The following is a 57,671-nucleotide window of genomic DNA, read 5'->3' on the forward strand; positions in this document are numbered from 1 at the left end:
TTATGATGAATAATCTAATCTTTTATGACATTTGCATTTCAATTAAACTTAGCTTGATTCAAACAGAAAATCGTCCAAAAAAACCTTACATAATTTGTAAGGTTAGCTTGATGACATTGAAGCTGAGCCTCCTCGATGCAAGAGCCTGCTTAGGTTTCAGCCATTCCTCTAGTTCCCTAGTGTCTTCCGCTTCATTCCCCTAGTTCTTAAAAATAGTATGCAAAATCAAAAAAACTAATGAAGAGGCAAATAAAAACCCGAATTGTTAGGTGAATGTTTAATTGACATATCACCTAACAATTCGGGTTTATCAGTAGCTTAAATACTAATGTCCTAACCTTTTTTAATTATAGCTATTTTCGTAAACTTTGTTGTTTTTATAATACTCATGGAACAACTCTGTATAAAGTCTATTGGCATCCTTTCTGCTAGTAAAGTACCATTTATGAGATAAAAAGTCCGTTTTCAATAGATAATTAAGTCAAATAGCAACAATATTTTAGAAAAAAGCATTTAAAATAGACACTTTTAGTAGTTAATGAGTTATAAAAACCTTCTTTATTTTGATTTTTGAATTAGATTGGAGAATATAAGTGAATATACTTAAAGGAAATTTTTATTTGTGAAAATTGTGTCGAAATTTAGGTTTTCGTAGTATAATTTAACTATATTTAAGCAGTTAATTGAAAAGTTACTATGAGAATGGAGATTTACTATGGAGAAACAAGAAGAGAAAGTGGTAAAGAATAATTTAACATTACAACAGGAAAATATGATCAGACGAAATTCAATTGTTTTTAAAGCGATTACATTTGTCACTGCACTTACATTGGTTGCTATTTTTACAATGGGAGCAGCAATGGAAACACATCAACTACTTTTAGTTGTTTCTCAATTACTCATCTGGGGAAGTTATACTTTTTTACATTTTAAAAGGATGTTTATAAAGTACATAAGGTATATCGCTGTCTTTGGTTCTGCCTTGTCCACTACAATTACGTTAGTTTTACAGCCAGCAGCATCAAACGTTTTTTCAATCTACTTTCTCATTATATTAGCACTTATATATATGGATAAGAAGTTATCAATAATAACTCAGGTTTATGGATTTTTAATGATGTTATATCTACTTTTTGGCCAAAATGATGTTATTAATATTTCGGAAGAAGATAAAATTACTTATATTATTTACTATGGATTAATTACAATACTAATCTTTTCTTTGCTACAAGTGACACTTCATGTTAGTAAGCAAATGGTAGAGTCAAGAAAGGAAACTGAATCTATCTTAGCTTTACAGAGTGAACAGAAAAACGCAATTGTTCAATTGGTGAGCGACGTTTCAAAGAATATGGGTGTTGTTTCAAAATCAAGTGAAACAAATAACCAATCTTTTCATGAAATGAATGCAACCTTTCAAGAAATTGCTTCAGGAGTGAACGCTCAAAATGAAGCTACTGTAGAAATTAATGGTTCAATCTCATCTATGACAGAAGTAGTAGAAAAGATGCTACAATCCATCACAACGTTAAAAGCAGAAACAGAAGGAACAAGTGAGCTTTCCAAGCATGGTCAAACTCAAATGCAAGATTTAACAGAAATAATCAGCAATTTTAAAGAAGAAATTGACTCAATGTCAGATGAAATTAGCGAATTAAACACTAAATTAGCAGTAACAAATCAATTTAGTAACACAATTAAAGAAATTGCAAATCAAACAAATTTATTATCATTGAATGCTAGTATTGAAGCAGCGAGGGCTGGAGAACATGGTCTTGGTTTTTCTGTCGTAGCAAATGAAATTCGTAATTTGTCAGATATGACCACAAAATCAGCAGAGCAAATTTCAGAGCAGCTTAATGAATTTACAAAGCAATCCGACAATACACGTAACAGGATGCTTCATATAGCTGAACAAATGGCTAAAAGTTATGAAGTAACAACACAGACAAAACACTCGTTTTCGGAAATAAATGCGGCTATTGTGAATCTTTCAGATTTAGCTGATATTAGTAACAAATTAATTTTAGAAATAAATTCAACTGTAGGAGTGATTAATAGCTCAACAGAAGAATTGGCATCCGTTAGTGAACAATCAAGTGCTTCCTTAGAGGAATTAATGGCTACTTTAGAAAATATTCTAGACGCCAATACAACAAGTGTAAGTAGTATTAAGGCAGTGGAGAAATCACTTACATCGATTTCATAATTGAAAAACACGATGATAAATTCCCTTATTTTAACTTTTTATAAAGTGGATAAGGGGATTTTTTTATGGGGAAATAATTAAGTCCATTAACATTTAATATAATAGGTACTCATGTCCATCATCAGCTCAATGACGGACAATTTCTCGTGCTTTCCTCTTACTCATGTCCGTCATAAGCTCAATGACGGACATTTTCTCATGCTTTCCTCTCGCTGATGTCCATCATCAGAGAAACAGAGTTTTATCGTATAAAAAGGACAATTTCTAATAAGAAATGATCCCACTAGACTATATGCGCTACTGTTTTCTTCAAATCCGTAAATAGCAAAAGAGTTTACGAAGACAGCCTATATAAAAAAAGTTATGAACAGAACCCGTGAAATAAGACCCAAAATGATATAATAATTGCATAAATTTGGATTGGGAATGGAGACTGGAAATGGGAGACAAAATACTGCTTATAGAAGATGATCTTTCCATTAGTGAGATGGTACGGGTGCAGTTTGAAAAAGAAGGTTTTATCGTAGTTACTGCTTTTGATGGGGAAGAAGGAGTGGAGAAATTCAGTCAGGAAGCATTTGATTTAATTGTGTTAGATTTAATGTTACCTAAAGTAAATGGGTTTGATTTGTTGAAGATTATTAGAGAGAAAAGCTTAATTCCTGTTCTCATTATGTCTGCGAAAGATGGGGATGTTGATAAAGCATTAGGACTTGGTTTTGGTGCAGATGATTATATTGCCAAACCCTTTTCTATGATTGAGTTAATTGCAAGAGTGCGTGCTGCCATAAGAAGATCTACATATTACACTGTTAGTGAAAAGGAAAAATCAACTATTATTAACATTGGTGATTTAACGATTGATTATAACAATTTTTCTGTACATAAGAGAGAAGTAGAATTAAAGCTAACGTCTAAGGAGTTTCATATTTTGAAGTTGTTTATTAGTCACCCTAAGCAAGTTTTTACTAAAGCGCAGATTTATTCTTCTGTATGGAAAGAAGATTATTATGGAGATGAAAATATTATCAATGTTCATATGAGAAGATTGCGAGAAAAGATTGAAGATCATCCGTCCGCTCCAATCTACATTAAAACATTATGGGGAATAGGCTATAAATTAGGGGATTTTTAAAATGAATATGATCTTATTTGTTATAATCATTATTTTATTAATGATTATTTTTAGAATGGCAAGACTTAATAATAAAATCAAAAGTAATTTGAAATACATAGACCAGAAATTAAATTTAATTATGGAAAAAGATACAGAAGAAAAGGTGCTTCTTCAGACAGAAGACCAAGATCTACGTTCATTGTTAACTTCCATTAATAAGATGTTGAGTTATAAGCAAAGAATCATAGCTTCATATAATAAGTCAGAAATTTCTACTAGAAGAATGCTTGCAAATATTACTCATGATTTAAAAACACCGCTTACAGTTATACTTGGCACGATTGAAATTCTATTGTATGATACATCGCTTTCTGAAAGTGATAGAGAAAAGCTATTAAAAAAAGTGGAGACGAAAACAATTGAAGTAACTGAGTTGCTTCAAAAGTTTTTTGATTTAGCTAAACTTGAATCAGGTGACTTAGAAATTCCATTGTCTCGGGTAAATCTCAGTGAAGTTTGCAAAGAGAGTATTTTGTCCTTTTATGAGGTTATCTCTGCAAAAAATATGGTAGTAGATATCGGGATTCCAGAGAAAGCTATCTATTCAATGGGAAATGAAGAAGCCCTCAAAAGAGTTCTCAATAATTTAATTTCAAATGCAATCCAATATGGAGTAGATGGAAATGTGATTGGACTTACATTAAGAGAAGAAGCCAAATATGCTTTTATAGATGTATGGGATAAGGGCAAAGGAATAAGTGAATTACATAAGGACTTTGTTTTTGAAAGAATGTACACTCTTGAAGATTCTAGAAACAAACGTTATCAAGGAAGTGGATTAGGACTTACAATCACAAAGAAATTAGTTGAGGAATTGGGCGGAGAGATTTCCCTTATCAGCAAACCTTATGAAAAAACAACATTCACATTAAGATTCGTTAAATTGAATTATTAAGGTGAGGGTCAGATCTCGAATAAGTTTTCACAGATGATTTCCTTCAAATACTTAAGATTTATGTAAGAATTGTTTAATAAAAAAGAGAAGATTATTGTTTATCATAAAGGTAAGTTGAAGGTGAAGGGAGTCAGGGAAATGACGATTATTGTTCGTACAAGGGAATTGACAAAAACATATAAAGGTAAGGAAGTCGTATCGAATGTAAACATGACTATTAAAAAGGGCGAGATTTATGGTTTTCTAGGTCCGAATGGATCTGGCAAAACAACAATCATGAAGATGTTAACAAATTTAGTGAAGCCAACATATGGTGAGATTGAAATTTTTGGAGAAAAGTTAACAGAAAGATCGTATGAAATTTTAAAAAGAATGGGTGGGATTATCGAGTATCCGGTGTTTTATGATCGACTGACAGCTAGAGAAAATTTAGAGTTACATTGTGAGTATATGGGTTATTACGATACTAAAGCGATCGACGATGCGATTGAATTAGTGAATTTGAAAAATATTGATGATAAATCAGTTAAAGACTTTTCTTTAGGAATGAAGCAACGACTTGGAATTGCTAGAGCGATCATTACAAAGCCTGAACTTTTAATACTTGATGAACCAATAAATGGCCTGGATCCTGTTGGGATTAGAGAACTAAGAAACCTTTTTAAAATGTTATGTAAAGAGTATGGAATAACCTTACTTATCTCAAGTCACATTTTAGGGGAAATCGAACAAATTGCCAATACAATTGGTGTGATTTCAGAGGGTAAGCTTGTTAAAGAAGTATCTATGGATCAAATTAGAGAACTAAATACAGGGTATATTGAGATGAATGTGAATGATGTGAAAAAAGCGCTATATATCATTGAAAATAAACTACGCTTAGTCAATTATAAGGTTGTTGGAGAAAACGGAATCCGAATCTATGACCAATCAGCATCATTACCTGTGATATCCAAAATGTTAATACTAAATGATGTGGCGATTGAAGAGATTTATAATAAAAATGATACGTTAGAGGATTATTTCTTATCGATAATAAATGGAGGTGGTATTAGTGCTTAAATTAATGTCATTAGAAATAAAGAAATTTAAATTAGGTGGATATGTTAAAGGGGCAATGATCGCCAATGTAATTCTTCTTGCATTTTTATTTTTTGCCTACTTTGTTGATAAAAGTGAAGGCTTGCAGACCTTTAAAGATTATAATGAACTCATGATTATGTCAGGTACTTTTATTAGGCTAATTTTTATCATCTTCTCAAGCGTTATTCTTTCAAGATTAATTATTGAGGAATATAAATCAAATACTATTAGTTTATTATTTACCTATCCAATATCGCGAAAAAAAATTATCCTTTCAAAACTGATTATAGCTTTTAGTTTTACTTTCATTTGTATAGTGTTATCAAATATCTTTATTGTTGGAATTATCTATTTTGTTGGTTTGTTTATGGATATCGTTCAAGAAGATTTGTCATTAGCCATTATTACAAGCAACATCATTCCACTATTTCTCTCAGCAATTTCATCTGCTGGATTAGGGTTACTTCCCCTTTATTTTGGAATGAGAAAGAAATCAATCCCAGCTACAATTATTTCGGCCATCATCATCACTTCTTTACTTAATTCAACAATCACTGATGGATTTTCTTTATACAATTATATTGTCATACCAATTGGACTTGGATGTTTAGGAGTTCTTATGGCGTATCTCTCAATAAGGAATATTGATACAGCGGATATTTAAACAACAATAAATTTAAATTAAGATCAGAACAAAATCAAAACAAAGGCATGACCCAATGGGTTTTGCCTTTTTTGATTTTAGGTTGTTTTTCTTAATATTCTAAAGAGGAATTTCTCATTGGAGAGAGTTGAAAAGCTGCCACATGACTTAATTTACTTAAAGTTTTGAAGACAACAAAGTTTATAAAGCAGGAGTACTGAGCCCAGCCTTGACATTGATAATAGTTTTCAATTAGAATAATACATAGATAATGATAATCATTTTCATTTAAGGTTGTGGAAGAAAAGATATGGAGAAAATGAGTTCCGTTGAGGAGATTCTTTGTACAGAATGTGGATTTATTTATGACTTTAATTTGGATGGCATTCTACCCGACGATTTTTGTTCTTGTTGTGGAATAAGCATGCTCGATATTTTAATAGTCGATAAATGAATGGAAAACATTCATTTTACGAGGTTTAAATTTTCTCATTGTTATGATCTTCAGCTTACTAACATCGTTGCTGTAAATATAGTGAAAGGAAGAAATGTCTAAATGATCAATAATATTCATCAGAAAAAACCAAATGATGAGCTTCATCATTTAGAGTCATTCATAAAGTGCCCATATAAACTTTTTTATCAGCATATTTTAGACATGAAAGAAGGGCAACTACAATGGAGACAGGTTGTTCAATTACATATAAATTGGGTTGTTCAGGGCTATTTTCAGCTTCCATTTAATAAACAAACAACATTATCTCTTTTGAAGCTAATACAACAAAGCTGGAGAAAAGTAAGTCCAGCTTTGTTTCAATCTAACGAAGATTATTATCTTGTATTAGCAAAAACAACAGATCATTTACTTCAATATGTTTCATCAGGAGCAAATGAAAAAACATCACTTTTTCTAAATAACACTCTTAATAAAAATGTACTAGAATTGGAAACACAGCTATCTTTAACATTAGAACTCGTAGATTGTACTTCAAATACATTTAAAATAAAAAAATATCTTCTTGAAGAAAATCAAGACTTAATCGAGTTATATAGCAATTTAATAGCCGTCTTTTCGTTCGAAGCATTTGGCTTACTTCCTGAAAAAATCGAAATGATTACTTTGTTAGAAGGCGAAATGTTTACGTACATACCTAAAGAGGAAGATATTCCTAAGGGAGTCATGTATATCGATTATTTAAAAACTGCTTTAATCCAGCCTCTGGGTTTTAAAAAGGAAAGCTCATTAAAAGAGTGTCTGAATTGTCCATTTACTGAACAATGTATGGATAACAACTTTAGTGCAAGCTATTTAGCGAAATCAACTACTAACAAGTATCTTCATTAATAGATCAATTGATTATATAAGGAGTGGCTATAATGCATCACTATTTCATTGTCGAAAAAACGTTTGAGCATATGATTGAATGTTTCTGTCCGGATGGAGCTCATGAAGATTCAATAGAGATCAAGAAAGCAGATATAATTGAAGTTACAAATGATCGTCAATACATGTCTGATAATGGCTGGTATATTAAAGTATTTTTAAATAATTATTGGCATTTCCATATAGCATTAGAAGATTTGGAAAAGTATTTTACTCAAGGTATGATCGTTTCATTAGTTGATTTAGAGTTGAAAATTAATCATTTAAATTATTTAATTGATCAATCACTGAGTAAAGGTGATAAATTCTCATTTTTGCAATCTACCAAAAGACTAAAAGAATCTAAATATCTTAAACTCAACCTAGAGAGTTATCTAAGTCGTGAGGCAGAAAATCTATTTATGTCATAATTAAATGATCTTGCTACCTAACACTAATATAGAAAATACGTAAAAGTAACATTCTAAAAGGTGTGATCAATAATGGGAGAAACACTTAAGAAAGAACAAACAATACAACAATTATTAAGATTAAATTGCTATAAATCCTCTGATAATCGCCAGTTGTATGAATTAACTTTAAGTGAATTAGAAAATGAATATAACCTATTAACAAGCCAGCGTGTGAGCAACTCAAGGTAATTTGAGTTAGCGTAGTGTCACCGTTTGATTTTAGACTTGAATATAGATTAGTTGTGATTATTTAAAGCTCTTTTCGTACATTCTTTAAAAACATTTGTAGTCGAATTTAGCTTTAGAGGTTACATTCAAAAAACGTATCATTCAACTATAACCACAGTAAAAGCCAATCAAATTACGATAATTTGATTGGCTTTTTAGATTATATTTTTTGTTTCCTCAACAAACCCAAAGAGCTTCATGAACTTTTTTGAATTTGTTTATATAAATATTGATAAGATTTTGATTCCTCAACCATCCCTAATTCACCATATAGCTTTATTAACCATCGTATTGGAATAGAATTTGTCGGATTCATCTCAATGTCCCAGAGAAAACAATCGATTGCTTGTGGAAGTTGTTTTAATTCATAATATAACTCACCCATATCCAGTTGTTTATCAGGTTCTTCACTTATTTCATACATTTTTTTTATCGTATTAATAGATGGTAAAGGCAAATGCATGAAGGGTTGTAACCAGTTATAGGTATATTTAATATCATGTGTTTCAAATAGTCGTGGAAGAAGAGTAACAATTAGTTTTTCTAATTGTTGACCGTTAGTAGAAGCAAGATGTTCTGCTTGGAAGGTTTCGAAAGAAAGGGATTTTCCATCCAAATGATTTATCGCTTCAACTAGCAAATCAGTTTGGCTAGGTGATAAGGACGTTGGATTTTCTGTTAAGATCGTAAAAATATCTTTGTATTGCTTTGCAGATACCAAAATAGAAAGTAAATGTTGTTGAACTTTATCTTTATTTTCATTAGAGCTTTGCTGGTTATATAGGTTATATAAAATAGATATTGCTTCTTGTTTAGTGAAATTTGAATGGAGAATGACCTGGATTTCGTCAAAATAATGATTAAAGCTGTGTGGATTTGTTGATAAGTTATGAAGATGTAAAGCAAGACATTCTAGGATTCTTGATTCAGAACGTAACTTTTTTTGCAGAAGAGCATAAATGTGATCAGCTTCTTTATGAAGATAAAGTTGATTTTCAGCATGTAGGGGGTCATATGTTAGCAATGCTTCAATTTCAGATTGATAGCGAATTGAATATTTCTGGTAATCTATGTGAGTAATTAAAGAGTTAGACCATTTATTCGTTGGGTATTTTTCTTGAGCTAATCGTAGGATACGATATGCGTGTAGGAATTTACCACTTCTACGGAACTGTAGAAATGCTTTTTTCATCAAAGATAAGATATCTTCTTTCTTTAAATAACAATCAAAAGCAGTCAAGATATGAAAAGCTTCCGTTTTTTGATAGGTGTTATTGATCGTTTTCCAAAGTGTAATTAAAGTAGTAAATGTTTGGATTGACTGATTAGATAAAAAGGAAGAAAGTAATGGATGAGGAGAAGGAATGAAAATACCTTTAGTTAAAATTAGTTTAAGATATGATTTTTGTTTTATTTTTGCTGTCTTTTTTCCTGTGAGAAATCTATTTTTATAAAAAAATAAATAATAGCATTCATCATTTTGGGGTGTGTAGGATTCTAAGACTTGGAACCCTTGAAAAAAATAAAGCCCTTTTACAGTTAAAGTGATGTCTTGTTTATGATCTTTCACAGAAATAACGTTATTGTTTTTCATTTTGATCAATCCCTTCACACTTCGTTATACTAATTGTAACACTAGTCAAGTGAAATATGAAATTTATAAAAAAATGAAGTGATTTTAGGCTTAATTAATCGTAATTTTACATAATTATCCAATAATATACTGGTTCTAACTAAAAGAACAATTTAAACAGCAAAAAAAGACCCGAATGATTAGGTGAAAGATTAATTGAAAATCACCTAATCATTCGGGTTGATCACTATCTAACTATTTATGTCACAGCATCATTTTACAATATCTCAGAAAAACTCCCAGATTCAAGAAGTTCAATAATTTCCTCAGGAGGAAGAGGTGGAGAAAATAAGTATCCTTGTCCAAGATGACAGTGATTTTCTGTTAGCTTTTGCACTTGATCACTTGTTTCGATTCCCTCTGCAACGACATCTAAGTTTAAGTTTAAACCTAATTTTATAATAGATTTGATCATCATTGAGTTCACAGAATCTGACATGTTATTCAAAAAGGATTTATCAATTTTTATCGTATCAATTGGCAATTCCTTAAGAACGTTAAGTGAAGAATATCCTGTACCAAAATCATCAATAGATACTTTTACTCCTAAATGACGTAATTTGGTCAGTACGTCAATGGAATGGTTAATATCCTGCATGATGCTTTCTGTGATTTCTAATTCCAGTAATTGTGGATTTAGTCCTGTTTCTTTCAGAATAGAAGATACCTTGTTTATGAAGCTACTATCTTGGAATTGACGGACAGAGACATTCACTGAAACAGAAAGATTTGCCAGGCCGTTCTCTTGCCATAGCTTAGTTTGTCGACAAGCCTCTTTTAAAACCCATTGACCTACATGAATGATTTGTCCTGTTTCTTCAGCGATAGGAATAAATTCCATTGGTGAAATTGATCCTAACTTAGGGTGTTCCCACCTTAATAAAGCTTCCACTCCAATGATTTTACCTGAGTGTAATTCAACCTTAGGCTGATAAACAAGATGAAATTCCTTGTTTTCAATTGCTTTTCTTAAGCCATTTTCTAGCTTCATTTTTTGAGCTAGTAGCTTATGTAATGATTCATTATAAAAATGAAACGTGTTTTTTCCATTTTCCTTTGCTAAGTACATAGCTGCATCTGCATGCTTTAGTAATTTACCAAAAGTATGACCATTTTCGGGGTACATACTAATACCAATACTAGGCGATACAGAAATTTCGTACCCATTTATGGAAAAAGGGGACTGGAAGTCAGCTAATAACTTTTTAACAATACTAACACAATGTGGTTTTGTTGTTTCAGGAAGGACAATGACAAATTCATCACCGCCGAGTCGATAGGTTATCCCATTCTTTTCTAGTGTTTGTTCTAGCCTCTTAGCAACTTCTTGCAACAAACAATCTCCAAAATAATGACCTAATGTATCATTGATATTTTTAAAACGGTCCAAGTCAATTAATAAAAGGGCTGTTCTTGTTGAATCTTCAGTTGCTTTTTTGAGAACCTTTTGTAGATCTTCTTGGAATTTTGGACGATTATATAGACCTGTTAACTGGTCATGAAATGCCAAATATCGGTACTCATTTACTAATTTTTGATTTTTTTTCATGAAAGAAAACTGACGTATTAAAATTAGAAAAAATGAAACGGTTAATCCCATACTAAGTGCATTTAGATTATTACTATAGCTGTGGATAACCAAGATAAGAAGAGAAATAACACAAACATAAGGTATCGCAATGTCTATATTGCTAGGTGCTTCTTTTTTTGAAATACTTGGTTTCGTTTGTTTCTTTTTAAATTTCAACCCTGCAATACCTAACAATAGTGTTGATATCTGCCAAATTGGGTCGATTAAGCTGCCAATTTGGTAAAGATCAACATGTAATAAATATACATAAATCGAGTCAACTAAAACCTGAAGTGAAAATGCTAGAGTGATAAGCAAATAGGTTCTTTTTTGTTGAGTATTTCTTGAAATATAGTAAAGATAGAGGGTGACAAATAAGATACTAAGATCTAAAATCGGGTATGCTAATGTAAGAATCGTAATGCCAATAGAATACTCTGATAGAAGCCAAATAGGTTCTATTAAATAGTGGATACTTAAAGATATAGCAACTGTCATAAAGATAATCAAATTAAACATGTATGGACGATTATCCACAGTATGCTTAAAGGAAATTATTTGAAATATCAGTGCAACTAAATAAAATAGATAAGCTAAAACCCATATGAAATAGGTCAAACCTGAAAAAAGTGGGGCTCCATAAATTGCCTCTACATACCAAATGGTGTTTGAAATAAATGATGTAAAAACGCCAAAGCATAATAATAACCAAAAGTATTTTTCTGTACCTTCAACTTCCCTATACGTCTTTATGAGCCAATTTAAACTAACAATTCCTCCGAGTAATATAAAAAATGATGTTCCTAGTAATTGTAGAGATTCATTACCTCGGAATGTTAAAATCCAAGTATAAAAACAAATGATATAAAAAATCAGAATAAAAACTGGAGAACGCAACAGTTTCATTATAGTTATCCTCCACATGAGTTCATATTTTAAATAAGGTGTTACAAACTGGTTATTAAATAGCGGAAGTTATCCGTTGTATCACGGTTGCGAACAATAAAGACATTATTAGAAATAAACACAAAAAATTCAGCTTTCACTACTAATTGAAATTCTACAATTATATAAAACAAAAAAAGCTATATCCAAAGAGATATAACTTTTTTATCCCATTGGTAACCCAGCCACCTTAGTTTCCCGTAGGTCTGAAGCTTTGCGTCCCCATTTTTCAATGGGTTTGCCTTTTTCAATTTCATTATGTAGTTTTTCCTATAATATAGTTCTATTATACTATTTATCTTTAGTTTTCGATATGGGTATTTTTTGAATATGCATATTTCTTTATAAGGTAGAACTTTGTACCTGATTTCTGTGTCTAATTCTAGCGGATAAGGGTGACGTGGTACTTATGATTATAATTTTAATTTCAGAATATTATGTCAGTTTATATAACAGGAATATAGAATACATCTTTTACCTTTTGTATAGTTAAGTTAACAAAAGGTAAAGGGGCTATCGAAATGAAAAAATCCAATGTTGGTTTATTCACGTTTTTAGTTTTAACAGTAAGAATTGTATTTACCTATTAATGTAATGTGCGGAAGATTGAATTCATAAATATAAATGAAGTAAGTCTAGGTTATTAGGTGCATATCGATGTGATTTGCATCTTTTTTTTTATTTTGTTAATTAGATCTTGCCGATCAGCAATACATTTTTGAGGTCTACCTTCAACCTTAATCGACCAATATTATTTTTTAACACGCCAAATAGCTTTTACCCGCTCATTAAATGAATAATATCAACCATTCTCCATCTTTTCTCGACCAATAAGAGCGAGAGGAAAGCCAGAGCAAAAGTCCGTCATAGAGCTGATGAAGGACATAATCAAGAGGAAAGCCAGAGCAAAAGTCCGTCATAGAGCTGATGAAGGACATAATCAAGAGGAAAGCCAGAGCAAAAGTCCGTCATAGAGCTGATGAAGGACATAATCAAGAGGAAAGCCAGAGTAAAAGTCCGTCATAGAGCTGATGAAGGACATAAGCGAGAGGAAAGCCCAAGTAAAAGTCCGTCATATAATTGATGAAAGACATAAGTACTGAGATGAGGTGCTCCTGGAAACTAAATGAGGAAATGCAATATTAGATTGTGTTCTACACAACGCAATAGTCGTGTATATTGTTGGGTTTTCTTTCAGAATTAAAGATCACTTAGAAAAAAAAGGTGTTACTTCATTTTTGAGCATTCATAAACGATCAGAATTGTACATCGTTAGCTTGATATTTACAACCAATATAAATTTTTCGCATGCCAAACAGTTTTTTACCCGACCATAAAATGCTTGTAATCGGTCATTTTCCATCTTTTTCCGGTTATCACTACATTTTTACTCGCCACCAATTCTTTCCTAGCCTATCCCAAAAGTTACCGGACATATACACATCTTTACAAGCTATCTATTCTCTCGACAAATCCAACTAGTTTTTCAACCTTTCAGTAGATCTATTATCTCTTCATACATGTACCAATTCTGTATAAGAGCTTAGCGATTAGCAGAATTATAGGTCCAGTGAATATAATTTTCTTCGTTACGAGCAACAATAAAGACAAAAAAGCTTCACTATAGAAGTTGCTATTTTATAAATAGCTATGCTATTATATGTTAGTACTTAATGACCGTTTTGGTAATTCGGTCATTAAAAGAGGATACCCGAGGTGATTGTATGGTGGTTGATCGGAAGAAATTAATTATTGAAGCAGCTACTGAGTCTTTTTCTTTATTTGGCTACAAAGCAACAACTATGGATCAGGTGGCGAAAATAGCTAATGTAGGAAAAGGAACGATTTATACATTTTTTAAAAACAAAGAAGAGTTATTTGATGAAATTATTACATCTCTTATCCAAGAAATGAAAATGGCAGCTGAAGCAGCAATGGATAAACATGCTTCTTTTTATGAAAATGCTTCTAGTTCACTTTATGCATTATTAGATTTTCGTAAAAAACATCAGTTGATGTCTAAGTTATTTCACGAAGAAAGAGAAATGGGTACGAGAGAAGTATTGGAAGTGATGAAAAAGCTGGAAAAAGTGGTTGTTTCCTATATTAAGGATATTGTTCAAGGTGCAATTGATAAAGGAGAAATTAAGCCATGTAATCCGGAAATGACAGCATTTGTTATGTTAAAACTGTATGTGTCACTCATTTTTGATTGGGAAAAAGATCATGAGCCGTTAAATAAAGAAGAAATTACACATTTATTTGAGCTTTATTTATTCAAGGGCTTATCAAGTTCATAAATAGAAGTAATTAGTTATGAACTTTTTTTTATCATAAAATGACTAAATGAACAATATAGTCAAAAAGGTGAAAGGTGGTATTTGAATGAATCTGTTTTTTGCAGAATGGAAGAATATTTTACGAAATAGAAAGGTTTTTATTCCAATTCTAGCTATTGTTTTTATCCCAATTTTGTATGCTGGAATGTTTCTTTGGGCATTTTGGGATCCATATGATCAACTCGAAGATTTACCTGTTGCGATTGTAAATATTGATGAAGGAGCAGAGTTTGAGGAGGAACACTTACAGCTTGGAGATGAACTAGTCCAAAATTTAAAGGAGAATAGAAAGTTTAAATTTGATTTTGTTTCTAAACAAGCTGGTTATGATGGGCTAGAAGATGGGACTTATTATATGGTAGTAGAAATACCTAAAGAATTTTCGGAAAATGCAACAACATTATTAGATGATCAGCCGGAAAAATTGCATTTAAAATATATTCCAAATGAAGGATCTAACTTCTTATCCGCTCAAATCGGAGATTCAGCTGTTAAAGAAATTAAAAGTGCAATTTCTAAAGAAGTAACATCTACTTACGCTGAATCAATTTTCGAGAAAATAACAAAAATGGCAGATGGATTTGATACAGCTAGTGATGGTGCTAGTGAATTAAGTGATGGTGCAAGCAAAGTGAAAGATGGCTCCGTTACTCTTAAAGACAATCTAGAAACACTGGCATCAAAATCACTAGAATTTCAGCAAGGTGTAAATAAAGTTCAATCAGGATCTGGTGAACTGAATGATGGCGCAAAGAAGCTTGCTGAAGGTGTAAATCAATTATCAGCAGGAAGTGATAAACTTCTTGCAGCATCAAAACAAGTAAAAGACGGATCACAGCAATTATCTTCTGGAATGAACCAAGTGAATGATGGACTTCAAGAAATAAATAAAAAAGTACCTTCATTAGTAGATGGTACAAATCAGGTAAATGAAGGACTTGTTCAATTTCATCAACAATTTCCACCGCAAATGGCTGCAGGAATTCAAGCACAATTAAAAGAATCTTCCGTTTCCATGAATAATGGATTAGATGAATTACAGAATGTATTAAGTGAGGAACTTGCTGCTGGGTTAACAGAGAAGATTTCTACTGAACAATCAGAGCAAATGACTGCTATTTTTTCCGTACTAGAGAAAAATAACGTCGATCCTGCGATCATAAGTGGAATTCAGCAACAAGTTGTGGCAAATGCACCTTCAAAAGAAGAAATGCAAGCACAATTAGAAAAAGGGATAAGTGAAGGATTAACTACAGGTTTTACTCAATATAAATCGGCTGTAAATGAGCAGATGTTATCTTCTGGTAATAAATTAGAAGATAGTATTAAAGCAGCTATCGATCCAACGCTTAGTCAATTAGAAAATGGTTTATCTAAAATCAATGACAATCAAGCTGCACTTCAAGATGGGATAAAACAAGTAGCAGATGGATCTACATCTGTTAATCAAGGAGCAACTGATCTTAAAACAGGTCAAGCTGAATATGTTGATCAATTTACGTTATTTAACGAAAAGCTACATGATGCACAAGCTGGTGGAAATAAATTAGTTTCTGGTGTAACTAGTTTGGATTCAGGTATAAGTCAATTGTCAGAAGGATCTGCTAAAATAAGTGATGGTTCTACTCAGTTAGCTGAAGGTTCTAAAGAATTAACAAATGGAACAGGAAAGCTTGCAGATGGAACATCAGAGTTATATGAGAAATTAGGAGATGCTGCAGAAGAAGCAGGCTCTGTTCAAGCAACTAACAACACCTTTGATATGATCGGTGAACCTGTTGATGTAAGCAAAGAAGGAATTAATAAAGTACCAAACTATGGTACAGGTTTTGCTCCGTATTTCTTGTCTTTAGGATTATTTGTTGGTGCGTTATTAATTTCGATTGTTTATACATTGAAAATTCCTACGATTCAACCAAAAAGTGGATTTTCTTGGTTTATCGGAAAGTTTGGTGTTATCGCAATAGTAGGTGTATGCCAAGCAATGGTTGCTGATGTGATTTTATTAGTAGGACTTGGACTCGAGGTAACAAATGTACCAATGTTTCTTTTCCTATCAATCATCATTAGTTTAACATTTATGTCATTAATTCAATTACTCGTTACAACATTAGGTGATCCAGGAAGGTTTATTGCGATTCTTATTCTTATTTTCCAACTAACAACAAGTGCGGGAACATTTCCACTTGAAATGATTCCAAAAGCATTACAACCAATTCACGCGTTTCTTCCAATGAGCTATACGGTATCAGCTTTTAAAGCTGTAATATCAAGTGGAGACATGACAGTAGTATGGCATAACATCTTTATCTTAATGGGTTACATGTTAGGATTTGTTATCATGACATTAACTTACTTTATGATTAAACATAAAAAACTAGCGATTTCAACTAGTGAAAATGGTTTAGCATCATAACTAAGAAGGGGTCAGACATTTTTAAATGTCTGACCCTTGTTACGTTAATATGGTAAAGTGTGCATTTGAGTCTAAAATCAATCTAAAGTAAAATAAAGGAACATTTATAAAGGAAAAGGTGTAATCAATGAAGAAGGTTATTGTGATAGGAGCAGGTATTCTTGGGGCATCAACGGCATACCATTTAGCTAAGTATGGGGCTGATGTAACGATAATTGATCGTCAAGATAAGGGGCAGGCGACAGGTGCAGCAGCAGGAATTGTTTGTCCTTGGATTTCACAAAGACGAAACAAAGCTTGGTACCAGTTAGTTAAAGGTGGTGCAAGATATTACCCAGAGCTGATTGAAAAGTTAAAAGCTGATGGTGAAACATCAACAGGTTATCGTCGTGTTGGTGCAATAAGTTTACATAGAGATCCTGAAAAATTAGAGAAAATGGCAGAAAGAGCAATGAAAAGACGTGAAGATGCACCTGAAATAGGGGAAGTAAAGATATTATCTCCAGAAGAAACACAAAAGTTATTTCCACTGATAGCAGAAGAATATAGCTCTGTTTATGTAAGTGGTGGTGCACGTGTTGATGGAAAAGCTGTGCGTGATGCATTAGTGAAAGCTGCTATTAAGAATGGTGCAACATTTATTGAAGATGATGCTGTTTCCTTACTTGCTGAGGACAGCCAAATAAAAGGTGTCAAAATCAGAGAGCAAGAGTTAACGGCTGACAAAGTGATTATAACTGGTGGAGCATGGTCGCATCAATTAGTAGAAGCATTAGGAATGACCTTTAAAGTAACACCTCAAAAGGCACAAATTATTCATTTAGAAATAAATCATACGAATACAGGTGATTGGCCTGTTGTGATGCCACCAAATAATCAATATATTTTATCGTTTGAAGAAGGCCGAATCGTTGTAGGTGCGACACATGAAGATGAGGCAGGCTTTGATTTGCGTGTAACAGCAGGTGGCCTTCATGAGATATTAGATAAAGCGTTACAAATTGCTCCAGGTTTAGCGGAAAGTACAATGCTAGAAACAAGAGTGGGATTTCGACCTTTTACACCAGGATTTCTTCCAATTATCGGAGCTGTACCGAATTATAAAGGATTGCTCGTTGCAAATGGTCTTGGAGCTTCAGGATTAACAAGTGGTCCTTATCTTGGTTTACAGCTAGCAAATCTTAGTCTTGATATGGAAACAGAAATTGATTTGGATCAATATCCAGTTGCAGGGGCAATAGAGAAGTAAATGTCTTAATTAAACGTTTGTATAAGGAGGTAGATGCACAAGTATGGTGGAATTAATACTATCTATAGTCCTGCTCATTAGCTTACTAGCTTCGATTTATCTTACCGTAAAAAAGAGAAAGAGATTGGGGATAACAGGTTTTAAAACGAGTTTAACATCCATTTGTTTTTTCTCCATTGCAGGAGTAAATTTAGTTGCTTATTGGTTTAATTTATTCGGAATGGGTAGTTGGTTAGTAACGATGCTTCTCTTATTCGCAGGTGCTTATTTTACAAAATATATGCCTCGTGAAAATTTCAGCGAAAAAAAATAATAAATATTTACACGTTGTGTTGGTATCTCTAGGTGCCGTGGACTTGAATGAAAGTTTTCACCTAGATGATAAGTCAAATAGGAATTGAAAGGGGGAAAGAGCACCTTCAATTCCTAATGATCTTAGTTCCACAGGCTGACCAAGGCACTTAAGCTATTTTACCTGTTCACTGATTTAGATTGATACATATCCTTTTTAAAAAAATGATAGATTTCTTGTCTTCTAAATATATAGAGGAGTGATATCTCATAATTAATGATGAATTTAAATCGTATAGACCATAACTTTTATCGCAAAAACACTTAATTGATAAAGAAAATAAACGCTAAAACCAACAAATGTAAAAAATACTAGGAAAGTAGCAGGTAATATATGTTTCATATAGAAAACCTCACAATCTATTAAGAATAATATAAATTGTTACCAAATCTGCAGATTTTATACGTAATATTTGATAGAAAACAATTTTTTTCTAAAAGCACATCGTAACTTTACTATTTAAGGTCTATGACCAGCTTTTTAAGCATATGAAATGATGTAATAATATAGTTGCATAAAAACACCATGCTTATCATAAAGGCTATGTTTATGCTCAATGTTGATTTTAAGCATGTTGTTGGTTGGATTCGTAACTAGGATTACCCTGTACAATGAAAAGTGAATGCCTGTAGAGCAAATCAATAAAATAGCTTACTTTTAATTAATTATCTTATTTAGGTGGGGAAATTGTATGCAACCTTACGTTCCAATTATTGAAACGAAGCTAGTTCCACCAGCCATAAAGGATTCATATATATATAGACTTTCAGTGATTAAGAAAATGAAAGGGCTTACAAGTTATCCGGTGACAATTATTCATGGTGGTGCTGGCTATGGAAAAAGTACAGTAGTTAGCCAGTTTGTGAGGCAATGTAAACTACCCGTTTGTTGGTATACGGTAACAGATCAAGATGATGATATCTTTCCTTTTATAAAATATGTGACCTATTCAATACGCAAGCACCTTCCTTTATTTGGTGAAGAATTATTACAAACAATGGATAAGATGGATTATTGGATGAAGGATGACCAATTACAACTTTTAAGTGCATTATTCATCAATGAGTGTTTAAACGTAAACAAAGAGTTTGTCATAGTGATAGATGATTTTCAACTTGTTGATCATGCCTTTATGATTAATCAATGGATAGAGAAAGTGTTGAGTTTAATTCCGAATAATGTTCATTTTTTATTTTCGACAAGAACTAAACCAAAGTGGAATATGTTGATTAAATTAAAAGTAAGTGGCGGGCTTTTAGAAATTGGTGAGGATGACTTAATGTTGTCTGAAGAGGAAAGTAGTGTTTTTCTGACAGATTTCCACCAATCACAGATGACAGATAGGCAATTAAAGCATATTCATAAATTAACAGAAGGATGGATTATTGCCCTAAATATGATTGGCAGTCAACTTACTGAGTCAAAAGATATTGATTCAGTTTTGAAGCATACTCATTCATCAATGAAAGAACTTTTTGATTACTTAGCACAAGAAGTGTTTAACAAGCAATCACCTATTCTTCAGCAATTTTTAATAGAGTCTGCAATTTTTAATGAATTAGAACCAGAGATTTGTGATGTTATTTTAGGTATTAATGGCTCACATACGATGCTTGAACAATTATTTGTAAAAAATATTTTTATTCAAAAGCTTGAAGGAAATAAGTATCGTTTTCACGCTTTGTTTAAAGCCTTTTTAAAAAGAAGAGGAATGGAAGAACAGCAAACACATTTACAAGTTTTATTTCAAAAATGTGCAAGATACCTAGAGGGGAAAAATCGTTTTGAAGAGGCGATGTTGTATTACGATGAACTCAAAGATGAAAGAGCAATAGCAACAATATTATTACTTATTAGTGAACGAATGATTCAAGGTAGACAATTGGAAACGTTACTTGAGCGTTTACAATCTCTTTCTGAACAAACCAAACATCAACAGTATTCATTATGGTTTTTTGAAGGAGAAGTTTGGCGCTATCGTTCTTATTATGATAGAGCATTTACTTGTTATCAACATGCAATCGATGCTGGTAAAAAGGGTAATGATTTTCTCCTTTTAAGTAAAGCAAATGAAGGGATGGCTAATATCTATCTAGATACAATCCAACCTGGTAAAGCTGAGCGGTATTTGGCAGAAGCCGTAAGGTGTTTAGAAAAGATTGATGGGGATCAGAAGGATAAAGATCGGTTATATCGTATGCTTGCAGAAAACCTTGTTAATTCTGGTCAAGGAGCTAAGGCATTAATATGGTATCAAAAAAGTGAGATGGATGAAAATTCGTGGATAGAGGGAAATCTAGATGCTCGAATGCTTCTTCGAACAGGTAAAATTGAAGAAGCAAAAAAGCTGTTGAATAATAGAACAAATGCTAATAATCCACATTTACCACAAGCACATCGAGAAACCGAATTGTTGTTATCATTACTTGAATCTTTTTGTGGCAATGGTGAAGAAGCGAAACAGTTAGCACAAAAGGGGATTCAACAAGGAATTGATCAGCAGTCTGCATTTATTGAAGCTTGTGGTTGGATTAGGATGGGGCATGCTGTTGGAATAATGAGTCGCTACGAAGAAAAAATGACAATTATTTGCTATGAAACAGCTTTGCAATTAATGGATTCAATAAAAGTGGAACGAGGAAAAGCTGAACCATATATGGGTTTGTGTGTGATGTATGGAAGAAAGGGAGAATGGGAAAAAGCAAAAGAGCTAGGTGAGAGGGCTTTATATGAAACAGAACGGGTGACTGATTTTTGGCTTTCAGCCATCATAAAAATGTGCATTGGAGTGGCGGCATTTTATAGTCATTATTATGATGATAGTAAACAGTGGCTTGAGGATGCTTTAGCATCTTTTAAACAGTGTGGAGATCTTTATGGTGAGATGCTTTCAGCGATGTGGATTTCTTTAGTAGCACAGCAGTCTAATGATAAAGAGTTGTTTATTGAGCATGTTTATACTTTTCTACAAAAAGTTCAACTTGGAAACTATGAATTTATTTTTACAGAGAGAACCATGCTAGGGCCAAAAGACTTACAACAATTTTTGCCGCTTCTTGTTGAAGCAAGAAATGAGAATATCCACCAAAACTATATTTCTAAATTACTTGCGAGTTGGGGTTATGCACATATTGATTCACACCCAGGTTATACATTAAGAGTAAATGCATTAGGAGATTTTCAAGTTTCATTAGGTGATAGAGTCCTTGATGATGTGGATTGGCAGCGTGAAAAGGGAAAGGAGCTTTTTCAATATTTTCTTATAAGGAAAAATCACCTTATGCGTAAAGAAGAAATTCTGGATGATTTATGGCCTGATGGTGAGGAGAAAAATAGTAATCGAGATTTCAAAGTCGCGTTTAACGCATTAAATAAGGCAATAGAGCCAAACAGAAAGCCACGTGCACAAACTTATTTTATCCTTCGCCAAGATTCATCTTATGGTTTAAACAAAAGAGCGGTGATCAATTATGATGTTGACCAATTTGAGCAATGGATTGAGGAGGGATTAAAGGAGAAATCAGTTTTAACAGCAAAACAACTTTTAGAAAAAGGCCTAGGTTATTATAAAGGTGATTTCTTACATGATAGAAGAGCATATCCATGGATAATAGTTGAAAGAGAGCGGCTGAAGCAGCTATTTTTGCAAGGCTCAGAAAAACTCGCTAGATTGCATATTCGCTTAAATGAGTTTGACGAAGCAATAAGGATTTGTAAGGAAATTCTTATAAAGGAAGCAACCTGGGAAGAAGCCTATCGTTTATTAATGTATGGCTATTATCAGAAAAATAATCGACCACAAGCACTACTGTGGTACAAAGAATGTGTGAGAATTTTAAATGAAGAGCTTGATGTAGAACCAATGGAAGCGACAAAGCAAATGTATAAAATGATACGAAATGAAGATGTATCATTAGCTCTGAAAAAAGAAGCTTTGTAGATATGCTTGATGTGATAGTTGCCGAAAAAATCAATATATAAGGGTAAAGTGAGAAGAAAATCACAACAAGTAAAATATAGCGAAAAAAGACCAGCATTTCCTGAGTTCAGGGAAAGTAGCTGGTCTTTTTTTGAGGTGATGAGAATCGTGATGATCAATGGTTAGTGTAAGGTTTCAAATAACGTAATATCCGAGAATACTGAAATTCAAACAGCTCCGTCATTACCCTCTGTAACTCATTTGTAACTACGACACAGTAATCTATTTGTAAGGCTAAATCGTGGATTTGCCACGATCAAGGTCAGGAGAGTGGAAACTTGTTATTTGAAGAAACTTACAAAAGGGGGAAAAGTATGAAATCTTTACGATGGTCAATTTTATCTGTATTAATGGTGTTCACGTTGCTCTTTACAGCAGCTTGTAACAGCAATGAAACAACTTCAGGAGATAAAGAGTCAAAAGATGAAGGAACATCAGAAGCAGCTGAACAAGGCACAGTTAAGATTGGAGTTCTTGCTTCATTAACAGGTGCGTTGGAATCATATGGCTTACAAACAAAGCAGGGGTTTGAGTTAGGTCTTGATTATGCAACAGATGGAACGATGGAGGTTGCAGGGAAAAAAATAGAGGTTGTGTTTGAGGATACGGAGACTAAGCCTGAGGTAGCTGTTCAAAAAGCTACTAAGTTATTAGAAGAAGATGAAGTTGATTTCCTTGTTGGCTCATCAAGTTCGGGTGATACCCTAGCTGTTTTACCACTTGCTGAGGAATACGAAAAAATTATGGTTGTCGAGCCAGCCGTTGCTGACAGTATTACAGGATCTGAATTTAATCCATACGTATTCCGTACAGCGCGTAACTCTTCACAAGATGCGATAGCAGGTGCTGCAGCCATTGCCGGTGATGGAGTGAAAATCGCGACATTAGCACCAGATTATTCTTTTGGAATCGATGGTGTGGCAGCTTTTAAAGAAGCTGCAGAAAAGCTTGGTGCAAACATCGTATTAGAAGAATACGCTGATCCAGCTGCAACTGATTTTACAGCAAATATTCAAAAAATCATTGAATCAGATCCTGATTACTTATTCGTCATTTGGGCTGGTGCGAACTCACCATGGAACCAAATAAGTGATATGAAACTTCAAGATAAAGGAATTAAAGTTTCAACAGGTGCTCCAGATATTGCAGCATTAGCCACAATGGAGCCACTTATCGGGATGGAAGGTTTCTCTGTTTATTATCATGGACTTCCAACAAATGATATTAATGACTGGTTAGTGAAAGAACATCAAGCTCGTTATGATGGATCACTACCAGACTTATTTACACCAGGTGGAATGAGTGCAGCGATTTCAATTGTTGAAGCATTGAAAAAATCAGAAGGTGATGTTGATGGAAATAACTTAATAGAAATCATGGAAGGAATGAGCTTTGAAACACCTAAAGGAACGATGACATTCCGTCCAGAAGATCATCAGGCATTGCAAACAATGTATGCGATTAAGCTTGAAAAACAAGATGGAGTCGATTACCCAGTACCAGTTTTAGTAAGGGAATTGTCACCTGAAGAAACTGCCCCACCAATCAGAAATTAAACATGAAGATATGAAGACTTGTTTAATGAACCTAATTATCGCTTGAAAAGCTCCTTTTTATCAAGAAAAGATATCTAGAGAATGAATAAACTGCTGTTTACTACGGATGGTTAAATGCAACAAGTTTTTCTGCAAACAGCATAATGAAAATAGCTGATCTAGTCAGAATGATAATAAGACTAGGTCAGCTCTTTCTACTTAGGCTATGTTAAAGCTTAATGTTGATTTTTAGCACTTTGTTGATTGGAGTGAAAGGCATGAGACTCCTGCTTAGAGAAGCGTGTCAAAGGGAGACCCCACAGGCGCTTGCGCCGAGGAGGCTCCCGGACCTAGGAAGAATTGCACTTTGAAAAAGCCAGTAATTGGGCTTTTTCATTATTCTTCCCTAGGAAAAAAGTTACTTTTTTCCCGGGAAAGCGAATGCCTGTAACGGAAATCAACAACAAAGTTTAACAGAGCCTCTACTTAAAAAAAGAGGTGGGTTTGCGTATGAAGATTCTAGAAACAAAGGACTTAACCATTGCTTTTGGAGGTCAAGTAGCTGTTGATTCTGTTAATTTATCGATAGCAGAAAAAACATTCACGTCCATTATTGGACCAAATGGTGCAGGGAAAACAACCTTATTTAATTTGTTAAGTGGTCAGTTAAAACCAACAAAAGGGAAAATTTACTTCAAGCAAGAAGATGTGACACAACTTTCCTCCACAAAGCGAACAAGAAAAGGCATGGGTAGATCCTTCCAAATTACAAACGTTTTTCCAAACTTAACCGTATTAGAAAACGTCAGACTTGCTGTGCAATCTCAAGTAGGCGTTCGATATCAAATGTTGAGGCATTTTTCTGCTTATAAAAAAATGACAGAAGAAGCGTACTACTTGCTTGAACAAGTGATGATGGAAGGAAAAGCAAATACTCTAGCAAGTAATCTTGCCCACGGGGAAAAGCGTAAGCTCGAGATTGCTATGTTATTAGCACTTAAAACGGAATTACTTTTGTTAGATGAACCAACCGCAGGTATGTCATTAGAGGAAGTACCAGCTATTTTAAAAATAATCAATGATATAAAACGTTCAGGAGAAAGGACAATTGTGTTGATTGAACATAAAATGGATATGATTATGGACTTGTCTGATACGATTGTTGTTTTATTTAATGGACGAAAACTAGCTGCTGGGAAACCAGAAGAAATCATGAATAATGAAACAGTTCAAACGGCTTACTTAGGAGGTTTATATGATGACCACACTGCTTGATGTTCAAGATATTCAAACGTTTATCGGTCAATATCACATTCTCCAAGGGGTATCATTTACAGTGAAAAAAGGAGAAGTAACGGTATTGCTTGGGCGTAATGGTGCAGGAAAAACAACAACTTTACGCTCAATTATGGGACTTAATCCTATTTCTAAAGGAAGTATTGTGTTTAACGATGAAGAAATACATGAACTAGCTCCTTACGATATTGCAAGAAAAGGAATTGGATTTGTTCCAGAAGATCAAGGAGTTTTCAGTGGATTAACTGTAGAGGAAAACATGAAGGTAGCGATGCAAAAGCAAGATGATCAAACATTAGCAAGAATGGATAAGATTTTAACTCTCTTTCCAGACTTGAAAAAGTTTTGGAAAAAGCAAGGGGGTTATTTAAGTGGTGGGCAAAAGCAAATGCTTTCCATTGCAAGAGCTTATTTAAATCATAATGAATTATTACTGATTGATGAACCAAGTAAAGGTTTGGCTCCAATTGTTGTTGAGAAGGTAATGGAATCGATCATGGAGATGAAAGAACAAACGACGATCGTGTTGGTTGAACAAAATTTCCGCATGGCCATGGGAGTTGGTGACACCTTCTACATTATAGATGATGGTCAAAGTGTTGGAACAGGTAGAATGAAAGAACTTGCTGAAAATGAAGAGCTAAAACGTAAGTACTTAGGAATCGCCTAATAAAAAAACGTTATCACTTAATAAGGAAAAGAAGGTGAGAAGATGGAACTATTTTTGAATTTAGCCATTAATGGCTTGGCAACAGGCATGTTGATTTTTCTGTTAGCAGCTGGGTTAACGTTAATTTTTGGTTTAATGGATGTCTTGAATTTTGCTCATGGAGGATTGTTTGCTTGGGGTGCTTATAGTGGTGTATGGGTGTATATGACAACAGGTAGCTTTTTGGCTGGAATTGTTGGCGCGATTGTGACAGGTCTTATTTTGGGCTATGTGACAGAGCGATTTATTATAAAACCTGTATATGGAAATCATGTTCAACAAATTCTTATCACATTAGGTTTAATGCTTGTTTTGTCTGAAATGCTTAAAGTATTATGGGGCCCAAATCAATTAGCTGCACAAGCTCCAGATTATCTATCAGGTAGCTGGCAGTTAGGTGATGTAACGATCATTAAGTATCGAGCATTTATCATTCTTATTGGTTTTCTTGTATTTGGGATTATTTATTTTATCCTGAAAAATACACGAATTGGCTTAATTGTGAGAGCTGGTGTGATGAACAAAGAAATGGTGCAGGCGCTCGGTATCAATATTAAAAAGGTTTTTATGCTTGTTTTTATGGTAGGTGCAGCAATGGCATCATTAGGTGGGATTTTACACGCACCGTATTCAGGAGTTATTTATGCAGAGATGGGGATGGATTTTGGAATACTCGCCTTTATTGTTGTTGTAATAGGTGGAATGGGAAGTATACCTGGTTCCCTTTTTGCGGCGATTTTAGTCGGTTTATCAGGTGCTTTTATGACTTATTATGTGCCGGATTTATCATTAGCTGTAAATATGCTCCTTATGGCAATTGTTTTAGTATTCAGGCCACAAGGTTTGTTTGGTCTAAAGGGGTGATGAGATGAAGAAAACATATAATTACAGTCCAATAGTATTAGCTAGTTGTTTAGGATTACTTGTTTTATTTCCACTTGTTAATGACTCTAGAAGTATGATGATCATGTTTACTCAAATTTTTATTTTTGCCGTTTTTGCCATGAGTTATGATCTTTTACTTGGGTATACAGGGATCGTATCGTTTGGTCATGCGATGTTTTTTGGAATTGGTGCTTATTCTACTGGAATTTTATTAGATCGGGTAGACCCAACAATGATGTGGCTTGTTTTATCGATTGTGCTTGGAATGATTATTGCAGCCGTTGTTAGTTATCTAGTTGGTTTATTAACACTTCGCTTGAAAAGCCATTTTTATGAGATGTTAACTTTAGCTCTTGCAGGCTTATTTTTAGTTATGGCTGAGAAGTGGAGATCTCTTACATTTGGAAATGATGGATTCACTTTTAGGGTGCCAGATTTCTTGAAGGATAGATTAACATTCTATTTTATTTGCTTAATTGTTATGGTCGTTGTTTATTTGTTGTTAAAACGTCTAACAAATTCACCATTAGGAAAAGTGTTAGTGGCAGTAAGAGAAAATGAAGATCGTACTCAGTCATTAGGATATCAAACGTTACATTATAAAATTATTGCAAGTGTTATAGCTGGTGTGTTTGCTAGTATTGCAGGTTCACTCTACGTCCTTTCACTGCGTTTTGTAAATACGAGTGTTTTTACGATGGATGTAACATTAGATGCTTTATTAATGACAATCATTGGTGGTGTGGGTACCCTCATTGGTCCTATTTTAGGAGCTGGTATTATTGAAATTTCCCACCACGGACTTTCTGAGCTTGGTAAAACATATCCGATTTTTGAGCGATGGATTATTTTCTTTGGAATTTTATATATTTTAGCGGTTATGTTTTTTCCAGCGGGAATTGTTGGAACACTTAAAGGTAAACGCTGGAAGATGAAAAAGAAAAAGGATCATGAGAAGGATAAAGGAATTACAAGTTAGAAAGGGGGAAAAAACGTGAGTGTTGGGATTTTAAGTACAGGAATCTATCTTCCCGAAACATATATAACTGGTAAGGAAATTGCCCAAAAAGCAGGATTACCGATCAGTGTGGTCGAAGATAAAATGGGACTAAAACGGAAACCAATTCCAGGACCTGAAGATCATACATGTGAAATGGGTATCAAAGCCGCTCACATGGCTTTAGAGGAGGCTGGGTTAACTGGTAAAGATATTGATTTAGTTATTTATATTGGTGAAGAATACAAGGAATACCCGTTATGGACTGCTGCAATTAAGACGCAGGAAGCCATTGGTGCACACCATGCATGGGGGTTTGATACGGCTCTTAGATGTGGAACAACAATTATGGCTTTGAAACTAGCTAAAAGCTTGATGGAAACAGATGATGATATTAATACTGTTCTTTTAGCTGGTGGTTATCGTAACGGAGATTTAATTGATTATGAAAATGAACGAACACGCTTTATGTTCAATCTTGGTGCTGGTGGTGGGGCAATAGTCTTGCAAAAGGGATTAAAGAAAAATAGAATACTAGATTCCTATATTATGACGGATGGTTCATTTTCTGAGGATGTTGTTGTCACTGCAGGTGGTACGAAAAATCCAATAACAAAAAAAGTACTAGATGAAGGAACCTATAGACTTGATGTTCTTGATCCAGTAGGAATGAAAAAAAGATTAGAGCAAAAATCTATGGATAATTTTTTATCTGTTATTCGAAAATCTCTTCATAAAAGTGGAAAAAACGAAAGTGATATTAGCTATATTGCGATGTTACACATGAAAAAATCAGCACATACCTATGTATTGAATTCGCTAGGATTAACGGAGGATCAGTCAATTTATTTAGAAGAATATGGTCATATTGGTCAGATCGATCAAATATTATCTTTACGACTAGCAGCAGAGCAGGGGAAAATTCATCATGGTGATGTTGTTATTCTTGTGTCGGCTGGAATTGGATATGCATGGGGAGCAACGACAATTGTCTGGGGAAATGGAGATGGTAATTAATGACTATGCCTCATTTGCAGAAGGTTCAGTTGAATAATGGTGAAACAATCGCCTATCGGATTCGAGAGGGCGGAGAAAAAATCATTTTACTATTACATGGAAATATGACATCTTCAGTACATTGGGACATCTTTTTCGAAAGCTATTCAAAGAAATATACGTTAGTAGCCATTGATATGAGGGGATTTGGGGAATCTAGCTACAATGAAAGAATTTCTTCTATTAAAGATTTTTCAGAGGATCTAAAGCTATTCATTGAAACATGTGAGTTAACGATTTTCGCCATGATTGGATGGTCAACAGGAGGTGCAGTTGCGATGCAATTTGTCGCAGATTATGCTGACTGTTGTTCCAAGTTAATATTATTAGCATCTGCTTCAACAAGAGGTTATCCTTTTTATGATACAAAGCCAGATGGAACACCTGATTTTTTAAAGCGCTTACAGTCTAAAAAAGAAATTGAGAGCGATGCTAGTAAAACGATTCCGATTCAACGTGCCTATGAATCTAATAATCGTGAGTTATTAAGGACAGTCTGGAATTCTCTTATCTATACTCATAATCAACCTGAAAAGGCAAGATATGAAAGATATATAGATGATATGGTAACACAAAGAAATTTAGCTGATGTGTATCATGCTTTAAATACATTTAATATAAGCTCATCACATAATGGACTTCAATTAGGGTCAGATCAGGCAAAAGATATTTCCATTCCTGTCTTAATTTTACGAGGTGATCGAGACTTAGTCATCACAACCAAAATGACAAACGAAATAGCAGAAGATCTAGAATCAGTTGCAGTAGTTGAAGAATTGAAGAATTGTGGACACTCACCACTCATCGATGATATTGATCAACTCAATGGAAAGATTATTCAATTTATTGAAGCTTAAGGGGGATATGAAGATGAAGTTAACTGAAAAAGTAGCAGTTATAACAGGTGGAGCAAATGGAATTGGTTTAGCGGCTTCAGAATTATTTGCAAAAGAAGGTGCCAAGGTCGCAATGGTCGATTTTGATGAGGTAAGTGGTGTAGAAAAGGCAAGTGAATTAAGATCACAGGGCTTAACTGTAGAGTTTTTTCAGGTAGATGTTTCTAGTGAAGAAAGTGTGCACGCTGTTATGGAGAGAATAGCAGCGAAATGGGATGGTATTGATATTCTTATTAACAATGCTGGAATTACTCGAGATGCAATGCTACATAAGTTATCATCAAGTGATTTCAAAAGGGTTTTAGATGTTAATGTAAATGGCGTGTTTTATTGTACTCAAGCTGTTGTTCCTTATCTTGTGGAGAAAGGGAAAGGCAAAATTATAAACACATCATCTGTTAGTGGCACATATGGCAATGTTGGACAAACAAATTATGCTGCGGCAAAAGCAGCAGTTATCGGAATGACAAAAACTTGGGCAAAAGAATTAGGAAGAAAAGGAATTAATGTGAATGCTGTAGCTCCAGGTTTTACTGAAACGTCAATGGTTGCATCCGTCCCTGAAAAAGTCATAGAGCAAATGATTGCCATGGTACCAATGCAAAGACTTGGAAAGCCAAAGGATATTGCGAACGCCTATCTGTTTCTTGCTTCAGATGACTCAGATTATGTGAATGGAACCGTTCTTCACGTTGATGGGGGTATTATGATGTAGGTTTCTATAAAAAAGGAGTTATTTTAGAAGATTTCTAGAATAGCTCCTTTTTTGTAGAAATAAACACAAGTGAAAATTGAAAAAAGCATGATGTACAGTGTGTAACTCCTTTGTAACTGATCACTTATAAAATAGAGAAAAGGTTGAGGAAGGAGACAGATAAACGTGAAGATGAGTGATGATTGGTTAGGCAAAAGAGCAAATCTATCTCCAGTAAATATTGCGTTAATTGATGGAGAAACACAAGAAGAATGGACGTATAAAAAACTACATGATAAAGCGTTACAGTGGGCTTTATTATTTAATTATAGAAAGATTAAGAAAGGTGATCGAGTGTTATTGTTAGCAAAAAACACACCAGTGTTTTTTGAATTATTATTTGCATGCAGTAAAGTAGGATGTGTTTTGGTGCCGTTAAATTGGAGGTTATCACAGCAAGAATTAACAGAAATTATTAACCATGCCGAACCAGCTCTTCTTTTCTTGGACCAGGAAGCTGAAAAATCCTTTCCATCGCTTAAAGAGCTAGGCTATGAGTGGCGCTCTTTGTCAACAGCTCTCTTTCATGTTCATAACACAGAAGAAAGTAAACAACTATTGGGACATAATGAAGAAGAAGAGGAACTGCCATGGTTAATGATTTATACGGGTGGAACGACAGGGAAACCCAAAGGTGTTGTATTGACCAATAAATCGGTTAACTGGAATGCTTACAATACAATTATTTCTTGGGGATTATCTAGTGATGATAAAACATTAACCTATTTACCGCTTTTTCATACAGGAGGTATAAATGCTTTATCAATTCCAATTTTAATGGCGGGTGGGACGGTTATCGTCGCAAATAAATTTTCTTCAAAAGAAGCAGTTCATTTGCTTCATGATTATCAGTGTACAATTGCTTTATTTGTTCCAACGATGTATCACATGCTTGTAGAGGATGATCTTTTTAGAAAGATGCCTTTTTCATCAATGAAAGCTTTTTTATCAGGAGGAGCACCTTGTCCTATTAGTGTGTATGATAAATTTCAAGAAAAGAACCTTCCGTTTAAAGAAGGATATGGACTAACAGAAGCAGGTCCTAATAATTTTTATATTCATCCAAATGATGCAAAAAGAAAAAAAGGATCTGTCGGTAAGCCGATGCTTTTAAATGATATAAAAATTGTGGATGAGGAAGGTAAAGAAGTAGAAACAAATGAGGTAGGCGAGTTACTTATTAAAGGAAACCACTTGTTTAAAAACTACTTTAAGAATCAATCGGCAACAAATGAAGCACTCCGAAATGGTTGGTTACATACAGGTGATTTAGCTAGAGTTGATCAAGACGGAGATTATTATATTGTTGGTAGAAAAAAAGAAATGATTATTTCAGGAGGGGAAAATATTTATCCGCTAGAAATTGAAAATGTTCTTCTTGCTCATCCATATGTTAAAGAAGCTACCGTCATAGGAGTAAATGATGATAAGTGGGGTGAAAAGGTAGTTGCATATGTAAGCCAAAAGAAAGCAAAAGTCTTTACTTCACAGCAAATAATCGATTATATGAGACAAATACTTGCATCATATAAAATTCCAAAAGAAATAGTGATCTTAGATGAGTTGCCAAAAACAGATGTGGGTAAAATAAATAAGAAAAAGCTGTTGAATGAGTATAATAAGGTTGTTTGATGTTGATATGTGTGTAGGAAATAAGTTTATCGTGGTATGGTATTAAGAGGTATATATGAAAATGAGTATGATGTGAATCTGTGGCGGACGGATCTGATCCGCCTTTGGATAGGTATTCTAATGTTTGTGGTATGTAGGTTTTTGTCGAAAAACTAATATAAGGTTGAAATCGGCAAATAAATGTTCAATATCGGCAAATATAATGATGCAAACAGCAAATATAATGACACAAAGAGCAAATAAAATATAAGAAACAGCAAATATAATGAAAATGCTGCAAATAAACTAGAAAAAAGCATGAATAAGATATGTAATAAATTTAGAAGAAATACTTGATCTTCAATGTAAGCGTATTATATAATAACATCAAAGTTAGTTAACCGTTTAACCGGAGGCAATATGAATCAGAAAATCACAATTAGAGATGTGGCTAAACACGCCAATGTTTCTCCAGCAACAGTATCTTATGTGCTAAATGGAGTAAATAAAGTTTCAGAGGAAACGAAAGAACGTGTACTACTTGCGATTGACGAATTAAATTATCAACCAGATTTTACAGCAATAAGCTTATCGAAAAGAAAATCAAAAATGCTAGGTGTAATCATGCCATTGGTTGGTAAAACACTTGCACCACTTTTTAAAGAAAACCCATATTATAGTGAGTTATTGAGTGGAATTGAATATGAATGTCGAACAAATGGATATGACTTTGTTATTTCAGGTATTTCAAAAGCGGATGAATGTAAAAATTGGATTATGAAACGTAATCTTGATTCTTTGCTCGTTTTAGGAACATTTCCTGAACAGGTTTTTGAGGAAATGAAAACGCTATCTATACCTTTAGTTTTTATCGATTCCTTTGAGGATTACGCAAAATTCTATTCGAACATTCGTATTGATGACGAATTAGGTGGTTATCTAGGAACAAAACACTTAATAGATTTAGGACATAAAAATATATGTTTTATTCCTAATGGAACAATAGACATAGCAGTTGATGGTCAACGATTTCTTGGCTTTAGACGAGCTTTAGCTGAAGCGAATATTGACTTTCGAGAAGGAATGACCATTGAAGGAAATTATAACACCTTTGAAAATGGGTATAAAATTGGCAAAGAAATTGCTGGGAATGAACAAATAACGGCAATTTTCACCTCATCTGATATTACAGCATTAGGTATTATCAAATCTTTGAGTGATCATGGAATAAAAGTACCTGATGATTTTTCGATTGTAGGTTTTGATGATTTGATGATTAGTAAATATTCATCACCAAGCTTAACAACGATTCGCCAAGATGTTTTTAAAAAAGGCGCATTATCAGCTGAAATGGCGATAAAGGCAATTGAAAATCATGTTGATCCAAAAGAAATTATGTTGCCAGTCGAACTTGTTATTAGAAGCTCTACTAAAAAAAGATAAGTTAATTTAAGGAGGTGAGCTCAACTAATCTCATCGCTTTATCATGGATTGTTAACCGGTTAACTAAAAATTCAGTATAGCTCTTGTGTATTTTGAGCATTTTACTAATGGTTAGTTACCTAAGTTTATTTATTCAGCTTTATGTTGAATATATGAAGAGGAACTTCCAGATTGCAAAGCCCTATATACTTGAAAGGGTTTAACTTTAAAAGCAGCAATAATTACGAAAACAAACTAAATTAAAATAATCATAGATTAGGGTGGAAAATGATGATTAAAGTAACTGTATGGAACGAAAATAGACATGAAAAGAAAAACCCAGTAGTAAGTGAAATTTATCCAAAAGGAATTCATGGAGCAATCGCTGAGTTTTTACAAAAAGAAGATCATGAAGTTAAAACAGCGACTCTTGATGAGCAAGAACATGGACTAACAGATGAGGTTCTTGCAAATACAGATGTTTTAGTATGGTGGGGACATCTTGCACATGATGAAGTAAAAGATGAAATTGTAGAAAAAGTACAACAAAGAGTTTTAGATGGTATGGGATTAATTGTTTTACATTCAGGTCACTTCTCAAAAATCTTCAAAAAACTTATGGGTACTAGCTGTGATTTAAAATGGCGTGAAGCAGATGACAAAGAACGTCTATGGGTTGTAGATCCAACTCATCCAATAGCAGAAGGAATTGGTGAGTACATCGAGCTTGAAAAAGAAGAGATGTATGGAGAGCACTTTGATATTCCAGCACCTGATGAGCTTATTTTCACTAGCTGGTTTGAAGGCGGGGAAATTTTCAGAAGTGGTTGCACATTCAAGCGTGGTAACGGAAAAATATTCTACTTCCGCCCTGGTCATGAAACATACCCAACATATCATAATGAACAAATTCAAAAGGTTATTAAAAATGCTGTAAACTATGTGAAGCCAGTCGATCGTAAGCGCCCAGTTTATGGTAATGCACAGCCGTTAGAAACAATTTCTGAAAAATAAAATAGATTATTTGGAATTCATGATTAAGCTGCTAATTAATGAAAGTTAAAGTAAGTCTGTGAAATTCCAATTAAATAAAGAATGACAAAACTCCGAGCCATGAACGAACTAGATGCCTTTGCACGCAGCTAGTTCTAGATGGTAGGAGATGACCGATTTTTCGGTGGAATTATCAATAGATGTTTTTAAAAAATGGCTATGTTAAAACTTAAAGTTTATTTTTAGCACTTTGTTGATTGGAGTGAAAGGCATGAGACTCCTGCGGGAGAAGCGTGTCAAAGGGAGACCCCACAGGCGCTTGCGCCGAGGAGGCTCCCGGACCGCCCGCGGAAAGCGAATGCCTGTAACGGAAATCAACAACAAAGTTAAACAGAGCCAAAAATATAAATATAAAGCTTTCTAATAGGAGGAAAAATTAATGGGTAAATTAAGAGTTGGTGTTATCGGATGTGGAAGTATTGCACAATTTCGTCATCTTCCAGAATATGCAGCAAGTCAAGAGGTAGAATTAGTAGCAGTGTGTGATATCGTTGAAGATCGTGTAAAAGAAATTGCTAATAAGTACGGTGCGAAGGCTTTTACAGATTATAAAGAATTGATTTCAAGTGGTGAAGTTGATGCTGTTAGTGTTTGTACACCAAACTATTTACACGCACCTATTTCAATCGAGGCGTTAAATAATGGATTACATGTATTATGTGAAAAACCAATGGCAACATCACAACAAGAAGCAGACGCAATGATCCAAGCAGCAGAGAAAAATGATAAAAAATTAATGATTGCTCATAATCAACGTTTTGTTCGCTCACATCAACTTGCACGTCAATTAATTGAAAGTGGCGAGATCGGGAAGATTTATAGCTTTAGAACGGCATTCGGACATCCAGGACCAGAAGGCTGGAGTGTTGATGGAAAAGATAGCTGGTTCTTTGTAAAAGAAAAAGCCTACATTGGTGCAATGGGTGACTTAGGTGTTCATAAAACAGATTTACTTCGTTATTTACTAGGAGAAGAAATTGTTGAGGTTGGAGCATTTATTGAAACTACGGCGAAAGAATTTGCTGATGTAGATGATACAGCTGTTTGTGCACTTAAAACAGAAAGTGGCATTATCGGAACTTTAGCTGCTAGCTGGTCTTATACGGCAAAAGAAGATAATTCAACGATCATTTATGGTGAAAAAGCGATTATTCGTCTTGAAGATAATCCTACATATTCACTTGTTGTTCAATATACAAACGGAGAAACTGTGAACTATGAGCTAGGCAAGATTCAATCAAATGATGAAGGTGGACAACAAACAACACATGTGATTGACCATTTTGTTTCAGCTGTAGTTGAAAATAAACAACCTTTAATCAGTGGAGAAGAAGGTATGAAATCATTAGCTGTCATTTTAGCTGCGATTAAATCAAATGAAACAAAAACAATTGCAAAAGTATTTGAGTGATTGCTATGAGTAAATTACGAATTGGATTCATTGGTGTTGGAGGGATTGCGCAAGGGCGACATATCCCTGCTTTTCAAACGTTTAGTGATGATTGTGAAATCACAGCTGTAAGTGATGTTAATAAAGATAGAGCTCAGGAAGTAGCAGACAAATTTACGATTAAACATGTTTTTGCAGAATACAAAGATATGTTTCAGCATGTTGATGCTGTTTGCATTTGTACACCAAATAAGTTTCATGCAGAAATGACAATCGCTGCTTTAGAGGCGGGAGTTCATGTTCTTTGTGAAAAGCCAATGGCCCTTTCAGCAGAAGAATGTGAGAAAATGCTGGATGCTTCAAAAGAGACAAATAAGGTTCTAGCTATAGCTTATCACTATCGATTTATGAAAAACGCTCAAGCTGCAAAAAAAATGATGCAAGAAGTTGGCACGCCTTTAGTAACAAGAGTGCAAGCTCTAAGACGCAGGAAAGTTCCGGGTTGGGGTGTTTTTACGAATAAAACGCTACAAGGTGGAGGAAGCTTAATTGATTACGGCTGCCACTTATTAGATTTAGCCATCTGGTTGATGGGAAGTCCTAAACATATTGACGTACACGGTAGTACATACAATGTGTTAAGTAAAACACCTAATAGTGTAAATCAATGGGGCTCATTTGATCATGAAACCTTTGATGTAGATGATCATGTAACAGCATATATTAAGTTTGAAAATGGTGCTTCTCTTTTATTAGAAACATCATGGGCAGCAAATATTCTTGATGACCAAGAACATGTGAGTATTTCAGGAGTTGAAGGAGGCTTAAGTGTTTTCCCACTAGAGCTATATTCAACAAAAAATGGAATGCTTATGAATAGTCAAGCAGCCTGGATTCCAGGAGAAGAAAATCCTGGTGTGGAACAAGCGAAGAACTTCATTGATACATGTCTTGGTAAAACAGAATTAGTTGTAAAACCGGAAGAGGCATTACAAGTCTCACAAATTATTGATCGCATTTATCAATCTGCTGACAAATAAGGGGTCTGACCCCAAAGGAGGAATTTAAATGAAACTAGGTGTTTTTACAGTACTTTTTAATGATAAATCCTTTGAAGAAATGTTAGATCGTGTGAAAGCTTCAGGTCTTCATGCAGTGGAGATTGGCACAGGGTGTTATCCTGGGAATTCTCATTGTGATCTTGATGCTTTATTAGAAAGTGAAGAAAAACGTAATGAATACGTAGCAAAAATAAAAGAGCGAGATCTCATCATAAGTGCATTTAGCTGTCATGGTAATCCGATCTCTCCTGATAAAGCATTTGCGAAGGAAAGCAATGATACGTTATTAAAAACAATTAAATTAGCATCATTGTTAGATGTTCCTGTTGTAAACACTTTCTCTGGTACTGCAGGAGATTCTGAGGATGCAAAATATCCTAACTGGCCTGTTACACCATGGCCAAATGAATATGGTGATGTATTAACATGGCAATGGGAAGAAAAATTAATTCCATATTGGAAAGAAGTCGGTAAATACGCACAAGAGCATAATGTGAAAATTGGTCTTGAACTACACGGTGGCTTTCTAGTTCATACTCCTTACACAATGCTAAAGCTTCGCGAAGCAACTTGTGATGCCATTGGTGCTAACTTAGATCCTAGTCATTTATGGTGGCAAGGAATTGATCCAGTAGCAGCAATTAAAATTCTAGGAAAAGAAAATGCGATTCATCATTTCCATGCAAAAGATACATATATTGATCAAGATAATGTAAATATGTATGGATTAACAGATATGCAGCCATATGGGGAAGTTCAAACGAGAGCATGGACATTTAGATCTGTTGGATGTGGACATAGTTTAACAGAATGGAATGATATCATGAGTGCACTTCGTACGTATAACTATGATTATGTAGTTAGTATTGAGCATGAAGATCCAATCATGTCTATAGATGAAGGCTTTGAACGTGCCGTAACAAATCTTAAAACAGTATTAATAAATGAATCACCATCACAAATGTGGTGGGTTTAAAAAGTAAGAACCTCTCTTGACTAGCAAGAGGGGTTTTATTTTTCATCGAGTTATGGGTATGATGGAAGAGATTCGTTTTTCGGAAATATATAAAGAATTGATGTGAAAAAATGAGTAAACCAACTCGAGTACAAGTGAAAAAAGATTTTACCAAAATATTTCGGTCTCGATATCCGCTTATTAATAATGATGCAATCCAGAATCCTGATGTTTTAAAGGAAGAAGGAAATATCATAGATTTAGTTGATGAGAAAGGAAATTTTCTTGCAAAAGGATATTATGGAATACAAAATAAAGGAAGAGGCTGGGTACTAAGCTTTAATCAAAATGAAGTGATTGACCAAGCTTTTTTTGAGAAAAAAATTAAGGTAGCTCTTACTGAACGAAAAGCTCTTTTTGAAGATCCTGATACAACTGCCTTCCGCGTTTTTAACGGTGGAGGAGATGGAATCGGTGGTTTAATCATTGATTATTACGATGGGTATTATGTTATGAGTTGGTATAGTGAAGGTATCTATAAATTTAAAGAATATGTGATTCAGTCATTAACAAATGCAGGTGATCCTAGAGGAATATATGAGAAGAAACGCTTTGATAGTAAAGGTACATATATAGAAGACGATGACTTTGTAACTGGTGAACGAGCGAGCTTTCCTCTTATTGTGAAAGAAAATGGAATCAAATTTGCCATCTATTTAAATGATGGAGCAATGGTTGGAGTATTTCTTGACCAAAGAGATGTTCGTCAAACCATTCGTGATAAATACGCGAATGGCAAGAGTGTGCTGAATACTTTCTCCTATACGGGAGCATTTTCTGTTGCGGCTGCATTGGGTGGGGCGACTAAAACAACAAGTGTGGATTTAGCCAATCGAAGTAAGGCGAAAACAATCGAACATTTCAGTATTAATGAAATTGATTATGAAGCACAGGATATCATCGTAGAAGATGTTTTTCACTATTTTAAATATGCTGTAAAAAAACAGTTAGCATTTGATATGGTCATTTTAGATCCTCCAAGCTTTGCTCGTTCAAAAAAACATACATTTAGTGCCGGAAAAGATTACCCAGAACTATTAAAACAAGCAATTTCGATAACAAATAACAACGGTGTAATTGTTGCTTCAACTAACTGTAGTACGTTTGGAATGAAAAAATTTAAAAGCTTCATTGAAAAGGCATTTAAAGAAACTGGTGGAAAATATTCAATTCTTGAAGAATACAGTCTACCAAGTGATTTCAAAACATCTAAAGATTTTAAAGAAGGAAATTACTTAAAGGTTGTATTTATTAAAAAAATCAACTAATAACAAACGAAATCAGGTCTCATCGCAAAAAAATGAGCCCTGATTTCGTTGTTGTTTTATTGAATAGTTACTTTATCTACGTATAATGCAGTTTGACCGCTACTGTTAGATGAACCAGTGAATTGAACACCGATTTCTTGAACATTGCTTAGATTTGGAACAGAAGCTAGATTTAGAGTTAAAGTTGTGCCACTTGAATTAATTTGAACAGAACCACTATCATACCAAGTCCAACTTGATCCCGTTTTAACATAAAGTTTTGCAGATAATCCATTTCCAATGGTTCCCCAATTTGCATGTTTAACAGAAGCCTTTAAAGCTGATTTACCGCTTAAGTTTTGATTTCGTGTAATCGATAAATAGTGTTGAGAAACATTGCCTAATTGTACATCTGCTTTAAGAGAGTGACTTCCACTAGTAGCCCAGTCACTGACTGACCATGGACCTCCTAAACCATTTAAAGCTGACCAATTTTGAGTGCTTCCTTCAAAATCATATAAAGTAGTAGCTGTACCATCTGTTCCACCAGAACCACCACCAAACACTGCACTAGGTACAGAAGTGGCTTTTAAACCATTAGCTCCATTTACAATCGTTTGACCCCAAGGAGTTAAACTAGTTCCAGCCCAATCGTTAGTCAAATCAAGATAGCTCCATTGTGAACCATTTCCCTTCCATGACCATGCTAACCAACCTACACCTTTTTGTTGTGAATAACTCATAATTGTTGCTTCATCAACATCTCCATCAGTATGTTTATGACCAAATTCACCAATGATTAAAGCAAGACCTTGATTGATCACACCATCAATATTCGATTTAACTTGTGAAGCATTTCCACCAGCGTACTCATACATGTGAATAGAGAACATCGTGTTTTTTAGTGGATCTGCATTAAATACATCTTGACCGTAATTATGAATCGAAGCGGGATATTGTCCCCATCCAGCAGAATCAACGATTAATGTATGAGTTAAACCTGCATTTCGTAACTTAGGAATAGCCTGTTTGTACCCATTTGCCCAATTAGCTCCATTCCAAGTGCCATACCATTCATTAGCAATGTTGATGATTACTTTATCTTCTTTGCCAATCAAGGCATCTTTGATACTAATCCAATAATCTACAGCGCTATTCAATGAAGCTGTATCATCTTTTCCAGTAGTATCATGAACCTCTAAAACGGCAATTAAGTCATTTTGTTCAGCTAACGAAATGAGATTTCTTACTGTGTTAATATCATCTTTAGTATATTGACTACCATCTGAGAGGACAATTCTCACAGTGTTAGCTCCTGTTGCTGCAATTGCTGGAATAGCAGTAGCAGAATCATTTTTAAACCAAGAATGACCATGATTTATTCCACGCATAACGAAAGGGGTACCTGTTGAATCAAACAATTTGTTACCGCTTACATAAAATCCGTTAGCAGCTTTTGCTTCTGGGGGTGAGAAAAACAATGATGAAGACAATAAAAGTAGAACAGCTAAAAAAATAGTTGTGCTTTTGCGTAAGATAAACATTCAATCACCTCATGAATTTAGTATATTTTGAACTCTCAAACTTAGCTCATTCAACCTCCTTTCAAAAGTTTGAAGAGACAAAAACAAATAGGGATATTGCTTTTTTTGAATGACTTCATCTAATAATTACTTAAACGTTAACTTTATATTCCTATTTAAAGTGTATATGCACTATACATAAATAACAACATAAAAGACAGAATAGTACGAAAAATAAATCAATTGTATCATAAAATAAGGTATATACTAGATCTAATGTTATATAAATAGGGAAAATGTGGATATTTATATTACGGAATAAAAATGAAGAAACATCGTATGAGGTTAGCGTTAACTTCATTTGTAGGAGTTGTAGTATACTGGAAATTTCTAAGTAATAAAAACGAGTCTGGGACATAATTAAAGAAGACATACATAAAGACGAATAAATCTAAATCAGTTAAGCTGAAAGAAACAGGTTCGTTCCATTGCGCTGCAGACACTCGCAATCCACGGGGAGGAATCTGAGCCTCCTCGGAAAGCCTGCGGGGTCTCAGCCTTTCCTCAATTCCCGTAGGTGCCCTAGTGTCTTCCGCTCCATTCCACTGATTCTTAAAAAAAGTATGCAAAATCAAAAAGTCTATAGAAGACGACAATTAAAAACCCGAACTACTAGGCGAATGATTAATTGTATCACCTTATAATTCGGGTTAATCATTAAATTAAATACTTATGTCACAGCCTCGTTAGCTAAACTAAACAACAAATTAATTCACAACAATACATGATTTATATTCTTTGATTACTCGATCACGTTTGCTAAGCAATTCACGATATTCTTTAAATAATTTATTATTACTACGATCCTTTATCCATGCTGCAAATGCTTTTTCACACTCACTTGAAATAGAAGATAATTCACCATTGATATCATTTAATTTCTTGATTTGGATTTGTCTAACCATTTATTCTCCCACCTTATCTCTCTATTATCTACCTGAACCTACAGGTATAAAAAGTAAATGCTAATTTGCAACCATAGTTGTTTGTCTTTCAAATATTTATCACATATTAGAATTTTTACTTAAGCTCTATTTTTGAATTTTTTTATGTAAATATAGTGCAATGTTTTCATAATAAGAGCTCATTAGAAGATCACATTTTATTAATACAAGCGCATACATTATTGTTTTTTTTGATTGCTAGTGGGGTATTACCCTGTTTTTAATCGTGTTAAACATCTTTTTTAAAAGAAATTGAACTTTTTTTAAATTTTTTTGAAGAGTATCCAGACTTTATTGACTTAAGAAAAAATCAACTTCTTAGAAAATAGTAAAATAGGGTTTTAGGTACGTTTCACTTAAGACTTCTATGCTTAGTTACTTGTCGTATTGTGCTTTTTGGTTAAATCAGATTTTGGTGAATGAGAATTATTTCTGGGGAAATATGACGAAAGGTAAATTGGAGTTGTTAGTTTTTGTTATGTAGAGTAGCATTTTTTATTGAATATAGGTTTTGATAAAAAATGTTTTTTCGTGAATTTTATTGTTTATGGAATTCTGATGGACAAACTAGTGGAAATATTTCTTCTACATATTGAACGTTTATACGTTAAAACACTGGTTCTAACAGAATCAGCGTTAATTTGAAAGAATTCTTAAAACATAGCAAGGTATAAGAAGAGTCTAATTTAAAATATCTTTGCACTTATTGCGATAAAACGGTACGATAAGTGATGACTTTTATATTCTGTATCATAATAATAGGTACTTTAGTGAAAAATAAATATTTATAAACTAAGAAACTTTTATACATAGAAATATTCTGGTGATTGAGCCTTTTTTGAAATGTCCATTATGGTTCTACTATATTAAAGTAATTTAGCAGAAGGAGAATAAGTATGACACAAAATTTTTTACAAGAATTAAAACCATTTATCAAAGATAATTGGGAGAAGGCTACATTTGAAGCACCAACAGCCATTCAATTAAAAGCTATTCCACCTATATTAGAAGGAAAAGATGTTATTGCAGAATCACCGACTGGATCAGGAAAAACATTAGCCTATGTATTGCCATTGCTTAATCGTATTGATGAAAATAAAAAATCAGCGCAAATTGTAATTATGGCTCCATCTAGAGAGCTAGTTATGCAGATTTTTGAGGAGATAAAGAAATGGTCTGAGGGTAGTAATTTGACAAGCGCTTCATTTATTGGTGGTGCGAACATTAAACGTCAGGTAGAAAAGCTGAAAAAAAGCCCGCAAATTATTGTTGGTACTCCTGGTAGATTACATGAATTAATAAAAATGAAAAAGCTAAAAATGCATGCTGTACAAGCATTGGTATTAGATGAAGGAGACCAATTATTAGCAGCAGAACATAAGAATACATTAAAGGAAATCATCAAAACAACATTAAATGAAAGACAAATTGTTCTGTTTTCAGCAACATTAAATGAAAGCACAGAATCAAAAGCTAGAGACTTTATGAAAAATAACTTGGAAATTGTAAAGATAGGTCTAGATGAAGTGCCTGTTGGAAAAGTAGATCATACCTATGTTGTATGTGAACAGAGAGAAAAGCTTTCAATGCTAGAAAGATTAGTGAAGAATATACCAATGAAGGCATTAGGATTTGTTAAAGACATTGGTAATCTTGATGTTCTTGCAGAAAAACTAGAGTTTAAAGGTGTTGATCTTCATCTTTTACACAGTGATACAAGTAAAGAAAAAAGAGAGGCGGCACTGAAGAGCTTGAGAACAGATAAACAAGGCTTGTTGCTTTCAACAGATGTTGCAGCAAGGGGGTTAGATATTTCTGGTCTCACGCATGTAATTCATTATGATCTTTCATTAAATAGTGATCAATATGTGCATCGTTCAGGTAGAACAGGAAGGCAGGGAAATGAAGGTACAGTCATTTCTATTGTCACAGAAAGAGAAGTAAGAGAATTAAAGAAAATAGCAAAAGAAATAAATATAACACTAAAAAAAGCTCACTTATATAGAGGAGAGCTAGTAATAGAAGAATAAAGATAAGAAATAAGAGGATAACTCAATCAATGAGCGATCCTCTTATTGTTTGTTCTTGGTGTTAAATTCTTGTTGTAATAATACTATATGTTTTCTGAAGAAAGGTTATACATAAAAATTACTCATCTAATTCCATTCGAATATATCTTCTGGTATTAGGTCCATAAATACCATCATCAGCTAATGCTGCATACATGGATTGGAATCTTCGAACAGCGTCTTCTGTATTAGGTCCATAAATACCATCAATAGCCCCTGGTTTGAAATTTATTTGATTTAGAGCTCTTTGAACTTGTTTTACAGCATTTCCTTGATCACCACGTCTTAAAATGCCATTTGGTAATGGGAAATCAGGAGCTGATACTTTTTGTTGTAAAACTTGCTGTAGCTTTGAAATAGTCATTGGCCCAACTAGTCCATCTACAGCTAAATTATAGTTTCTTTGAAATCTCATTACAGCGTTTTCTGTTTCTTCCCCAAAAATACCATCTGCTCCATAGCGAGGTAAACCATAGCCAGCATCAATTAGTTGCTGCTGCACATCTCTGACAAATGACCCTGAATCACCATCACCTATAGGTAGTCTTGAGCTTGCGGAAGGTCTTTGAGGTCTAGAGGGTGTAGGACGTGGAGGTGAGTCTTCATCAACTTCTCCAGAAAAATCCCGTAGTTCATCGACAACATCATCTATAAACATTGACCATGATATTCCATTACTTCTTAATATACCTATTGGATCTGTTCTTCGTGAAGGATCAAGAGTGGCATGAGCAATAATGTCTGTATTAGGATTTAAATTAAATCTGTCACATAAGTAGGCATGATACCACACATAACGATCATATGCTAACTGAAAATTAATGCCTCCTCCATGACATAACTCCACTCCAATTGCAGCGTCATTTGCATTAGCTCCATAACGTCTGTTATCACCCGGAACATTTGAACGTACATGATATGCTATCTCATTTAAAGGGATAATTTCTAAAATATAATTGTCATCTATAAAGGTGTGTGCAGAGGCAGAAGGTTGTTGTGTATCAAAATAGTTTCGATTTCCATATGCTGTTGAACCCGGATTCCCTGTATCATGGCTAACAATAAAACGAACTGTACCAATTCGTATACCAGGTCTAGAGTTTCCAGTACGAATATAATCACGAGTGATCTCGTAAGCCATTAAACTTCACTCCTGTCATATACTTTTTTGACAAACTTGTTCCATTAAAGTATATGAAGGTAGAAGTTAATATGTGCTATCGTTTAGATGTAAGTAGAGTTATCCACATTATCAACAATTTATGTATTTTTTCTCCAATATTTATCAACATGAACTGTGGAAGAAATATTCTTGATTATAAAGATACCAACATATATACCCACACTATCCACAAATATTATTTCGAGTTATCCACATTTATAGTGGTTTTTATCCACATATGTGGAAAAAGAGTGAAAATTCACCCTTTTTCCATAAAAGCATTATAAATTTCTGTTTGTACTTTGACGTTGATTAGCTGCATTTGCTCTCGCTTGAGCTTCTAGATCCTCTTGGTCAGCTAATTCTCGAGAGAATTCCTCATCAACCCCGTCTTTTTTAAGGTTTTTCGGTGTTTGTGGTAAAGTGGTTGAATTTTTGTCACGTGCTTTATGATTATGCTGATGTCCTCTACCCATGAAAAAAGCCCCCCTTAAATGTTGAACATTATTGTTCAACCATTAGGATGGCTCTTTTTTATCCTTTTCATGTTGGAAGTTAATGTTTAGATTTACTTATGTATCCACCGGCACGATCTGCTTTTTGGAATTCCCTTGAATAAGTAACTTCTTGCATACTAGAAAGAGTACTTTTTGACTTATCACGTTTTTTTCGATCTGTAGCCATCTTAAACATCTCCTCATTTTAAAGTATTCTTCCTTATTGTGGACAAAGAAGTAATAGTTCATACAAGTTAACAAGATAAGTAAGGTGAAATGTGAAGAGAATCAATAAAAAAGCCAAGTGATGAAATGATCAACACTTGGCTTTAAATAGCTATATTAAGCTTCTTTAAGGTGGTGCTCATCAACCTCAGAAGTTTGTTGGTATGTGTAAAATGTATATAAGTCTTTGGTGATTTCAAATAAGTTAAACAAATCTTCACCATTATTAATTTGCTCAAGTAAATTCGCTCTTGTTTCGTTTGCGTTAACAACGTAAGGTAGCTTTTCAGCTGCTTTTGTGGAACGAACATTTTTTTTGCGAATGCGTAAAAAGATCGTTTCAATATCAAGCTCATAAAATAGCTCATGGAAAAAAGCATCTTTTGCAAGTTTGTTATAGCCTTTGCCATGATATGGTTTACCAATCCAAGTGCCTAAAAAACCAGCTTTTTCTTGAATGTCAAAAAGACTAATCGTTCCAATTGGAGAGCCCCATTCATCTAAAATGGTACGTGATATCAATTCACCACGTTCTTCGGCCTCAACTGTTTGTTTTGTTAAAAATAAATATTCCTCAAATGAATTTGCTTTATGGCGTACAAATGGGAAGACATCTGGGTGAACCATGTGATCATAAAGTGCATGACTATCATGTACATCACGTTTTTTTAGCATTTGGATCCCTCCAACATGAGGGCAGACTCCACGTGTCATGGTCTACCCACCCTCGAAATTTTTTTATAAAGATTTGCATTTAAAAAATTTCGGGGTGGGAATCGAACCCACTAGAACCAGTTAAGATGGTGGCGCACCATTTGCCTTCCCATTACTAATTAAGTTTTGTAGGTAAGAAACTAAAAAAGCAATTTAAACACTTGTGCTTTTTTTTCTTACCGCTCCTTGAAGTATAATACGTCAATTTAAATGAAAAAGATACTCCTTTTTTGTCGATTTACAAAAAAAAAATATTTATTTTAATATAGTTGTTATTGCATAAGGTTTTTTCGTGATTTGGTAAATTCTATTTAAGAAATATACACATTGTGATATCGGTTTAGCGCTTTAATTCGATATAGGATGATGATTGGTAAAGTAGTTAATTTTAATGATACTAAAATAATAATTTTTATGAATTCTACCTACTTGTATATACGATATTTCCATCGATCATTGTGAAAAGAGGTTTTGATAAATAATGAAATGGATGATGGCTCCAAACGACTAGGTCAGCGTCTTTACCGATTTCAATACTTCCTATGATATCGTCTACTCTCAAATTACGTGCTGCTGTTATTGTAATTCCTTCTAGTGCCTTTTGTTCATCAAAGCCTTCTCTAACAGCTATCGAAGCACAAATATTTAAATATTGAATAGGTGTGTATGGATGGTCTGTAGTAATTGATACTTCAACACCTTTTTCAGATAAAGCTTGATACGTTGACCAGCTTTTGTTTTTTAATTCAATTTTTGATTTTCTTGTTAACGTAGGGCCTACACAAACCTTTGCTTGTTTACCTTGTAGTTCATCAGCAATTAAATGACCTTCTGTACAATGCTCAATTCGATAATCAAGATTAAATTCCTCTGCAAATCGAATGGCGCTCATGATGTCATCTGCACGATGAGCATGGATGCGGACAGGTATTTCCCTGCGTAAAGCCTGTTTAATAGGAATGGATCGAAAGTCTTCTGTTTCATCACAATACTTTGCTTTGTAAAAGGCTTCACGGAGCATCCCCATAATTCCCATACGGGTAATGGAATCTTTATTTCCTTGACTATGCATACGCTTTGGATTTTCACCTAATGCAATCTTTAATCCAGCTGTTTCTTGAATAATCATGTTTTCAATATTGATACCATGGGTCTTAATCACTGAGGTTGTTCCACCAATCACATTCGCGCTTCCTGGCATAACATGAGCAGTTGTAATTCCATACTTTATTGCATCTTGAAAAGCAGGATCAAGCGGATGAACGCCATCTAATGCTCTAATATGTGGAGTAAGTGGTTCAATCGTTTCATTCGCATCATTTCCAGCCCATCCAGTTCCTTCGTCATATAAACCCAAATGTGTGTGAACATCAATAAAGCCAGGAAATAAATAGTGGTTTTTACAATTGATTATCTCTGTATCTACATCTGGTTGAATGTTTTTACCAATAGCACTAATCTTTCCATTTTCAACTAATACATCTGTTTCATATTTAACAGCTGAGGTGACAGGGTAGACTGTTGCTTGTTTAAAAAGTGTTGACTTCATCATGATCTCCATTTCTCAAGAAACATTTTTTAAGATGATTTTAATATGTTTTCTAAAGCTTGATCAAGTTGAGGATAGGAAAATTTGAAATTTTGTTCTTGAATTTTATTTGGTAATACCTTTTGTCCTTCTAAAATTAATATACTCATTTCTCCTAAAAATGTTTTCAAGGCAAAAGCTGGTGCTGGCAGCCAATGTGGACGGTTTAGCGTTTGTCCAATCACTTGACCAAATTCATTCATTCTAACAGGATTAGGAGCGGTTACATTTACAGGACCTGATATCGTATTTGTTTTGATGACATGATCAATGATACGGACTAGATCTTCGATATGCACCCATGACATCCATTGCTTACCAGACCCGAGCTTACCTCCTGCAAATAACTTATAAGGAAGAAGCATTTTAGGCAAAGCGCCTTCCTCTCCGAGAATAATTCCAAACCTAGTAAATACAGTTCTTACGTTAAGTTCCTCAACTTTAGAAGCTTCTTTTTCCCAAACCTTTACAGTTTCTGCGAGGAAATCTGTGCCTCTTTCCGTAGACTCTTCTGTAAAGGTTTTATCTAATGATGTTCCATAAATGCCGATTGCACTTGCATTTATTAATACAGAAGGTTTCTTTTGCAGCTTTGAAATGATTGAGTACACTTCTTTCGTTGCTTTCACTCGACTTTGTACAATTGCTTTTTTTGCTTCATCTGTCCATCGATCATTAATTGATTTTCCTGCAAGGTTAATCATGACATCGATTCCTTCCAATGAGGAAACAGGGTCTGATCCATTTGATAACCATTGAACATATTCCAAGTTGTTTTGCGAAGAAGTTTTTTCACTTCGTGTTAAAATATATAGATGATGACCTTTATCTAAAAAATAATCAGTTAAGTGTTTACCAACAAAACCTGTTCCGCCTGTTATGGCAATTTTCATAAAATGTCACTCCTTTACTTATAGTAGAAAACGTATCTATTTCATTTATACCCTTTTCAGTAGAAATATCCACATGATAATGTGTTTTAAAATATGTTCTAAAATAGAAGGTGATTTTATGGCGATTATTACGAAAATAACAACACAGAAAAAGACGGATGATCGATTGAATATTTTTTTAGACGATGGAAGTGGAGAGAAATATGCTTTTAGTGTTGATCAAGATGTTTTTATAAAATTCAATTTGCAAAAAGGGAAAGAGCTTGATGAATTTGAGATCATTGAAATACAGTATGGAGACTCCATAAAAAAGGCCTATAATAAAGCATTAGAATATTTAAGCTATCGTATGCGGTCTATTAAAGAGGTAAAAGATTATCTTCATAAAAAAGAATATAATGATGCTGTTATAACTGAAGTAGTTCTTAAACTAAAGGACTACAAATATGTAGATGATCTTGAATTTGCGATCGCCTATGTTCGTACACAATGGCAAACAAATGGTAAAGGACCTACTGTCATTAAGCGAGAACTTTATGAAAAGGGTATTGAACAGGATTTTGTTGAACAAGCACTATCATTATATAATGAAGATGCACAAATAGAAGAAGCCATTTCACATGCACAAAAGGTTCTGAAAAAAAACAATAAGCTTTCAACAGTACTACTAAAGCAAAAAATAGAGCAGCATTTAGTCAGAAAAGGATTTTCCTTTCAAATCATTTCAATTGCTTTGGAAGAAGTACAATTTGAACAAAATGAATCAGAGGAATGGTCTGCTCTTGAAAAACATGCTGAAAAGGCAAAGAAAAAATTTCAAAATGAAGAACCTTATCAATATTCAATGAAGATGAAGCAATTTTTATACCGAAAAGGATTCCCAATCGAACTTATCGAAAAATATTTGGATAACCAATCATAACAACAAGGGGATATGGAAGCATGACTGCTAATCAAAAAAGATATAGTGAAATGACCGAATATGAATTAAAAACAGAAATTGGAACTCTTAAAGAAAAAGCTAGAAAAGCTGAACAGCTAGGGATTGTTAATGAATATGCTGTTCTAGAGCGTAAAATTACGATGGCTAAATCTTATTTGTTAAATCCTAAAGATTATAAACCAGAAGAAACTTATGAGGTAGAAGGAGCGCCTGGTGAGTATTTTAAGATTAATTATATGAATGGAATTTTCGCTTGGGGCTTTAGAATGTCAACACCATCTGTTGAGGAAGCCTTACCGATTTCAATGCTAATGAAGACTGACAAGTCATAAAGGACTGTCAGTCTTCACATGCACTCTTATGAGCGTTTTCTAGTTTGTCTTTCAAGAATGATGAGATCTTGGGTTTGTTGGGTTTCTCCATTCACTTGTGCGTGAGAATGTTTAGGATTAGCCCATGGCTGAGTAAAGGCATTTGAATACAAATTATCATAGAATTTCTTCTTCTTATTTGTACCCATTCGGTAGCACCTCCGCAAGTTTGGTTAGCGTGTGTTAAGAGTAAGGCTTTTCACGATTTCCAGAAGCTCTCATTCGTTCTTGTGGATGAGTGTTAATGGTTCCGTTCGCTCTTTTTGAAGCATATTCAGCTTTTGCTCTAGGTTCGCCTTCAAACTTGTTGTTATTCATATTGGGAAATCCAGTTTCTTTGTTACGCAAAGCAATCCCCTCCAAATCATCATTCGGTCGTTGCTTCATTAACTGAAGCGTATTTATAGTATAGGGTTTCTGACGAAAAATATAAGTAGCTAATCCTACCTAGAGGTGAGAATTATGGAAATGTACTTTGAACAATTAACTAAAGAATTATTAGAAAAAAACAACACCCTTTCATATGCTCAAGCAAGAACATGGGTTGAATTGTTATGGGAAGATTTTGAATCAACTCAAGCGAAGGCCGGCAGAACGTATAAAGGGAAAGAAATGACAGAAATGGTTGTAAGGCAACTAATCACACACTATGGTGATAAACTTCATGAATTTATTGCAACAAACCCTAAATACAGCCATTTATTGAATAAAGATGACTATATAAAGCATTAATTAAACGTTTGTTTAAGAAGGAAAGATGTTATCTTATTGTACTTTAATTTACCTTAGACCTTTTCCGTTATCGGATAGACACTTAATGAGGTTGGGACATAAGTATTTAAACTAATGAAAAACCCGAATTATAAGGTGAGATATCAATTAATCATTCGCCTAATAGTTCGGGTTTTTATTTGCTGTCATCAATAGTTTTTTTGATTTTGCATACTATTTTTAAGCACTAGTGGAATGGAGCGGAAGACACTTGACTCCTACGGGAATTGAGGAAAGGCTGAGACCCCGCAGGCTTGCCGAGGAGGCTCAGCTTCCTCCCCGTGGAAAGCAAGTGTTTGCAGCGCAATGGAACGAACTTGTTTCTTTCAGCTTAACTGAATATGGATTAATTCGTCTTTTTGTATGATTTCTTTAATATGTCCAAACCTCTCTCATTATTCCGGAATAAGCTCGAGCTTTTTACGAAGCTTTTCTTCACTAAAAATCCATCCAGTGTATGAGCTAACAATGTTTAAATCCTGATCTAATTGAACAATTGCAACAAAAGGATAGTACCCTTTACTCCGGTATCTTAGATCAATAAAACGTACTTCGTAATGATCTGTATACTCATCAACTTCCCACCGGTAAACAGGTGAAAAAGAGAGAAATGCTGAGATGTTATCATCTTCTTCTGCAGCTTTAATAATCTTTGTTTGTGGGACAGGTACTCGATCAAATTCATCAAGAAATATGAGTTTTTCGTTAACTGATCTGGCTACATGAAAATGTTGCTTTGTCATAACAGCTATGTGCCACTGTCTAAAGCGCATGGTTGGTGAAATGATTATGTTTTCAACGTCATCGAGTTTCTCATGTAATTGTTTAACAATATTTTTTTGCATGGAAAAACGAATGATATAGTAACCAATTAATATCGCGTAAACACTTAAAAATGTATAGCCAGGATGAGCACCTAAAATCCAGATAATAATCCCGACGATATGGGCAAAAAAGATAAAAGGATCAAACGTATTAATAACACCTAAGGCTATCCACTTTTTCGTAAATGGCCGTAAAGCTTGTGTACCATATGCGTTAAATATATCAACAAAAACATGTAACACAATGGCGAACAATGTCCAAAGCCATAAATGCAGTAAATTGCTTTCAGGAATAAAAATCGTTAGTAATCCAGTGATTAAAAAGGACCATATAAAAATGGCTGGAATAGAATGAGTGATTCCTCTGTGATTACGAATATATTTCGCATTATTTCTGAGCTTTAAAATGGTATCTAAATCGGGTGCTTGAGACCCAATAATTGTCCCAATCATAACTGCTTGTGCTGTAGGATTATCAACACCAACAGCTGGATCAAGTGTTGCCAACCCGCCAAGAGCTATTCCCATTACAATATGTGTTCCAGTATCCAAACAATTCCCTCCTCATATTTACTCTAAAAGGAGTTAGTACTTTACCTTGATAACCCTAATAGGTTCAATTGAATTTATATGTGGTAATATTGTCCAATGTGCCTTGTTTTAAACATCTATGCTTTATAAAACTGGTGTCTTGTACTATTCTTAATAAAGGTATTAAGCGAATTAATACTTCTTTACTCTTTATTTTCCCAAAAATGAAGGAAAATAACATCCGGAGGAAAATATCCATGATTAACGATGTTCAAAATAAGCTCACAAGCTTTCCTATACAAGCTTTTCAACAAGATTTAATTAATTGGTATCTAGCGGAAAAAAGAGACTTACCTTGGCGTAAGGATCAAGATCCTTATAAGGTCTGGGTTTCTGAAATCATGCTTCAGCAAACAAGAGTTGATACAGTTATTCCATATTTTAACGCATTCATTACAAAATTTCCTACCATAACCGCTTTAGCCGATGCTGATGAGGAGGATGTGTTAAAAGCATGGGAAGGACTTGGCTATTACTCACGAGTTAGAAATTTACAGGCCGCAGTAAGAGAAGTAAAAGAAACTTATGGTGGAAAGGTACCAAATTCCCCAGAGGAAATCTCCAAGCTAAAAGGTGTAGGACCTTATACAAAAGGTGCGATATTAAGTATTGCATACAACATCCCAGAACCTGCAGTTGATGGAAACGTCATGAGAGTCCTTTCTAGAATCCTCTCTATATGGGAAGATATTGCTAAAACGAAAACACGTAAAATATTCGAAGAAGTTACTTATGAATTAATTTCAAAAGAAGATCCATCTTCCTTTAACCAAGCAGTTATGGAGCTTGGTGCATTAATATGTACACCAACTTCACCAAAGTGTCTGCTTTGTCCAGTTCGTGAGCATTGTACTGCGTTTGAAGAAGGGGTACAAGCAGATTTACCAATTAAAAGTAAAAAAAAGAAGCCAAAGCCACTTCAAATGGCTGCAGCCGTTTTATATGATAACAAAGGTAACTTTTATATTCATAAACGTCCACCCGCTGGCTTACTTGCAAATCTTTGGGAACATCCTAATTTAGAGCTAGATTCTGTTAGTGGAAAAACATATCGTGAACAGTTAGGAGAATTTTTAGCTACTGAATATAATATTGATGCTGAGCTTTCAGAATTATCAGGAACAGTTCAACACGTATTTTCTCATCTTATTTGGAATATTTCAGTTTTTATTGGAAAAGTAAAAAATGCTTCAGATACTCAGCTCATCTTAGTTACTGAAGAAGAGCTACAAAAATATGCGTTTCCTGTTTCACATCAAAAAATATATCAAATTTATAAAGAGAGCTGACCCGAGCAGAGCCTTCTTTTATGAGATAGAACGCATCAAAATTAATTTTAGGGTCTAGCTCTAGGCTCCAGCGGATAGACGGAATAAATAATAAAATAGCTCAAGTACTAGTTATTCCAAACCCCAAGGACATAAGTCAAATAGGAATTGAAGGGGAAAATGCACCTTCTTTTCCTATTCGCTTATGCTTTTTTTATTCAATCATACTGAACTCTTGTTCCGTGAGTCCAATCTGCTTCATTGCGCTTCAAGCCCCCGCGTGCCTCTATTTCTTCAACAATTTCTCGATGAATTGTTTGACCTTCAGAATTTAAGTAAGGTACAACTTGTTGAAGGGAGTGGTGAAAAAACGCTAATTCTTCCTTTTTCCACTCTTTTTTTGACATCATTGATAGCTCTGTCATATCGCGACCTACGTACATAGTATATCCCCCTTAATATCTAACTTGTTGATTCCATCTGTTTAAAAAAATGAAAAAGAGATATTTCAACCAAGATAGAAGTTTCACTATAGTATCTGATACAATGAATACATCTATACGATTGTTTACATATAAGGAGCTGACAATATGAGTCAACAAAATAAAGTGGCACTTATTACAGGAAGTAGCCGTGGAATAGGAAGAGCAGTGGCAATACGTTTAGCTGAGAGAGGTTATGATATTATCGTTAACTATGCTCGAAGTAAAACAGCAGCACTTGAGGTTGTGGAAGAAATTGAAAAGCTTGGTGTGAAGGCAGTTGCAATTAAAGCGAATGTTGGTAAGCCAGAAAAAATAAAAGAGATGTTTGCGCAAATTGAGGAGCAGTTCGGCAGATTAGATATTTTTGTCAATAATGCTGCATCAGGAGTTCAAAAGCCTGCAATGGAGCTTGAAGAAAGTCATTGGGACTGGACAATGAATATTAACAGTAAGGCATTGCTTTTCTGTGCTCAAGAAGCAGCAAAGCTAATGGATGTAAATGGTGGAGGATATATTGTTAGCACAAGTTCACTTGGATCTATCCGGTATTTAGAAAATTACACGACAGTTGGTGTGTCGAAGGCAGCTTTAGAAGCATTAACAAGATATTTGGCTGTTGAATTATCACCAAAAAATATTATTGTCAATGCAGTTTCAGGTGGTGCAGTTGATACAGATGCGCTTAAGCATTTCCCTAATCGGGAGGAATTACTAGAGGACGCAAGAAAAAATACTCCAGCTGGAAGAATGGTTGAAATAGAAGATATGGTTAACGCAATTGAGTTTCTATTAACAGATAAAGCTTCTATGATTAGAGGGCAAACACTAATCGTTGATGGTGGTCGCTCGATTTTAGTTTAAATATTTTTTTGGATGCGACACTGGTATTTGAAAATGAAATCCTTGTTTAACAACGGTATATATGGATTTAAAAGCATAGGTAAAAAAACTTTATAAAAAAATGATTTTTTTGTGGATATAAAATTCACCTCCAGGACAATCTATATTTCGTGGAGGTGATATTAATGGCACAGAACAACAACCAAGCTGGTAAAACAGCATCAGGTACAAACATCCAACATGTTAAACAACAAAACGCTCAAAGCGCACAAGGCGGACAAGCAGGTGCAGGCCAATATGGTACTGAATTTGCTAGCTCTACTGATGTTCAACACGTGAAAAAATACAACCAACAAGCTGAAGCTAACAAGAACCAAAACTCTTAATTAGCAGATGCGAAAGACACCTTCCCATACATATGGGGAGGTGTCTTTTTTGTAAATGAAAGATACGTTTTATACCATTAGCTACAGGCCTTTCATATGGCCTTTCCATACATAAAAATGATAAAACGACAAAACTTCTGTTTACTCTACATAAATAGTCAAAGGGTTGAATGATGAAATAGAGAATTTATTATGTACACACTATTTTATTTCTCTTTAGCAGAAAGGAGAGGAAAAGATGAATTTTGATCAATTAGTAGGAGAACAGTTAAAAACGATGGATAAGTTATTATATTTGCAGTCTGAAATTGAAAGATGCCAAGATATTAAAAAACAGCTGATTGCATTGCAAGATGAAACAAAGATGCAATCTGTTCAAAATGAGATAGAAAATATGAAGGTGGAGTTAAACAAGATTCAACAGGTTTTTGAGCAGCAAACAGAAGATGTGATCAAATCGTATGAAGATCAAAAATTTGAAACTGTATCATAAGTAATGTTTGGGGTCATTTCACGTGGAATGACTTCTTTTGTTTTCTTTTTTATTTCACAAACGTTATAATGGAAGGAAATACATTACGTGGACGTTTATGAAATTCTTCATGAAGCGATCAATGAAATCGAAAGAAGGGGAGAAAAGTGCGCTTTCCCAGGGAAGGAGATAAAATCCAAATACATAGTTATAAGCATAATGGTTACATCCACAGAGTCTGGGAGGAATCTACGGTTTTAAAGGGTTCACAACATTGTATAATCGGTGGAAATGACAGAACCATTGTAACGGAATCAGACGGAAGAACGTGGGTAACAAGAGAACCAGCGATATGTTATTTCCATGCTAGACATTGGTTTAATATAATCGGGATGTTGAGAGAAGACGGTGTTTACTACTATTGTAATATAAGCTCACCATTCGTATGGGATGAGGAAGCGGTAAAATACATTGATTACGATCTCGATGTGAAAGTCTATCCTGACATGACTTATACAATATTGGATGAAGATGAATATGAGGAACACAGCCAGTTAATGAATTACCCTGAAGTAATTGATATTATTTTAAGAAATAATTTAGAAACTTTACTTCGATGGATTCGGCAAAAAAAAGGTCCTTTTGCTCCAGAATTTATTGATGAGTGGTATGAACGTTACTTAACATATGTAAGATAATAGTGATAGGTAGTAAGGGTGGCTCAGTATTGTGCTCCAACATTGAATAATGTTGGGGTGTGATAAGCTAGAGTCAGCCTTTTTCATATGTAGGTTGGTAACCTTTTTTCATTTTTTTGAGATCAGGTTTGTGCTTTTTGGAAAGGCTAAGTTAAAGTTCATTGTTGGTTTCATTTTAGATCATTATTAAATGATGCAGAATGCGTAGCACTCCTGTTGAATAGAGATTATAACGTACTGTGGTGGCTAGCGGACTGACCGTTTAAAAATGATAGCAACAGTAGAGATCAACTATTAAGTTAACTGAGCCTTTTGTAAAGAAACGGGGGATTTCTTTGGGGGTAATAAAAAGATATATGAAATTTGTTAGACCTTATCGTCTACAAATTATAGGTACGGTTCTTATCGGTGTGATAAAATTTTCAATTCCACTGTTATTGCCATTAATTATAAAGTATGTGGTAGATGATGTGATCGGTGGGACTGGATCAGATGCTGAAAAAACGAATACCTTATTAACCTTAATGGGAGGAATGTTCGTTTTATTCGTTATTGTCCGCCCACCGGTTGAATATTATCGTCAATATTTTGCTCAATGGACAGCAAGTAAAATTCTCTATGATATAAGAGACCAATTATTTACTCACCTGCAAAAATTAAGTTTGCGTTATTATGCAAATACTCGTGCAGGTGAGATCATCTCTCGAGTGATTAATGACGTAGAACAAACAAAGAACTTCGTTATAACTGGATTGATGAATGTATGGCTTGATGTGGCGACAATTATTATCGCTGTTGGAATTATGTTAACAATGGATGTAAAGTTAACACTTGTTTCGATCATTCTGTTTCCTTTTTATGGTCTG

At 34.2% G+C, this 57,671-nt stretch carries 52 protein-coding genes, 1 pseudogene and 1 riboswitch (1 of these 54 running past the window's edge); of the genes and pseudogenes, 38 read left to right on the plus strand and 15 right to left on the minus strand.

The genetic code is table 11. The features are described from left to right. Window positions 1-715 precede the first annotated feature (715 nt). The 8 genes from LC076_RS21490 to LC076_RS21525 all read left to right on the plus strand — a co-directional run bounded on the left by LC076_RS21490 (window position 716) and on the right by LC076_RS21525 (window position 8,032). Window positions 716-2,209, plus strand: a complete 1,494-nt coding sequence (locus LC076_RS21490; RefSeq protein ID WP_226671203.1) for a methyl-accepting chemotaxis protein — start codon at window positions 716-718, stop codon at window positions 2,207-2,209. A gap of 439 nt (window positions 2,210-2,648) precedes the next feature. Further along, a complete protein-coding gene (locus tag LC076_RS21495; RefSeq protein ID WP_319005577.1) occupies window positions 2,649-3,344 on the plus strand; it encodes a response regulator transcription factor in 696 nt (231 codons plus the stop codon). 1 nt (window position 3,345) lies between these two features. Further along, window positions 3,346-4,281 carry a sensor histidine kinase gene (locus tag LC076_RS21500; protein WP_226671204.1) on the plus strand — a complete coding sequence of 312 codons (936 nt, stop codon included), beginning with the start codon at window positions 3,346-3,348 and terminating at the stop codon, window positions 4,279-4,281. A 138-nt stretch (window positions 4,282-4,419) separates the two neighbouring features. Next, the gene (locus LC076_RS21505) at window positions 4,420-5,343 is read left to right on the plus strand and encodes an ABC transporter ATP-binding protein (RefSeq protein ID WP_226671205.1); all 924 of its coding nucleotides are present in this window, start codon (window positions 4,420-4,422) and stop codon (window positions 5,341-5,343) included. Next, window positions 5,336-6,028, plus strand: a complete 693-nt coding sequence (locus LC076_RS21510; protein WP_226671206.1) for an ABC transporter permease — start codon at window positions 5,336-5,338, stop codon at window positions 6,026-6,028. Before LC076_RS21505 ends, LC076_RS21510 begins: the two co-directional genes overlap by 8 nt. Window positions 6,029-6,563: 535 nt before the next feature. Further along, the gene (locus LC076_RS21515; protein ID WP_226671207.1) at window positions 6,564-7,352 is read left to right on the plus strand and encodes a hypothetical protein; all 789 of its coding nucleotides are present in this window, start codon (window positions 6,564-6,566) and stop codon (window positions 7,350-7,352) included. Between the two features lie 32 nt (window positions 7,353-7,384). Then, window positions 7,385-7,801, plus strand: coding sequence for a hypothetical protein (locus LC076_RS21520; protein WP_226671208.1), 417 nt, complete (start codon window positions 7,385-7,387; stop codon window positions 7,799-7,801). A gap of 72 nt (window positions 7,802-7,873) precedes the next feature. After that, a complete protein-coding gene (locus LC076_RS21525; RefSeq protein WP_226671209.1) occupies window positions 7,874-8,032 on the plus strand; it encodes a Fur-regulated basic protein FbpA in 159 nt (52 codons plus the stop codon). A gap of 235 nt (window positions 8,033-8,267) precedes the next feature. On the opposite strand, the gene LC076_RS21530 is transcribed toward LC076_RS21525, so the two are convergent. Further along, complete coding sequence (locus LC076_RS21530; protein ID WP_226671210.1) at window positions 8,268-9,665, minus strand: hypothetical protein; 1,398 nt, start codon at window positions 9,663-9,665, stop codon at window positions 8,268-8,270. Between the two features lie 256 nt (window positions 9,666-9,921). Continuing rightward, window positions 9,922-12,180 (minus strand): putative bifunctional diguanylate cyclase/phosphodiesterase, encoded by a 2,259-nt coding sequence (locus LC076_RS21535; RefSeq protein WP_226671211.1) that lies wholly within the window; start codon window positions 12,178-12,180, stop codon window positions 9,922-9,924. Between the two features lie 211 nt (window positions 12,181-12,391). After that, window positions 12,392-12,472, minus strand: a riboswitch (cyclic di-GMP riboswitch). A gap of 1,471 nt (window positions 12,473-13,943) precedes the next feature. On the opposite strand from LC076_RS21535, the gene LC076_RS21545 reads away from it, so the two are divergent. The 20 genes from LC076_RS21545 (at window position 13,944) to LC076_RS21640 (ending at window position 39,502) form a co-directional block, all read left to right on the plus strand. Next, entirely contained in the window at window positions 13,944-14,519 is a 576-nt protein-coding gene (locus LC076_RS21545) for a TetR/AcrR family transcriptional regulator (RefSeq protein ID WP_226671212.1), read from the plus strand. A gap of 85 nt (window positions 14,520-14,604) precedes the next feature. After that, window positions 14,605-16,974 (plus strand): YhgE/Pip domain-containing protein, encoded by a 2,370-nt coding sequence (locus tag LC076_RS21550; protein ID WP_226671213.1) that lies wholly within the window; start codon window positions 14,605-14,607, stop codon window positions 16,972-16,974. A gap of 127 nt (window positions 16,975-17,101) precedes the next feature. Beyond that, window positions 17,102-18,223 (plus strand): NAD(P)/FAD-dependent oxidoreductase, encoded by a 1,122-nt coding sequence (locus LC076_RS21555; RefSeq protein ID WP_226671214.1) that lies wholly within the window; start codon window positions 17,102-17,104, stop codon window positions 18,221-18,223. Window positions 18,224-18,266: 43 nt separating this feature from the next. Continuing rightward, window positions 18,267-18,536 carry a hypothetical protein gene (locus LC076_RS21560; RefSeq protein ID WP_226671215.1) on the plus strand — a complete coding sequence of 90 codons (270 nt, stop codon included), beginning with the start codon at window positions 18,267-18,269 and terminating at the stop codon, window positions 18,534-18,536. A 730-nt stretch (window positions 18,537-19,266) separates the two neighbouring features. Beyond that, on the plus strand, window positions 19,267-22,515 hold the full coding sequence (locus LC076_RS21565) for a BTAD domain-containing putative transcriptional regulator (protein WP_226671216.1): 3,249 nt from the start codon (window positions 19,267-19,269) through the stop codon (window positions 22,513-22,515). Window positions 22,516-22,868: 353 nt separating this feature from the next. Then, window positions 22,869-24,110 (plus strand): substrate-binding domain-containing protein, encoded by a 1,242-nt coding sequence (locus LC076_RS21570; RefSeq protein ID WP_226671217.1) that lies wholly within the window; start codon window positions 22,869-22,871, stop codon window positions 24,108-24,110. Window positions 24,111-24,599: 489 nt separating this feature from the next. After that, complete coding sequence (locus tag LC076_RS21575) at window positions 24,600-25,364, plus strand: ABC transporter ATP-binding protein (protein ID WP_226671218.1); 765 nt, start codon at window positions 24,600-24,602, stop codon at window positions 25,362-25,364. Then, complete coding sequence (locus tag LC076_RS21580) at window positions 25,348-26,055, plus strand: ABC transporter ATP-binding protein (RefSeq protein WP_226671219.1); 708 nt, start codon at window positions 25,348-25,350, stop codon at window positions 26,053-26,055. Before LC076_RS21575 ends, LC076_RS21580 begins: the two co-directional genes overlap by 17 nt. Before the next feature lie 42 nt (window positions 26,056-26,097). Continuing rightward, window positions 26,098-26,958: a branched-chain amino acid ABC transporter permease gene (locus LC076_RS21585; protein ID WP_226671220.1), complete on the plus strand. Its 861-nt coding sequence runs from the start codon at window positions 26,098-26,100 to the stop codon at window positions 26,956-26,958. 4 nt (window positions 26,959-26,962) lie between these two features. Further along, on the plus strand, window positions 26,963-27,958 hold the full coding sequence (locus tag LC076_RS21590) for a branched-chain amino acid ABC transporter permease (protein WP_226671221.1): 996 nt from the start codon (window positions 26,963-26,965) through the stop codon (window positions 27,956-27,958). 15 nt (window positions 27,959-27,973) lie between these two features. Further along, a complete protein-coding gene (locus LC076_RS21595; protein WP_226671222.1) occupies window positions 27,974-28,993 on the plus strand; it encodes a 3-oxoacyl-ACP synthase in 1,020 nt (339 codons plus the stop codon). Continuing rightward, complete coding sequence (locus LC076_RS21600; RefSeq protein WP_226671223.1) at window positions 28,993-29,889, plus strand: alpha/beta fold hydrolase; 897 nt, start codon at window positions 28,993-28,995, stop codon at window positions 29,887-29,889. Before LC076_RS21595 ends, LC076_RS21600 begins: the two co-directional genes overlap by 1 nt. Before the next feature lie 13 nt (window positions 29,890-29,902). After that, window positions 29,903-30,643, plus strand: coding sequence for a 3-oxoacyl-ACP reductase FabG (gene fabG / locus LC076_RS21605; RefSeq protein ID WP_226671224.1), 741 nt, complete (start codon window positions 29,903-29,905; stop codon window positions 30,641-30,643). A gap of 171 nt (window positions 30,644-30,814) precedes the next feature. Beyond that, window positions 30,815-32,314, plus strand: a complete 1,500-nt coding sequence (locus LC076_RS21610) for a class I adenylate-forming enzyme family protein (RefSeq protein ID WP_226671249.1) — start codon at window positions 30,815-30,817, stop codon at window positions 32,312-32,314. A gap of 399 nt (window positions 32,315-32,713) precedes the next feature. After that, window positions 32,714-33,736 carry a LacI family DNA-binding transcriptional regulator gene (locus LC076_RS21615; protein WP_226671225.1) on the plus strand — a complete coding sequence of 341 codons (1,023 nt, stop codon included), beginning with the start codon at window positions 32,714-32,716 and terminating at the stop codon, window positions 33,734-33,736. A gap of 270 nt (window positions 33,737-34,006) precedes the next feature. Further along, window positions 34,007-34,729: a ThuA domain-containing protein gene (locus tag LC076_RS21620; RefSeq protein ID WP_226671226.1), complete on the plus strand. Its 723-nt coding sequence runs from the start codon at window positions 34,007-34,009 to the stop codon at window positions 34,727-34,729. A gap of 418 nt (window positions 34,730-35,147) precedes the next feature. Continuing rightward, the gene (locus LC076_RS21625; RefSeq protein ID WP_226671227.1) at window positions 35,148-36,179 is read left to right on the plus strand and encodes a Gfo/Idh/MocA family protein; all 1,032 of its coding nucleotides are present in this window, start codon (window positions 35,148-35,150) and stop codon (window positions 36,177-36,179) included. A gap of 5 nt (window positions 36,180-36,184) precedes the next feature. Continuing rightward, window positions 36,185-37,198, plus strand: coding sequence for a Gfo/Idh/MocA family protein (locus LC076_RS21630; protein WP_226671228.1), 1,014 nt, complete (start codon window positions 36,185-36,187; stop codon window positions 37,196-37,198). A gap of 28 nt (window positions 37,199-37,226) precedes the next feature. After that, window positions 37,227-38,195, plus strand: a complete 969-nt coding sequence (locus tag LC076_RS21635) for a sugar phosphate isomerase/epimerase family protein (protein WP_226671229.1) — start codon at window positions 37,227-37,229, stop codon at window positions 38,193-38,195. A 110-nt stretch (window positions 38,196-38,305) separates the two neighbouring features. Continuing rightward, on the plus strand, window positions 38,306-39,502 hold the full coding sequence (locus tag LC076_RS21640; RefSeq protein ID WP_226671230.1) for a class I SAM-dependent rRNA methyltransferase: 1,197 nt from the start codon (window positions 38,306-38,308) through the stop codon (window positions 39,500-39,502). 56 nt (window positions 39,503-39,558) lie between these two features. On the opposite strand, the gene LC076_RS21645 is transcribed toward LC076_RS21640, so the two are convergent. Both LC076_RS21645 and LC076_RS21650 read right to left on the minus strand, forming a co-directional pair. Next, the gene (locus tag LC076_RS21645; protein ID WP_226671231.1) at window positions 39,559-41,025 is read right to left on the minus strand and encodes a glycoside hydrolase family 5 protein; all 1,467 of its coding nucleotides are present in this window, start codon (window positions 41,023-41,025) and stop codon (window positions 39,559-39,561) included. A gap of 746 nt (window positions 41,026-41,771) precedes the next feature. Further along, entirely contained in the window at window positions 41,772-41,969 is a 198-nt protein-coding gene (locus tag LC076_RS21650; protein WP_226671232.1) for a hypothetical protein, read from the minus strand. A 935-nt stretch (window positions 41,970-42,904) separates the two neighbouring features. Here LC076_RS21650 and LC076_RS21655 point away from each other — a divergent pair. Next, the gene (locus LC076_RS21655; RefSeq protein ID WP_226671233.1) at window positions 42,905-44,038 is read left to right on the plus strand and encodes a DEAD/DEAH box helicase; all 1,134 of its coding nucleotides are present in this window, start codon (window positions 42,905-42,907) and stop codon (window positions 44,036-44,038) included. 118 nt (window positions 44,039-44,156) lie between these two features. Here LC076_RS21655 and LC076_RS21660 read toward each other — a convergent pair whose 3' ends face one another. The 7 genes and pseudogenes from LC076_RS21660 to LC076_RS21690 all read right to left on the minus strand — a co-directional run bounded on the left by LC076_RS21660 (window position 44,157) and on the right by LC076_RS21690 (window position 49,156). Next, entirely contained in the window at window positions 44,157-44,735 is a 579-nt protein-coding gene (locus LC076_RS21660; protein WP_226671250.1) for a peptidoglycan-binding domain-containing protein, read from the minus strand. Continuing rightward, window positions 44,718-45,218, minus strand: a pseudogene (locus LC076_RS21665) (N-acetylmuramoyl-L-alanine amidase family protein); the annotation flags it as partial. The pseudogene LC076_RS21665 and the gene LC076_RS21660, both read right to left, overlap by 18 nt. A 302-nt stretch (window positions 45,219-45,520) precedes the next feature. Next, complete coding sequence (locus LC076_RS21670) at window positions 45,521-45,715, minus strand: YfhD family protein (protein ID WP_146950448.1); 195 nt, start codon at window positions 45,713-45,715, stop codon at window positions 45,521-45,523. A gap of 79 nt (window positions 45,716-45,794) precedes the next feature. Next, a complete protein-coding gene (locus LC076_RS21675; protein ID WP_226671234.1) occupies window positions 45,795-45,923 on the minus strand; it encodes a YfhE family protein in 129 nt (42 codons plus the stop codon). 155 nt (window positions 45,924-46,078) lie between these two features. Continuing rightward, window positions 46,079-46,636, minus strand: a complete 558-nt coding sequence (locus tag LC076_RS21680; RefSeq protein ID WP_226671235.1) for a GNAT family N-acetyltransferase — start codon at window positions 46,634-46,636, stop codon at window positions 46,079-46,081. A 460-nt stretch (window positions 46,637-47,096) separates the two neighbouring features. Further along, window positions 47,097-48,224, minus strand: a complete 1,128-nt coding sequence (locus LC076_RS21685) for an amidohydrolase (RefSeq protein ID WP_226671236.1) — start codon at window positions 48,222-48,224, stop codon at window positions 47,097-47,099. Between the two features lie 29 nt (window positions 48,225-48,253). Further along, window positions 48,254-49,156, minus strand: coding sequence for a TIGR01777 family oxidoreductase (locus tag LC076_RS21690; protein ID WP_226671237.1), 903 nt, complete (start codon window positions 49,154-49,156; stop codon window positions 48,254-48,256). 118 nt (window positions 49,157-49,274) lie between these two features. Here LC076_RS21690 and recX point away from each other — a divergent pair, with 118 nt between their 5' ends. Both recX and LC076_RS21700 read left to right on the plus strand, forming a co-directional pair. After that, entirely contained in the window at window positions 49,275-50,078 is an 804-nt protein-coding gene (recX, locus tag LC076_RS21695; RefSeq protein WP_226671238.1) for a recombination regulator RecX, read from the plus strand. Window positions 50,079-50,098: 20 nt separating this feature from the next. Next, on the plus strand, window positions 50,099-50,431 hold the full coding sequence (locus tag LC076_RS21700; protein ID WP_226671239.1) for a YfhH family protein: 333 nt from the start codon (window positions 50,099-50,101) through the stop codon (window positions 50,429-50,431). Between the two features lie 26 nt (window positions 50,432-50,457). Here LC076_RS21700 and LC076_RS21705 read toward each other — a convergent pair whose 3' ends face one another. Both LC076_RS21705 and LC076_RS21710 read right to left on the minus strand, forming a co-directional pair. After that, window positions 50,458-50,619 (minus strand): YpzG family protein, encoded by a 162-nt coding sequence (locus LC076_RS21705; protein ID WP_146950454.1) that lies wholly within the window; start codon window positions 50,617-50,619, stop codon window positions 50,458-50,460. 34 nt (window positions 50,620-50,653) lie between these two features. Next, window positions 50,654-50,818 carry a small, acid-soluble spore protein K gene (locus LC076_RS21710; RefSeq protein ID WP_072581049.1) on the minus strand — a complete coding sequence of 55 codons (165 nt, stop codon included), beginning with the start codon at window positions 50,816-50,818 and terminating at the stop codon, window positions 50,654-50,656. Between the two features lie 114 nt (window positions 50,819-50,932). Between LC076_RS21710 and LC076_RS21715 the strand changes: the two genes are divergently transcribed. Continuing rightward, a complete protein-coding gene (locus LC076_RS21715; protein WP_226671240.1) occupies window positions 50,933-51,202 on the plus strand; it encodes a YfhJ family protein in 270 nt (89 codons plus the stop codon). A 434-nt stretch (window positions 51,203-51,636) separates the two neighbouring features. Here LC076_RS21715 and LC076_RS21720 read toward each other — a convergent pair whose 3' ends face one another. Further along, window positions 51,637-52,617, minus strand: coding sequence for a metal-dependent hydrolase (locus LC076_RS21720; protein ID WP_226671241.1), 981 nt, complete (start codon window positions 52,615-52,617; stop codon window positions 51,637-51,639). Window positions 52,618-52,856: 239 nt separating this feature from the next. Between LC076_RS21720 and mutY the strand changes: the two genes are divergently transcribed. Continuing rightward, window positions 52,857-53,945 carry an A/G-specific adenine glycosylase gene (gene mutY / locus LC076_RS21725; RefSeq protein ID WP_226671251.1) on the plus strand — a complete coding sequence of 363 codons (1,089 nt, stop codon included), beginning with the start codon at window positions 52,857-52,859 and terminating at the stop codon, window positions 53,943-53,945. A gap of 197 nt (window positions 53,946-54,142) precedes the next feature. On the opposite strand, the gene LC076_RS21730 is transcribed toward mutY, so the two are convergent. Continuing rightward, window positions 54,143-54,367, minus strand: coding sequence for a hypothetical protein (locus LC076_RS21730; RefSeq protein ID WP_226671242.1), 225 nt, complete (start codon window positions 54,365-54,367; stop codon window positions 54,143-54,145). Window positions 54,368-54,514: 147 nt separating this feature from the next. Between LC076_RS21730 and fabL the strand changes: the two genes are divergently transcribed. From fabL to LC076_RS21755, 5 genes are all read left to right on the plus strand, one after another. Then, window positions 54,515-55,270, plus strand: coding sequence for an enoyl-[acyl-carrier-protein] reductase FabL (fabL, locus tag LC076_RS21735; protein ID WP_226671243.1), 756 nt, complete (start codon window positions 54,515-54,517; stop codon window positions 55,268-55,270). 164 nt (window positions 55,271-55,434) lie between these two features. After that, window positions 55,435-55,635 carry a gamma-type small acid-soluble spore protein gene (locus LC076_RS21740; RefSeq protein ID WP_226671244.1) on the plus strand — a complete coding sequence of 67 codons (201 nt, stop codon included), beginning with the start codon at window positions 55,435-55,437 and terminating at the stop codon, window positions 55,633-55,635. A gap of 238 nt (window positions 55,636-55,873) precedes the next feature. Next, window positions 55,874-56,128: a YgaB family protein gene (locus LC076_RS21745; protein ID WP_226671245.1), complete on the plus strand. Its 255-nt coding sequence runs from the start codon at window positions 55,874-55,876 to the stop codon at window positions 56,126-56,128. A 146-nt stretch (window positions 56,129-56,274) separates the two neighbouring features. Beyond that, a complete protein-coding gene (locus LC076_RS21750) occupies window positions 56,275-56,805 on the plus strand; it encodes a DUF402 domain-containing protein (protein ID WP_226671246.1) in 531 nt (176 codons plus the stop codon). 335 nt (window positions 56,806-57,140) lie between these two features. Beyond that, window positions 57,141-57,671, plus strand: partial view of an ABC transporter ATP-binding protein gene (locus LC076_RS21755; protein ID WP_226671247.1) — the 5' end (the start) only. The gene runs 1,212 nt beyond the window's last position; only the first 531 of its 1,743 coding nucleotides appear in the window; the start codon lies at window positions 57,141-57,143; its stop codon lies beyond the right edge, outside the window.

The sequence above is a fragment of the Metabacillus litoralis genome, from assembly GCF_020524045.1.
GTDB classification, from domain to species: domain Bacteria; phylum Bacillota; class Bacilli; order Bacillales; family Bacillaceae; genus Metabacillus; species Metabacillus litoralis_C.

Coding starts and splice junctions, on each gene's coding strand:
- LC076_RS21490 (WP_226671203.1), top strand. CDS start 716: ATGGAGAAACAAGAAGAGAAAGTGGTAAAGAATAATTTAACATTACAA.
- LC076_RS21495 (WP_319005577.1), top strand. CDS start 2,649: ATGGGAGACAAAATACTGCTTATAGAAGATGATCTTTCCATTAGTGAG.
- LC076_RS21500 (WP_226671204.1), top strand. CDS start 3,346: ATGAATATGATCTTATTTGTTATAATCATTATTTTATTAATGATTATT.
- LC076_RS21505 (WP_226671205.1), top strand. CDS start 4,420: ATGACGATTATTGTTCGTACAAGGGAATTGACAAAAACATATAAAGGT.
- LC076_RS21515 (WP_226671207.1), top strand. CDS start 6,564: ATGATCAATAATATTCATCAGAAAAAACCAAATGATGAGCTTCATCAT.
- LC076_RS21520 (WP_226671208.1), top strand. CDS start 7,385: ATGCATCACTATTTCATTGTCGAAAAAACGTTTGAGCATATGATTGAA.
- LC076_RS21525 (WP_226671209.1), top strand. CDS start 7,874: ATGGGAGAAACACTTAAGAAAGAACAAACAATACAACAATTATTAAGA.
- LC076_RS21530 (WP_226671210.1), bottom strand. CDS start 9,665: ATGAAAAACAATAACGTTATTTCTGTGAAAGATCATAAACAAGACATC.
- LC076_RS21535 (WP_226671211.1), bottom strand. CDS start 12,180: ATGAAACTGTTGCGTTCTCCAGTTTTTATTCTGATTTTTTATATCATT.
- LC076_RS21545 (WP_226671212.1), top strand. CDS start 13,944: ATGGTGGTTGATCGGAAGAAATTAATTATTGAAGCAGCTACTGAGTCT.
- LC076_RS21550 (WP_226671213.1), top strand. CDS start 14,605: ATGAATCTGTTTTTTGCAGAATGGAAGAATATTTTACGAAATAGAAAG.
- LC076_RS21555 (WP_226671214.1), top strand. CDS start 17,102: ATGAAGAAGGTTATTGTGATAGGAGCAGGTATTCTTGGGGCATCAACG.
- LC076_RS21560 (WP_226671215.1), top strand. CDS start 18,267: ATGGTGGAATTAATACTATCTATAGTCCTGCTCATTAGCTTACTAGCT.
- LC076_RS21565 (WP_226671216.1), top strand. CDS start 19,267: ATGCAACCTTACGTTCCAATTATTGAAACGAAGCTAGTTCCACCAGCC.
- LC076_RS21570 (WP_226671217.1), top strand. CDS start 22,869: ATGAAATCTTTACGATGGTCAATTTTATCTGTATTAATGGTGTTCACG.
- LC076_RS21575 (WP_226671218.1), top strand. CDS start 24,600: ATGAAGATTCTAGAAACAAAGGACTTAACCATTGCTTTTGGAGGTCAA.
- LC076_RS21580 (WP_226671219.1), top strand. CDS start 25,348: ATGACCACACTGCTTGATGTTCAAGATATTCAAACGTTTATCGGTCAA.
- LC076_RS21585 (WP_226671220.1), top strand. CDS start 26,098: ATGGAACTATTTTTGAATTTAGCCATTAATGGCTTGGCAACAGGCATG.
- LC076_RS21590 (WP_226671221.1), top strand. CDS start 26,963: ATGAAGAAAACATATAATTACAGTCCAATAGTATTAGCTAGTTGTTTA.
- LC076_RS21600 (WP_226671223.1), top strand. CDS start 28,993: ATGACTATGCCTCATTTGCAGAAGGTTCAGTTGAATAATGGTGAAACA.
- fabG (WP_226671224.1), top strand. CDS start 29,903: ATGAAGTTAACTGAAAAAGTAGCAGTTATAACAGGTGGAGCAAATGGA.
- LC076_RS21610 (WP_226671249.1), top strand. CDS start 30,815: ATGAGTGATGATTGGTTAGGCAAAAGAGCAAATCTATCTCCAGTAAAT.
- LC076_RS21615 (WP_226671225.1), top strand. CDS start 32,714: ATGAATCAGAAAATCACAATTAGAGATGTGGCTAAACACGCCAATGTT.
- LC076_RS21620 (WP_226671226.1), top strand. CDS start 34,007: ATGATTAAAGTAACTGTATGGAACGAAAATAGACATGAAAAGAAAAAC.
- LC076_RS21625 (WP_226671227.1), top strand. CDS start 35,148: ATGGGTAAATTAAGAGTTGGTGTTATCGGATGTGGAAGTATTGCACAA.
- LC076_RS21630 (WP_226671228.1), top strand. CDS start 36,185: ATGAGTAAATTACGAATTGGATTCATTGGTGTTGGAGGGATTGCGCAA.
- LC076_RS21635 (WP_226671229.1), top strand. CDS start 37,227: ATGAAACTAGGTGTTTTTACAGTACTTTTTAATGATAAATCCTTTGAA.
- LC076_RS21640 (WP_226671230.1), top strand. CDS start 38,306: ATGAGTAAACCAACTCGAGTACAAGTGAAAAAAGATTTTACCAAAATA.
- LC076_RS21645 (WP_226671231.1), bottom strand. CDS start 41,025: ATGTTTATCTTACGCAAAAGCACAACTATTTTTTTAGCTGTTCTACTT.
- LC076_RS21650 (WP_226671232.1), bottom strand. CDS start 41,969: ATGGTTAGACAAATCCAAATCAAGAAATTAAATGATATCAATGGTGAA.
- LC076_RS21655 (WP_226671233.1), top strand. CDS start 42,905: ATGACACAAAATTTTTTACAAGAATTAAAACCATTTATCAAAGATAAT.
- LC076_RS21660 (WP_226671250.1), bottom strand. CDS start 44,735: ATGTTTATAGATGATGTTGTCGATGAACTACGGGATTTTTCTGGAGAA.
- LC076_RS21670 (WP_146950448.1), bottom strand. CDS start 45,715: ATGGGTAGAGGACATCAGCATAATCATAAAGCACGTGACAAAAATTCA.
- LC076_RS21675 (WP_226671234.1), bottom strand. CDS start 45,923: ATGGCTACAGATCGAAAAAAACGTGATAAGTCAAAAAGTACTCTTTCT.
- LC076_RS21680 (WP_226671235.1), bottom strand. CDS start 46,636: ATGCTAAAAAAACGTGATGTACATGATAGTCATGCACTTTATGATCAC.
- LC076_RS21685 (WP_226671236.1), bottom strand. CDS start 48,224: ATGAAGTCAACACTTTTTAAACAAGCAACAGTCTACCCTGTCACCTCA.
- LC076_RS21690 (WP_226671237.1), bottom strand. CDS start 49,156: ATGAAAATTGCCATAACAGGCGGAACAGGTTTTGTTGGTAAACACTTA.
- recX (WP_226671238.1), top strand. CDS start 49,275: ATGGCGATTATTACGAAAATAACAACACAGAAAAAGACGGATGATCGA.
- LC076_RS21700 (WP_226671239.1), top strand. CDS start 50,099: ATGACTGCTAATCAAAAAAGATATAGTGAAATGACCGAATATGAATTA.
- LC076_RS21705 (WP_146950454.1), bottom strand. CDS start 50,619: ATGGGTACAAATAAGAAGAAGAAATTCTATGATAATTTGTATTCAAAT.
- LC076_RS21715 (WP_226671240.1), top strand. CDS start 50,933: ATGGAAATGTACTTTGAACAATTAACTAAAGAATTATTAGAAAAAAAC.
- LC076_RS21730 (WP_226671242.1), bottom strand. CDS start 54,367: ATGTACGTAGGTCGCGATATGACAGAGCTATCAATGATGTCAAAAAAA.
- fabL (WP_226671243.1), top strand. CDS start 54,515: ATGAGTCAACAAAATAAAGTGGCACTTATTACAGGAAGTAGCCGTGGA.
- LC076_RS21740 (WP_226671244.1), top strand. CDS start 55,435: ATGGCACAGAACAACAACCAAGCTGGTAAAACAGCATCAGGTACAAAC.
- LC076_RS21745 (WP_226671245.1), top strand. CDS start 55,874: ATGAATTTTGATCAATTAGTAGGAGAACAGTTAAAAACGATGGATAAG.